This window comes from Achromobacter sp. Root565 (assembly GCF_001427425.1).
GTDB lineage: Bacteria > Pseudomonadota > Gammaproteobacteria > Burkholderiales > Burkholderiaceae_B > Achromobacter > Achromobacter spanius_D.
Map to the genome: position 1 here is coordinate 510,235 of NZ_LMGO01000001.1, position 56,678 is coordinate 566,912.

Below are 56,678 nucleotides of genomic sequence, written 5' to 3' on the forward strand. Positions count from 1 at the left end.
GCGCTCAGCGCCGGCTCATGCTTGAGCAGGCCGGTCTGCAAGCGCCCCCGCACCCCGATCTCGCCCGTCTTGCTCAATAGCGACTCGTTCAGGCGGGCCGGCACCGCGCCAATGTCGCCGGCCTCGTTCAACATCAGCCAGCTCGTCTGCATGCTCTCAAAGTCGTGCTTGCGCGCGCCCACCGCGCCGTAGACAGTCCAGTCCGGCGACACGTCGTACTCGGCGCGCAACGCGCCCGACCATTCCTTGGTCTTCCAGTAGGTCCACGACGGAAAGAAGTTGCGGCGTGCGTCCGGCGCCCGGCCGATGTCCGTGCCCGAGGGCGGCGGGAACAGCAGGCCGCTGCGCGCATCGGTCGTGCGGTTCTGGTAATTGATGTCGCCTTCCACGCGCAGGCGCTCGCCCTGGTAGTCCAGGCCCAGCGCCACGGCGCCCAGGTCCTCCTTCGCACCGTCCATCGGCAGATCGCCGCCGCTGCCCGCCACGTTCAGACGCACGCCCCATTCCTGGCTGTCGCCATAGCGGCGCGACAGGTCGGCGTGCGCGCCGAACTGGCTGTCACTGATGTACGACACGGTGAAGCGGTTCAGGGGATCGGCGCCCGCGCGCTTGGGCACCAGGTTGATCGAACCACCCACGGAACCGTAGGGCGCCATGCCGTTCAGCAAGGCATTGGGGCCGCGCAGCACTTCGACGCGCTCCACGCCGATCAGCGAACTCGAATTGCGCGGAGACACGCCGTACAGGCCGTTGAACGACACGTCGTAATTGAACAGCGTGAACCCGCGGATGTTGAACTCGTCCCGCCCCGCGCCGCGCGAATACGTATTGCGCACCGTGGGGTCATTGACCAGCACGTCGCCGATGTTCTGCGCCTGCTGGTCCTCGATCAGCTTGGCGGTGTACTGCGTCGCGCTGAACGGCGTGCTCATGTCGTCGCGGTCGCCCAACAGGCCCAGACGACCGCCGCGCGCCACCTGCCCGCCGGGGTAGACGGGCGGCAGGCCGCTCGCCAGCCCCGAGGCCGTCACCGTCACAGGTTCCAGCGTCGTGGTCTGCCCGGCGGGCAGGACGCTCAGGCGGTACTGGTTCGGCGCCTCGCGCGTGGCGCGCAGCCCCGTTCCGGCCAGGGCCTGCTCCAGCGCCTGGTGAGGGGTGTAGCGGCCGCGCACACCGTTGCTGTGGCGGTCGGCCACCAGCGACGGCTGCGCGGCCAAGAGGATGCCGGACTCGTTCGCCAGCCGCGTCAGTACCTGGTTCAGCGGCCCGGGGGCAACGTCGAAGGTCATCAGATCCGCCACCCCCGTCGTCGCGGGCTCGGCCTGCGCGTGGGCCGGCGGCCCCCAGACGGCGGAAACGGCCATCGCCAGGGCCAGCGGCAAGCCCCAGGACGGGAATCGCCCGCGACGGGCGGCCAAGGCGCGTGCGCGGGTCACGGGAAAGGCCGCGGCGGCGGAAGAAGGACGGTGGGACATGACGGGACCTGTGCTCTCGTGCGTAAGGTTCTGAAAGGGAGAGCGGCGCGCCAGCCATGCGGATTGCTGGGCGCGAGCGGCTCTTACTGTCCTTATTCGAACGAGCGGGCAAAAGCCGGAACCGTTTCGCGGATTATTTTTTCAGGCGCGCGCTTCGAGGCTGATCCACCAGGGCATCGTCCGGCGCACCTGGACCGGCAGCACCGAGGCCAGCATGTCCAGCGCGCGGTCGGTTTCGCGGATGGGATAGCTGCCGAAGACATGCAGGCGCGCGATCTCCGGCGCCACGGCCAGGTGGCCAAAGTGATAGCGGCGCAATTCGGCCACCACGTCCGCCAGCGGCGTGTTGTCGGCCACCAGCACGCCGCGCGTCCAGGCCTCGCGGGCCGGATCCACCGGCAGGAAGCCGTCCAGCGTGTCAGCCGTGAACCGCGCCTGCCGACCCGCCGGCACGATGCCGCTGGCGCGGCTGGCGGCCGTGTCGACGCGCACGGCCCCTTCATGCACGGCCACCACCACGCCGTCTTCCTCGCCGCGCACAGTGAAGCGCGTGCCCAGCGCCTGCAGCCGGCCTTGCGCGGTGTCCACGACAAAGGGACGTACTGGATCCTTGGCGGTCTCGATCAGCAGTTCACCCGCGACCAGCTGCACGCGGCGCAGCGTGGCGCCATAGTCGACATCGAACGCGCTCAAGGCCTTCAGCCAGACCTGGGTGCCGTCCGCCAGCGAGACGTGGCGCGTTTCGCCCAGCCCCGCGCGATGGTCCGCGCCCCAGGTCGAGGCCGCAAGGGGCAACGGCGTCTGCCGCCACGCCGTCCACCCCAGGCTTGCAATGCCCAGCGCCCCCGCCATTCCCAGCAGCAGTTGCCGGCGCGCGCGCGGCCGGGCCGCCGCGGCCTGCCCGAACGCCGTCACAGCGGCGTCCCGGTCCGGACTGGATTGCAGAGCAGAAAAGCGGCGGCCGATGCGTTCGACGTAACCCCAGGCCTCGCGGTGTTCCGCCGCGCGTTCGATCCATTGCTGCCATTGCTGGCGTTCGGCGGCCGACGCGTCGCCGGACCGCAGCAGGGCGTACCATTCGGCGGCCTGCTCCATCGCGCGATGGGAGGGCTCGCGCGCCTGCGCGGCGCTCATGGGGCGGCCACCTGCGGCAGGCCAGCCGGCTCGTCCGCATATCCTGCTGCCAGGCGCGCCTCGAGCTGCATGCAGCACAGCATGGCCTGGGCGACGTACTTGCGGACCATGCGCGACGACACGCCCAGCACGTCGGCGACTTCCTGATCGCTCATCTCGCACGCCACCGCCATGACGAAGGCGTGGGCGGTCTTGGGCGGCAATCCGCGCAGCATCGCGTCGATTTCGCCCAGGGCCTGCAGCACCATGGCCTGGTCCTCGGCCGAAGACACCGTGGGTTCGGGCTGCGCCGCCAGGGCGTCCAGCCAGGCCTGCTCCAGATCCCGGCGGCGCCACAGGTCGATGCACATGCCATTGGCCATCCGGCGCAGGTAGGTCCTGGCATGGCGGGCGTTGTCGAACTTGCACGGGCGCGTCAAGAGGCGCACGAACGCGTCGTGCGCCAGGTCTGCGGCGTCCGCCGCGTTGCCCAGGCGCCAGTTCACCCACGCCAGCAGCCAGCCGTGGTGATTGCCGTATAGGCTCTCGAAGTCCTGGGATGCCCCTTCCGATCCGCTCACGATCCCGCCCGCGACACCGCTCACACCAGCATTAATGCGAACGGTTATCAATTAACAAAGCGCGATTATTGCCTGGGCTGGCGGGATTTGGCAACGGGGGTTTAGGCGATAATCCCGCTGCCCGGACGGGCCTGACGATGCCGGCACACCGCCGCAAAGGAAGCAATGAACTGGGACGATGCAAGGATCTTTCTGGCGCTGCAACGGGAGGGCACGCTGCGGCGCGCCGCGCGCGTGGCAGGCGTCGATCAGGCCACGATCGGGCGGCGCATCGCCACGCTGGAACACACCCTGGGCGCGACGTTGTTCCTGCGCAGTTCCACCGGTTACACGCTTACGCCCACCGGCGAAAGCGTGCTGCGCGCGGCCGAGCGCATGGAGCAATTTGCCCATGACCTGGTGCGGCAGGCCCAAGGCACCGACGGGCGGCTGGAAGGCGAGGTCAAGGTCGCGACGACCGACTCGCTGGCCATGGAGTTCGTCATACCGGCCATCGCGGCGCTGCACGTGCAGCACCCCGCCGTGCGCGTCCGCTTGAGCGTGTCGACCCAGATGGCCAATCTTGCGCGGAGAGAGGCGGACATCGCCATCCGTAACGTCAAGCCCGAGAACCCGGATCTCGTCGCGCGCCAACTGGCCCGCTGGCCAGTGGGCCTGTACGCCAGCGAGCAGTACCTTGAACTGCGCGGCGCGCCGTCGGAAGGCGAGGGCCTGCAAGGACATGACCTGGTGTACTACCAGCCCTACCTCGAAGGCAGCCGCGCGCCCACCATCGTCGGCGAACCGGCGCAGGCGGGCTGCATCGTGGCCACGGCCAATTCCAGCCTGATGCTGCGCGCCATGATCGCCGACGGCATTGGCATCGGCGAGCTGCCCGTGCCCATGGCCGAGCGCGGCGGTCTGGTCCGCCTGTGGCCGGCGCGCGAACGCACGGGCGGCTTTCCCGTGTGGCTGGTGACGCACCAGGACCTGCGGCACACGGCGCGCGTGCGGGCATTCATCGACGCCGTCGCAAAGCAGTTCGACCCGCCGTCGCAATAGCCGACGATTTTCAGCGTCAGCACCCAGCGATCATTGCCAGCCGTTACTGCCGCATTTTTGCATTAGTGCCATTGCAAATTGCTGCGTGATTGCAGCGCATGGGCTACCTATACTTTTTCGCACGCCGGTCGGTTTCGCCCGGCATTCGAAGCGTGAGGTTTTCCATGTCGCATCCATCCGCCGTCGCATCCTCCGCGGCGCCAACTCCCGTTGCAACACCCCCCGTGGCAGGCACCGCTGCCTGGCGGTATGTCCTTGCCGAGTTCGCCGCCAGCCTCGCCAGCATCGGCCTGGCCCGTTTCGCCTACGCGCCACTAGTCCCCGCGCTGATCCAGGCACACTGGTTCTCCTCGTCCAGCGTGGTGTTCCTGAGCGCCGCCAACCTGACCGGCTACCTCATCGGCGCACTCATCGGCCAGCCCCTGGCGCGGCGCTTTTCCAGTACACAGGTCCTGCGCGCCATGATGGCGCTTGTCACCCTGGCTTTCGCGGCGTGCAGCCTTCCGCTGTCCATCGGCTGGTTCTTCGGCTGGCGCCTTACGTCGGGCATCGCGGGCGGCGCCATCATGGTGCTGGCCGCCGCGACGATCCTGCCGCATGTGCCGAGCTCGCGGCGCGGCCTGGCGGGCGGCGCCATCTTCCTGGGCATCGGGGTCGGCATCGCAGGCTCCGGCACGGTTGTGCCGTGGCTGCTGGGCATGGGGCTGCAGGAAGCATGGCTGGGTCTTGCCGCCATATCGGCCACGCTGACGTTGCTGACCTGGCGTGCATGGCCGGCGCACGGCGCCGCGTCGCGCCGGTTGGCGGACTCGGTGCCGGGCACACCCGCCCCTACCCGCCAACCCTCCGATCATCGCGCCGGCGTGATTCTGTTGTTTGGCCAGTATGGGTTGATGGCGGTCGCGCTGGTCCCGGCGATGGTCTTTCTGGTGGACTTCGTCGAGCGTGGCCTGGGCGCGGGCGCCGCGGCCGGCGCGCGCTTCTGGATTCTCTACGGCGTCGGCGCAATGATGGGCCCTCCGCTTTATGGCTGGCTGGGCGACCGGCTCGGCCCGCGCCAGGCGCTGCGCATCGCCCTGGCCGTGCAGGCGGTCGCGATGGGCGCGCTAAGCTTCAGCAGCCACTCCGCATCGCTGAGCGCCGCCGCGCTGGTGGCGGGCACCTTCCCGCCAGGTATCGTGCCGCTGGCGCTGGCGCGCATCCACGACCTGATTCCGCACGATGCCTTTGCGCAGAACCAGGCCTGGAGCCGCGCAACGGTGAGCTTTGCCACCTTTCAGGCGCTGGCCGGATATGGCTACTCGGCCGTGTTCAGCGCAAGCGGCGGCCAGCACCGGACGATGTTCGTCATCGGCACGGCGGCGCTGATCATCGCGGTGCTGGCCGAGGCCGGCGTGGTGGAAAGGACAATCGGCCGGCTCATCCCAGATACTCCACGTTCCCGCACACCGAAATACTCTGCCCGCTGATCATCGCCCCCTGATCCGAGCATAGGAACACCACCTGATTCGCCACGTCTTCCGGACGCGTCATGCGGCGCAGCGACACTTTTTCCACAAGCTGCTCCCGCATCTCCTCGTTGCTGACCCCGCCGGCCTCGGCGCGGGCGGCGATGATGCGCTCGACGCGGTCGCCCGACACCACGCCCGGCAGCACGGAATTGACGCGGATGTTCGACGGTCCCAACTCCATCGCCCAGGTCTGCGTCAGCCCGGCCAGCCCGAACTTGCTGGCGCTGTACGGCGAGCGCAGCGAAAATCCCAGGCGCCCTGCCACGGACGAGATATTGACGATGGCGCCGCCGCCCGCGGCCCGCAGCAGGGGCACCGCGCTGCGCGCGCATAGGAACGTGCCCGTCAGATTGACGTCCAGGGTATTGCGCCAGGCGTCCAGCGTGGTGTCCTCAAGCCGGCTGGTCGGACCGGACACGCCCGCGTTGTTGACCAGCACGTCCAATGCGCCCCACCGCGCGCCCAGCGCCTCGAACATTGCCAGCACGTGCGATTCGTCGGACACGTCCGTCAGACTGGCGCTCAGTGCGGGCAGGCGTTCTTGCGCCGCCTTCAGCGCCGCTTCGTCCACGTCGCAGATGTGCACGTCGGCGCCCAGATCCAGAAATCTGCGCGCGATCGCCAGCCCGATGCCCTGCGCGCCCGCCGTAACCAGGACGCGGGCGCCTTTCAATGATTCGGTCATGTCCTTTCCCGATGAATGGGTTGCGACGGGGAGGCTCCCGAGCCGCCCCGTCAGACGGTTACGTCACAGCGCGAACTCGGGGCGGATGCCGCTTTTCAGCGGCAGGCCCATGATCTCGCGCGCCTCGGCAGGCGTGGCCGGCTCCATGTCCATTTCGCGGATGATGCGCACGATCCGCTCGGTCAACTGAACGTTGGTGGCCAGCTCGCCATGCCGGTAGTACAGGTTGTCTTCCAACCCAACGCGCGCATGGCCGCCCAGCAGCAGCGCGCTGATGTTCGCCTCAAGCTGCGACGGCCCGATGCCGCTGACGCAAAAGACGCTGTTCTTGGGCAGCAGGTCCACCATCATCTGCAGATGCCGCGGCGAGAACGGCATGGCGTTCTGGAAGTTGCGATGCACGTTCATGACCAGGTTGATGAAGTGCGGGCCTTCGTCCAGGTCTTCGTTGATGAGCGTCGTCACGTCCTGCAGGATGTGCGTCGGGCTGAACACCTCCCACTCGGGCTTGATGCCCCGCGCCTTCATGCCGGCGGCCAGTTCGCGCCCCTTGCTGAGCGGCGTGTTCATCAAGTATTCGCGGTCGCCGAACGCCAGGTTCAGCGTGGTGGCGTCCAGCGTGCACATCTCGGCGCCCGCGTCCATGCCCTTCAGACGCTCCTCCCACAGAATCTCCCACGTGCCGGGCGAGGTCTCGGCGACCATGTCGCCATGCACGCCGCCGCCCGTGGAGTTGTTCAGCACGATGTCGCAGCGCTCGCGAATCAGCTGGTTCATTTTCCGGTAGACCGCGGCGTCGCACGTCGCCAGATCATCCGCACGCCGCGCATGCAGCGCCACCACGCTGGCGCCCGCGTTGTAGCAGCGGTAGACATCCTCCGCAATTTCCGCCGGCTGCGTCGGCAGGTGCGGATTCTGGCTTTTCAGCGCCATGCCCCCGGTCGGGGCGATGGTCACGATGACTTTGCGTTTTGCCATGCTGTTCTCCTAGGATTTCCACAGCGCGCAGCGGCTTTCGGACTGCTTCGTGAAGGCCTCGTTGCCGTCGATGGCCTGCACCACCGTGAAGTAGTCCCACGGCTCCTTTGACTGGTCCGGGCTCTTGACCTGCAGCAGATACATGTCATGCACGACGCGGCCATCGGGGCGCACCACGCCGTCCTTGATGTACATGTCGTTCAGCTTGTTTTCGCGCAAGTAAGCCAGAACCTTGTCCGCGTCGTCCGTCCCGGTTGCCTTGACCGCGCGCAGGTACTGCAACGCGGCCGAATAGTCGGCCGCCTGCAGCGAGGACGGCATGGACTGGCGGCGATCGAAGAACTTGCGGCTCCAGGCGCGCGTCTCGTCCGACGCATTCCAGTACCAGCTGTCGGTCAGGTACATGCCCTGCGCGGCCGGCAGGCCCATGGCGTGGATGTCGTTGATGAACATGATCATGCCCGCCAGCTTCATCGTCTTGGTGATGCCGAACTCGTTGGCGGCCTTGATCGAATTGGTCGCGTCCGCACCGGCATTGGCCAGCGCCAGGATCTCGGCCTTGCTGCCTTGCGCCTGCAACAGGAACGACGAGAAATCGCTGGCGGCCAGCGGATGCTTCACGCTGCCAACGACCTTGCCGCCGCCGGACTCGACAACCTTGGTGGTGTCGGCCTGCAGCGCGTGCCCGAAAGCGTAGTCTGCCGTCAGGAAGTACCAGCTCTTGCCGCCCGCCTTGACCACCGCCGCGCCCGTGCCGCGCGCCTGCGCCACGGTGTCGTAGGCGTAATTCAGCGTGTAGGGCGTGCACTGCTCGTTGGTCAGCGCGGGCGCCCCGGCGCCCACCACGATGATCGGCTTCTTCTTGTCCGCGGCTACCTTCGACATGGCCAGCGCCGTGCTGGAATTGGTGCCGCCGATCAGCATGTCCAGGCCGCGCTGGTCAAACCATTCGCGCGCCTTGGCCGACGCCACGTCGGCTTTGTTCTGGTGGTCCGCGGTCAATAGCTCGATCTTCTTGCCGTTGATCTGGCCGCCCATTTCCTCGATCGCCATCTTGATGGCTTCCGCGCCGCCGGGACCATCCGGCCCGGCGTAAACGCCGGACATGTCGGTGATGAATCCGATGCGGATCACGTCGTCCGACACTTGCGCCTGCGCGGCCGTGGCGGGCAGCAGCGTGGCGGAAATGGCGCCGGCAATGGCGGTGGCGGACAGCAGGCGTGGCATTGACAACATACCGGTCTCCTCTTATGGTTTTTGGCCCGTGGGCGTCAATCATTCTGCGGTCCGGCTGCCCTTGGGGACAGTCATCACGTTGACAAAGACGCCTAGGGTTTACCTGGGCCGAATTCCACCTCCAGACAGGGAACGAACATGCGCGAACCGCAAGTCCTGGCGGGCGACGACGCGTCCAACGCGAATCGCCGGCCGGCGCGCAGCGCCGTGGACAAGATGCTCGACGTGGTGCCCTGGTACAAGGGTCTGCCCGAACTCGAGCGCGATGTGGTGCGTGCCGAACTGCGAACGGTGTCGCTGGCGACAGGCGAATACCTGTTTCGCGCGGGTTCCCGCTCGCCCGGCTGGTATGGCGTGGTGGAGGGCCTGGTGAAGTGGTCGTCGCCCGGCACCGATGGCCGCACGTTGTCGCTGGCCGGATTCAGCACGGGAAGCTGGTTCGGCGAGGCCACCATGATCCGCCGCGAGCGCTTCGAATACGAAGTCGTCGCCCTGCGCCCCAGCCGCATCGTGATCCTGCCGCGCGACACCTGCGAGCGCCTCTGGAACAACAACATCGAATTCACCAAGGCGCTGATGACGCACCTGGCGCAGCGGGTGAACTGGCTGATGGGCTGCTACACCGGCAACGTACTGCTCGACGTCGACACCACCGTGGCGCGCGCCGTCGCGGCGCAACTGGACGCCGAGGTCCATTCCGGCACAAAGGATCGGCTGCGGATCTCGCAGGAAGAGATCGCCGGCCTGTGCGGCGTCTCGCGCCAGCGCTGCAACACCGCACTGACCCGGCTGGCGCGCGAAGGCGTACTGCAAACGCACTACGGCGGACTGACGGTGCTGGACAAGGAAGCGCTCTACCGATGCGCGAGGATCAATAGGGCCGACGAAGACGTGCCCGACACCGCCCGTTAACCGCCGCGCGCGTTCAAACCCCCAGCCGATCCAGCACCGACCAGCCGGCCCGCGCCTCGATGGCTTCCCCAGCCGCGAGGCACAGGTCTTCGCGGAACCGTCCCGCCACCAGCTGCACCCCGACCGGCACGCCGCCAGCCAGGCCGACGGGCACCGACAGCCCCGGCAGTCCCAGGATCGCCGTCGAAATCAACGGGCTCTGCGCCCGCAGGATGTCCGCCATCACGTCCGTGCCCTGCTGATCCCGATCCACCGGGAAAGGCAGCGCAAACGACACAGGCATCAACAGGATCGGATAGCGCTCAAAGAAGCGGCCCCATTCGCGCAGGATCGTCGTGCGCATTGCCATTGCCTGAATAAAGCCGTCCTTGTCCCTGCGGGGCGTGTGCGCCAGCATGCTCTGGTACGCGTTCTGGATGGCACGGTCGCCGGCGCGTTCGATCTCGCGCTGCATGGAACCGGCGGCTTCGTTCATCAACACGTCCAGCCACAGCGCGGCCGCGGCATCGAACTGCGGCGGCTCGGCAACCTCGACGAAATAACCGGCGTCCTGCAGCCAGCCGGCGGCGCGTTGCAGCGCGTCGGCCACTGCGGCATCGGCCTGGTGCTGCGCCGTGCCCGCAAACAGCGCGACGCGCCGGTTGCCATTCAACTCAGGAAACGCCAGCGGCGCCGGCACCCACCAGGGATCGCGCGCATCGCCGCCCGACATCGCCGCCAAACCCAGCCGCAGATCGGCGACCGTACGCGCCAGCGGGCCTTGCGTGGCCGCCATCTGCGAGGCCACCGGGCGCTCCGATCGCTGCGTGGCGTTGTAGCCCGGCACCCGGCCCTGCGAGGGCCGCAGCCCCGCCACACCGCACGCATACGCGGGATAGCGGATCGAGCCGCCCTGGTCGCTGCCATGGGCAAGCGGGCCGACGCCCAGCGCCGCCGCCACCGCCGCCCCGCCGCTGGAGCCGCCCGGCGTGCGCGCCACATCGAACGGATTGACGGTGCGGCCATGCAGATCGTTGTCGCTGAACCAGCGCCAGGAAAACGCCGGGACGTTCGTGCGTCCGATGACGATCGCGCCCGCGCGGAGCCAGTTGTCGACCGCCGGATTGTTCTCCTGCGCGATGAGGTCCCGGTAGGCCGTCACGCCGTTGGTCGTGGCCGTGCCCGCCAGATCCGCGTTGGCCTTGATCGTGACCGGCACGCCATGCAGCGCGCCCAATTCCTGCTTGCCGCGCACCGCCGCATCGGCCGCATCCGCGGCGCGCAGCGCCTGCTCGGCATAGGTCTCCGTCAGCGGGTTGAAGGCGGCATTGATCGCCTGGCCTCGGTCCAGGCAGCTTTGCACGGCCTCGCGGCTGGATACTTCGCCGTTGCGGATGGCGCGGGCCAGATCGAGCGCGTTCCAGCGCCAGAGTGCGTTCGTCATGATGTCTCCCTATTCCTTGAAACCGGGCCTTCGTCGCCGGTCCGGCAACGGTCCGTTCAGTCTGCCGACGCGCCGGATTGCTTCACCATCGCGGCCCAGCGCGGAATCTCGGCAGCGATCAGGCTGGCAAACTGCTCGGGCGTCGACGGCGTGGCGTCGACGGAGAGGGTCTCGTTCTGTTTCTGCACCGCAGGGTCCAGCAACGCCTTGGCGACGGCGGCATTCAATTTTTCGATCACCGGCTTGGGCACGCCCGCCGGCGTCACGATGCCGCCCCACGACACCACCTCGAAACCCTTCAGGCCCGACTCCTCCAGCGTCGGCACTTCCGGCAGCACCGGCACGCGCTTCAAGCTGGTGGCGCCCAGCACCTTGACCTGACCGGAGCGAATAAAAGGCAGAACGCCCGCGACGTTGTCGATCATCACGTCAAGCTGCCCGCCGGCCAGATCCACCACGGCCTGCTGGCCGCTCTTGTACGGCACGTGCAGCATGGTGGTGCCGGTCTCGCTCTTGAGCATTTCGCCCGCCAGGTGCGCGCTGGAGCCGACCCCCAGCGATCCCACGCTGACCTTGCCGGGATTCTTTTTCGCATACGCGGCCAGCTCCTGCACGTTGTTGGCCGGCAGGCCGTTGCGCGCGATCAGCACCAGCGCGTTGCTGATCGCCAGGCTGACGGGCGCCAGGCTGCGCTGCGGGTCGTAGGGCAGCTTGGCGTACATGCTCTTGTTGATCGCCAGCGTGACGATGTTGCCGAAGCCGATGGTGTAGCCATCGGGCGGCGCCGACGCCAGGGCCTGCGTGCCGACGATGCCGCCCGCCCCGCCCCGGTTTTCCACGATGACCGGTTGCCCCAGTTCGCGGCCCAGCGCGTCGGCAATCGGGCGCAGCACCACGTCGGGACCGGAGCCCGCGGCGTACGGGACGATGAGCTTGATCGGCCGTTCCGGCCAGTCGGCGCGGGCGGCGCCGGCAGCGGTGGCGGCCAGCAGGACAAGAAACAAGGAAACGGCACGGCGGGCAAAGATCGGCATGGCATTCTCCTGAAGCGCTTTTTCGGGCCAGGCCTCTCGGTCTTGCCGGGCCTGATCGACGATCAGCTTAGGGATCGTCCGCGCTGCATGTAAGGCTATATTTTTGTTAAGGTGACCACCCCAGGTTGTCAGCCGAAAAACCGTCATGAAAGACCATCAACTGCGGGCGTGGCTGAAAGTGGCCGAACTGCGCAGCATCCGCGCCGCCGCCCGCAGCCTGCACCTGAGCCAGGCGGCCGTGACCAAGGCCATCAAGGAACTCGAAACCGAACTGGACGCGCCGCTCCTGACGCGCAGCCCCAAGGGCATCGCCGTCACCGAATGCGGCGAGCATCTGACGGTGCGGGCGCGCCTGGCGCAGGCGCAGCTCGCACTGGCGCGCCAGGACATCCGCCAATTGCTCAGCGGCGCGCAGGCCCGGGTAGCGGTGGGCGTGACGCCAATGGTCATGCTCAGCGTGCTGCCCGACGTGCTGGCCGAATTCCGGGCCAGCATGCCGGCCGCGAACGTCAAGGTGTCGGAAGGCCTGCTGGCCTCGGTGCAGCCGGCGCTGCGCAACGGCGCGCTGGACTTTGCGCTGGCCTCGCGCATGAACGACGGCGCCGGCGGTCAGGAATTCGAATTCGAGGAACTGCGCCCGCTGGAATTCATGATCGCCTGCCGCAAGGGCCATCCGCTGGCGCGCGCGCGGCGCTGGGACGATATCCGCGGCTGCGAATGGCTGCTCAACGTCTCGGGCGGCAGCCATACCGAGGCCTTCCTGCGCGGTCTGCGCGCGCACGGCCTGCCCGAGCCCGCCCGCGTCATCGAGTGCGACACCTTTGGCGTCATGTGGAGCCTCATGACCCGCAGCGACGCGCTCATCATCTGCCCGTCCGGCATGCTCAACATCAAGCCCTACGGCGACGAGGCCCGGCGCGTCCGCGCGGACGTGCCGATGCCGGTCGCCAGCATCGGCATCATGACCCTGCAGGGCACCCCGCTATCGCTGGCGGCCGCCACCATGGCAGACCTGTTCCGGCGGCGCGTGGCGGCGATGCCGTAAAGCCAGAGGAACGCGTCGAGCAGGCCCGCCGCATGCGCGGCGTAGACCCAAATTCAGGGGCCGGATTGTCTCCCGATTTTTTGTACGCAAAAATATACAAAAAACGCGCCGAGACAATCTTGCCCATTCCGAAAAGCAATTCGCAGGCCTTCGCCGCCTACAACGAGATCAAGCGACGCATCCTGGTGGGCATGTTCACGCCCAGCCATCGACTGCGCGAAGTGGAAGTCGCCGACCAGCTCGAAATGGGCCGCACCCCCGTGCGCGAGGCGCTCAAGCGCATCCAGGACGAAGGCCTCATCACGCATGAGCCCGGCCGCGGACTGGTCGTCACCACGATGGACCAGCAAGAGGTCGGCGAGCTCTACTCCATGCGCGAAGTGCTGGAGGGCGCCGCCGCCGCCTTCGCCGCGCGCCACGCCACCGACGCCGAGATCGCCAACATGCAGGCCATCCTGGACGAAGGCGACAACGGCGACCCCGTCGCGCAGAACCTGCGCTTTCACCAGGCCATCTACAGCGCCGCGCACAACCGCTACCTGATCCGCTCGCTGCAGTCGCTGACCGAGACCACCTATCTGCTGGGACGCAGCACGCTCAGCTCGTCCGAGCGGGCCGGCCGCTCCAACCAGGAACACCAGGCCATCGTCGACGCCATCCGCGCCCGCGACGTCCAAGGCGCGCAAGACGCCGCCCAACACCATATTCACCAGGCCCTGCTGGAACGCCTAAAGATGCTGCGCCAGGGCTGAGCGCGGCCGTCGATCGGAGACAAGTCGATGAAGCAGTTCAACGTATCCCCGCAGCGTCTGCTGGCGGGGCTGGCCCTTCTATTGCCCGCGGTTTGCGCGCCGGTGGCCGCGTCCGCCGACACCTATCCCAGCCGGCCCATCACGCTGGTGGTGCCTTTTGCGGCGGGCGGCGGCACCGACAGCATTGCGCGCGACATGGCGCGCACGCTGGCCGACAAGCTGGGCCAGTCCGTGGTCGTGGAGAACCGCGGCGGCGGTGGCGGCTCCATCGGCGCCGCGCTGGTCGCCAACGCGCGCCCCGACGGCTACACGCTGCTCTTTGCCACGTCGACCTTCGTGACCAACGCCGCCGCCGGCATCAGCACCACCTACGACGTGCGCAAGTCCTTCGCCCCCATTGCCATGCTGGGCCGGGGCCCGCTCTTCGTGGTGACGGCCAAGGACCTGAAGCTGACCTCCATCGCCGGACTGCGCGAACTGGCGGCCAAGCCGGACGCCGACCTGAACTTCTGCTCGGCGGGCAACGGCAGCATCAACCATCTGGCCGGCGAACTGTTCAAGCAAAAGACCCACGCCGCCATGACGCACGTGCCGTACAAGGGCAGCGGCCCGGCCACGGTCGATCTGCTGGCTGGTCGCGTCCAGGTGTTCTTCGCCACCGTGCCCACCATCCTGTCGCAGGTGCGCGACCAGCGCGTGGACCTGCTGGCCGTCACGGGCAAGACGCGTTCGCCGCTCTTCCCCAACACGCCCACCGTGGCCGAGGCGGGCGTGCCCGACTTTGACATCACGACGTGGTGGGGTGTGCTGGCGCCGGCCGGCACGCCGCCAGAGGTCGTCACCAAGCTGAACCAATCCATCAACGCGGCCGCCGCCGACGCGCTGGTGGCCGACCGCCTCAAACACGAAGGCGCAGAGGCCATCACCGGTTCGCCCGACGACTTCGGAAAGGCGCTGGCCGCCGAACTGGAGATGTGGCAAGGCGTGGTCAAGAAGTCCGGCATGGCGCTGGACTGAGCCACCGCGCGCAACGGCCGCACAGAGACAACAAGGAGACACCATGCAGCACAAACCCTATTCCTTCGATCCCGCGCGCCGCCGCCTTCTGCAAGGCGCGGCGGCCGGCACGGCATTGATGCTGGCCGGCGCGGCACACGCGGCGGATGCGTACCCGGCCAAGCCCGTGACGATGATCGTGCCCTACGCGCCCGGCGGCCAGGGTGATGTCTTCGCCCGCATCCTGGCCGAACGCCTGGGCACGGAATTCAAGCAGACCTTCATCGTTGAAAACCGCCCCGGCGCGTCGGGCGCGGTGGGATCGCGCATCGTGCTGCGTGCGCCGGCGGACGGCTACACGCTGCTGCTCGGCCAGACCGGCGAAATCGCCGTCAACCCTTACGCCATGAAATCGCTGGGCTACGACCCGCTGCGCGAGTTCGCGCCGGTGATTCTTGTGGGCGATTCACCGCTGGTGCTGGCCGTGCCGGAAAAGTCGCCTTATGCGGATCTGGCCGCGCTGATCGCCGCGGCCCGTGCCAAGCCGGACGCCTTGGCCTACGCATCCTCCGGCACCGCCACGCCCGGCCACCTGGCCGCCGCCGCGCTGGCGCTCGGCACGCAAACCCGCATGATCCACGCGCCCTACAAGGGTGCGGGCCAGGCCATGTCCGACCTGCTGGGCGGCCACGTCGACTTCTTCTTTTCCAGCGCATCGGCCGCCATGCCCCATATCAACAGCGGCCGCCTGAAGGCGCTGGCGGTATCCTCGCGGGAGCGCCAGGGCATCCTGCCCAGCGTTCCCACCATCAGCGAGGCCGCCGTGCCGGACTTCCAATTCAGCCTGTGGGGCGGTGTCTTCGCGCCCGCGCAGACGCCCCCGGCGGTGGTCGAGCAGCTCAACGCCAAGCTGAACGCCATTCTGGCCGAGCCCGCGATCAAGTCGCGGCTTGAAGGCGACGGCGCCGCCGTGCGCCCAAACACCTCGCAGGAATTCACGGCCTTCGTGCGCAGCGAAGCCGCCAAGTATCAGAACCTGGTGCAAGCCACCGGGGTCCAGGTCGAATAAGCCCGGCCCATCAACCCACAGGAAAACGCTCCCATGAAAATCGTTGTACTCCCCGGCGACGGCATCGGCCCCGAAACCATGGCGGTCGCCGTCGACGTGCTTGAAGCCGCGTCGCGGCGCTTCGGCCTGAATCTGCAGTTCGACCACGACATCGCGGGCCATGACAGCCTGAAAAAGCACGGCGCCACCGTCACGCCCGCCCTCCTTGAAAAGGTCAAGGCATCCGACGGCCTGATGCTCGGCCCCATGGCCACCTACGACTTCAAGGACGAGGCCCGCGGCGAGATCAATCCGTCGATGTACTTTCGCAAGAAGCTCGACCTGCACGCCAACATCCGTCCCGCTCGCACCTACCCCGGCATGCAGGCGCGCCTGGGCGAATTCGATCTGGTCGTGGTGCGCGAAAACACCGAAGGCTTCTACGCCGACCGCAACGTCGAGTCCGGCGGCAGCGAAATGCTGATCACGCCCGACGTCGTCGTATCGCTGCGCCGCATCACCCGCCAGTGCTGCGAGCGCATCGCGCGCACCGCGTTCGAGCTGGCCATGACGCGCAACAAGCACGTCACGATGGTCCACAAGGCCAACGTGCTGAAGCTGGGCGACGGCATGTTCCTGGAAATGTGCCGTCAGGTCGCCCAGGAGTTTCCGGACGTGCGCGTGGACGACGTGATCGTCGACGCCATGATGGCGCACGTGGTGCGCGCGCCCCAGCGCTACGACGTCGTCGTCACCACCAACATGTTCGGCGACATCCTGTCCGACCTGACCGCCGAACTGTCGGGCAGCCTTGGCCTGGGTGGCTCGCTGAACGCCGGCCGCGACTACGCCATGGGCCAGGCCGCGCACGGCTCGGCGCCCGACATCGCCGGCCAGAACATCGCCAACCCGATCTCGCTTATCCTGTCGGGCGCGATGCTGCTGAACTGGCACGGCCAGAAGACCGGCAACGCCGCGTTCGCGCAGGCCGCCGCCGCCATCGAGGCCACCATCGCCGACACCATCCTCGCGCAGGAATGCACGCGTGACGTGGGCGGCAAGTTGGGCACGCGCGAAGCCGGCGCAGCCTTCGTCGCCCGCCTGCAGGCGGGCTGATCATGACGGCGCCGCAGCTTCCCGCCGGCGCCTGCGACTGCCACGTGCATGTGGTGGCGCCGCAGGTCGACTATCCCATGCTGGCGGACCGGCATTACACGCCCGGTCCGGCGTCAGCGGATGCGCTGCGCGCGCACCTGCAACGGCTGAGCCTCGCCCACGCCGTCATCGTGCAGCCCAGCATCTATGGCAGCGACAACCGCCTGCTCGTCCACAGCCTGCTGGCCCTGGATGGCGCGGCGCGTGGCGTGGCGGTGGCGGATGACGATGTGGCCGACGCCGAACTCTCGCACCTGCACGATGCCGGAGTACGCGGCGTGCGCGTCAACCTGGAAAGCACGGGCGCCAGCGACGCCGCCGCCGTCAGCCGCGCCCTGTCGGCCTGGGCCGGCCGTCTAGCGGGGCAAGGCTGGCACATCCAGGTCTACGCCTCGCTGGACGCCATCGCCAGCGCCGCCCCTGCGCTGGCCCGGCTGCCGGTGCCGGTGGTGCTGGATCACTTTGCGATGATTCCGGCGCGGCTTGCGCAGGACGATGCGCGAATCCGGCAGGTGCTGGACCTGGTGGGCAGCGGAGCCGCCTACGTCAAGCTGTCGGCGTCCTACCGCATCAGCGCGGCCCCCGATGATGCCGGTGAAGCCGAACGCGTGACCGCGCTGGCACGCGCCTTCATTGGCCGCAATCCGGAACGTGCGCTGTGGGCCAGCGATTGGCCGCACACCAATCGCGAACCGGGCAAACAGCCCACCGAGGTCAGCGCCTATCGCGACGTTCCGGCCGTGCGCCTGCTTCGCGAAATCGAAGCCTGGCTGCCGGACGCCGCGCTGCGGCGCCAGGTGCTGGCGGCCAATCCGGCGACGCTGTATGGTTTCTAGTCCTTAGCGCAGCGGAGACCGCCGCATGAATCTTTCGCTACGCCACATGAAGGCCTTCACGGCCCTGGCGGCATTGCGCAGTTTCACGCGCGCGGCCGAACACTGCTGCCTGACCCAGAGCGCATTCAGCGCTTTGATTTCCAACCTGGAAAGCGACCTGGGCGTAAAGCTGTTCTCGCGCAGCACGCGCAACGTCGAACTGACGGCCGAGGGCGAAGCCTTCCAGAACATCGTCGCCCACCTGCTGCCCGAGACCGAGCGCGCCCTGGCCGAAATGCGCGACCACGTCGAGCGGCGCAAGGGCCGCGTCGCGCTTGCCGCGCTGCCGTCGATATCGTCGGGCATCCTGCCAGGCCTCATCGCCCGCTTCAGCGCGGATTACCCGGGCATCAGCGTGCAGGTGCAGGACGTGGCCAGCACCGTGTGCATCGACATGGTCCGCAACCGCCAAGTGGATTTCGCGCTGTGCGCAGCCGTCTATCCCAGCACCGATCTCGACATCGAGGTGCTGGCGCGCGACACCTTCCATTTCATCTGCCCCGCCAGCCACCCGCTGGCCTCGCGGCGCCGCTTGTCGGTGCAGGACGTGTTGGACTATCCGATCATCGGATTCGAAAGCAACAGCAGCATCCGCCAGCATCTGGACGCCGCCATCTACCCCCGGCAGTGGCTGCGCTCGCATCAGGTCAACAGCCTGTCCACGGCCGCCGGCTTCATCGCAGCCGGCCTGGGCGTCACCATTGCGCCCACCTTGGCGCTCTTTCAGTTCCGGCTGGCCGGCTTGAAAGCCGTGCCGCTGACCCTGCCGATCAACGAGCGCGACATCTGCCTCGCGCGGCGCCGCGATGCCACCGATTCGCTGGCCGCGCAGGCATTCCTGGCGCTCCTGCGCGAACACCTGCAGCCCTCCGTGCAGGCGCTAGCCCACACCCTCGACTGAACCACTCCGGGCAAAAGCCCGCCTGCGGGCGCGACGGCAGCAATGCCGCGCGCCCTCTGCTGCACGCCCATTTCAAGCCCCCGGGCATTTATCGATTTTCTCGATTTTCTTATCAAAATTATCCATTCATCGACTGAGACGGCCTGTCTATCATGGGTTCCACAACAGCAGAACAATCCAAGGAGACAACCTCATGAAGCGCCTTGCCCGTGTCCTCGTTGGCGGCTGCCTGTCCGCCGCCCTTGCCGCTGCCGCCCCCCTCGCCTTCGCCGAGAACTATCCCGCCAAACCCGTGCGCCTGATGGTCGGCATGGCGCCCGGCGGCTCCAACGACACCGTGGCCCGCCTGGTCGCCGCCGAACTGTCCAAGACCTGGCCGCAGCCGATGATCGTCGAGAACAAACCGGGCGCGAACAGCACCATCGCCACCGGTGAGCTGAAGCGCTCGCCCGCCGACGGCTACACGCTGATGCTGGTGATCTCCTCGCACGTCACCAACACGCTGCTGTACCCCAACCTGACCTACACGCTCAAGGACTTCGCGCCGGTCTCGCTGATCGCCGACACGCCGTTCGTGCTGGTGGCCAATCCCAAGTTCGAGCCCAACACCACCAAGGACCTGATCACGCTGGCCAAGCAGAAGGAGCGCGGCATCGACTTCGGCACGCCCGGGCAGGGTTCCACGCAGCACATCTCGCTGGAGCTTCTGGACCAGATGGCCGGGATCCGCATGAACCACATCCCCTACAAGGGCGGCGCGCCCGCGCAGACCGACGTGATCGGCGGGCTGATTCCGCTGATCTTCGCTACCCCCACGCAAAGCCTGCCGTTCATCAAGCAGAACAAGCTCAAAGCGCTGGCGGTGACCTCCAAGGAGCGCCTGCCCCAACTGCCCGACGTGCCGACGCTGGCCGAATCCGGCGTGCCGGGTTACGAGGCCAACGTGTGGTTCGGCATCATCGCGCCCGCCGGCACGCCGCCGCAGGTTGTCGACTACCTGCACAAAGAGATCTCGCGCGTGGTGCGCCAACCCGACATGCAAGCGCGCCTGGACGAAATGGGCCTGAAGCCGCTGGATGAATCGCCCGCGCAGTTCCAGCAATTGATCGACAGCGAAAAAGTTAAGTGGGCTGGCGTCATCAAGCAAAGCAACATCAAGTTCGACTGATCCCATTCAACCCGGAGCATCCCTGCATATGCCTACCATCGAATCCGTCTCTGTCTGCATTGCCCGCGTGCCGCTCGCGAACCCGGTCACGTTCTCCACACGCCAGGTCAAGGCGCGCGAATACTGCCTCGTGCGCGTGCGGTCCACCGACGGCCAGGAGGGCCTGGGCTACTGCTACGCCGTGAACAGCGCGGGACGCCTGTTGTCAGTCGCCGTGACCGACCTGCTGGCGCCCCGCTTGATCGGCCAGGAATCACTGCGCGTCGAAGGCCTGTGGAACGAGCTGTACCAGGAAGCCTTGCTGCTGGGTCGCGCCGGCGGCGTGATGCGCGCGCTGTCCGCCATCGACACCGCGCTGTGGGACTTGAACGCGCGCAGCGCCGGCGTTCCGCTCTACCAATACCTCGGCGCCACGGTGAAGGACCGCGTGCCCGCCTACGCCAGCGGCGGTTACTACCAGCCGGGCAAGACGCCGGACAAGCTGGCCGCGGAAATGGCGCAGCACGTCAAAGAGGGCTTTCGCGCCGTCAAGATGAAGGTCGGCCTGGAAAGCGTCGCGGGCGAACGCAAGCGAATCGCCGCCGTGCGCGAGGCCATCGGCGACGACGTACGCCTGATGCTCGACGCCAACAACGCGTGGCGCGACCTGCCCACCGCACTGGAATACATGCGCGCGTTCGAGCCCTACCACCCCTTCTGGATCGAAGAGCCCTTCTCGCCCGACGACATCGACAACCACGTGCGGCTGGCGCGCGCCACGCCCGTCACCGTCGCCACCGGCGAAGTCGAAGCCGGCCGCTGGCGCTTCAAGGACCTGATCGCCAGCGGCGCCACCACCATCCTGCAGACCGACGCGACCGTGTGCGGCGGCATCACCGAATGGCGCCGCATCGCGGCCACGGCGGACAGCCACGGCATCACCGTCGCGCCGCACGCGTGGCACGACGTGCACATCCACCTGGCCGCCAGTGCGCCCAACGCAACCTACGTGGAATGGATGCCGGACGATCACATCGTCAACTTCCGCCGCCTCATCGACCGCCAACTGCAGGCCGAGGACGGCAACCTGCTGGTGCCCACCGAGCCCGGACTTGCCTTCCGGTTCAGCGACGACGCCATCGCAGAATACGGCGTCGTCTATCCCGGCGAACGCGATCGCTGGCAGGTCGTGCGTTGACCACGGCCGCTCCCGCGCTGGGCCTGCTGCTGTCGGCCAAGGTCGACCGCGCGCATGGCCCGCGCCTCGATGACCTTGCGCAAGGGGCGGGTGTGCGTCTGCAACGCCATCGGATCGAAGACGCCGATCCCGCGCGTATCGACGTGGCGTTCTTTTCTCGCGACCTGTACGAAGGCAGTTCGCTGCGCAAGCCCGGCCCGCTGTCCGACGCCTTCTTTCGGGTGTCGGACGCAGCACCCGGGCTGCGCTGGCTGCACGTCTGTTCGTCGGGACAGGACCTGCCACAGTATGCGCACACGTTGGCGAGGGGCGTCCCCGTCACGGCGTCCACCGGCGTCACCGCCGCCCCCATCGCGCAGACCGCCGTGGCGGCCATCCTGGCGCAGTCGCGCGGCTTCGACCGCTGGCTCGCCTCACAGGCGCGGCGTGCATGGCAGCCGCTGACCGGCGACGCCCGGCCACGCGATCTGTCGTCGATGCAGGTGCTGGTGCTAGGCGCGGGCGCCATCGGGCAGGAGATTGGGCGGTTGTGCTCGGCCCTGGGCCTGCGCACGACGGCCGTGCGCAGGCATGCCGAGCCGCTGGCCGGCTTTGACGACGTCATGCGCATGGCGCAGTTGGACGACGCCCTGCCCTATTGCGACTGGCTGGTGCTGGCGCTGCCGTTGAATGCCGAGACGGCCGGCATCATCGATGCGCGCCGGCTGTCGCTGCTGCCGCCGAACGCCCGCATCGTCAACGTCGCGCGCGGCGAACTGGTGGATGAAACCGCGCTGACGGACGCGCTGGCGGCGGGACGGCTGGCGGGCGCTTATCTCGACACGTTCACGGAAGAGCCGCTACCGCAGGCGTCGCCGCTATGGTCGCTGCCGACGGTGTGGATCAGCCCGCACAACAGCGCCGCGTCCCTCGGGCACGAGGACCGCGTCGCCGACTGTTTCGCGGATCAGTTCCGGCGCTGGCTGGCGCGACATGCGGGGGATTTAGGCGTAGCCGGGTCCCGCTGATCGCGCCGTCATTCCCGCCAGCACGCCCGCGCCAACCAGCAGCACTGCGCTTGCCGCGAACGTGCTCTGGTAGCCGCTGTGATCGAACAGCACGCCCCCCACGGTGGATCCCAGCGCGATGGCCATCTGCACCACGGCCACCAACAACCCGCCACCGGCTTCCACGTCGTGCGGGAACGTCTTCGCCACCCAGGCCCACCATCCCACGGGGGCCGCCGTCGCCGTCAGGCCCCACAACGCCAGCAGCCCCACGACAGCCGGCATCCAGTGGCCAAACGCGATGAGGCCCATCGCGATCGCCGCCATGAACAGCGGAATGGCGATCAGCGTCTGATAGAACCCCCGCTGCAGCACGCGGCCGATCAGCACCGTGCCGGCCAGCCCAGCCACGCCGATGGCAAGCAGTACGAGCGACAACGCCGGCACCTGAATGCGCGTCACGGTCTCCAGGAACGGCCGCACATACGTAAACAGCGCGAACTGCCCCATGAAGAACAGGCTGCTGGCCGCCATGCCGACTGCGACATGCCGGCGCTTGAACAACGCGAAGACCTTGAACACACTATTCGCGCCGGCGGCACGCGGCGCGGCGGGCATGGACGGCAGCGTCAGCCATTGCCAGGCCAGCGCCATCAACGCCACCGGCACCAGGCACAGGAACGCGCCGCGCCAGCCGATGACCGCGCCCAGATAGGCGCCCAACGGTGCCGCCACGACTGTGGCCAGGGCGTTGCCGCCATTCAGGATCGCCAGCGCGCGCGGCACCTGGGCGGGCGGCACCAGCCGGATCGCGGTCGCCGCCGACATCGACCAGAAGCCGCCGATCACTACGCCGATGAGCGCACGGCCCGCCATGTAGACCACGTAATTACCCGCCAGCGCCACAATGGCGCCCGACAACCCCATGGCCGCCGTCAGGCCAAGCAGCAGCGTCTTGCGGTTCAGACTGCCCGCCAGCGCCGAGATGAACAGGCTCGTCACCACGGCGAAGGCGCCGGAAATGGCGATGCCTTGTCCGGCCATGCCTTCCGTCACCTGCAGGTCCGACGCCATCGGCGTCAGCAGGCTGACGGGCAGGAACTCAGAGGCCACCAGCGCAAATGCGCACACGGACATCGCCAGGACGGCGCTCCAGGATGCCGGTTGCGCCGGCGCGCCGTTCCCGGCGCCGAGCGCGCCGGTTGCGGTTTCAATTGCAGTGCTTGTCATTGCTGTGGCCTTACCCCGCCAGGTGCTGGCGGAAGAACCCGTCCAGCTTGTCCCATGGAATCAGGCCCACGCGGTCATACAGATCCACGTGGCCGGCGCCAGCCACCCACACCAACTCCTTCGGCTCGGCCGCCTTGGCATAGGCGTCTTCGCTGAACTCGCGGGAGTGCGCCGCATCGCCAGCGATGAACAGCAGCGGGCGCGGCGAGATCGACGCGATATCGTTGAACGGATAGAAGTTCACGAACCGCACTTCGCTGGTCAGCATCCGGTTCTGCGTCTGCGCCAACGTGCGGCCATTCGGAATGGCGATGCCGCGCGGCGTGCGATAGAACTCCCAGAACTCGCGCGTCACCGGATCCGTCTCTGCGCTCGGCTGTGCCGGCAGGTAGTTCAAGAACTGCCCGTCACCGCTGACGTATTCCTCATACCGCTGCGCCGCCGCCTTCGCCAGCAGCGCCTTGCGCTGGTCCAGCGTCTGGCTATGCTTGAGTCCATTGCGCGTCACGGCCCCCATGTCGTACATGCTGACCGTCGCAATCGCCTTCAAACGCGGATCCATCTTTGCCGCACTGATCGCAAAGCCGCCGCTGCCGCAAATGCCCAGTACGCCGATGCGCTCGCGATGCACCAGGCCGCCGGTCCCCAAGTAATCCACAGCCGCGCTGAAGGCTTCGGCGTACAGTTCCGGCGCCACCAGGTTGCGCGGCTCGCCTTCGCTCTCGCCCCAGTACGGCAGGTCGATGGCCAGCGTGACAAAGCCGCGTTCGACCAGTTTCTGCGCGTACAGCATCGCGCTCTGCTCCTTCACCGCCCCCATCGGATGGCCGACGATGACCGCGGGCGCCTGGCCGTCGCGCGTCAATCCCTTCGGCGTCACCAGATTGCCGGCCACCGCCAGGCCGTACTGCGTCTTGAAGGTGACGCGCTGCACGTTCACCTTTCCGCTCTTGTAGAAGTTGTCCGCGTCCCCCGGCGCGCCGGGGGACGCCTGCGAGACGCCGCTGCCGCTTGCGCCGCCTTGGGCGCCAAAAGCTGGCGACGCCCCGGCGGAAAGCAGGCCCATTGCGGCGATGCCACCGGCGGCCTTGATGAAAGCGCGGCGTCCGCCCTCTGCCGTAGCGGGCGTTTGCGTGTCAGGTTGGATGAAATCGTAGGTCTGGGTCATGGCGGGAAATCCCTTGAAAATCAATGCCCAGATGTTGACGCAAGCCCTGCCGCCTGATTAGGGGGTGTAATCTTTATGAACCTGTGAAAAAAATTCAGCAATGGCACATCCCAAGATCAACGACCTGCAGGCCTTCCTGGCTGTCGCCCGCGACCAGAGCTTTACCAAGGCCGCGGCCAAACTGGGCCTCACCCCGTCCGCGCTCAGCCACACCATGCGCTCGCTCGAGGAACGCCTGGGCGTGCGCCTCTTGTCGCGCACCACGCGCAACGTCTCACCCACCGACGCCGGCGAGCGCCTGATGCGCGCCATCGCGCCGCTCTTCGACCAGATCGCCATCGAGGTCGACGCGCTGGGCGAACTGCGCGACAAGCCGCGCGGCACGCTCCGCGTCACCTGCACCGACGACTCCATCGAACTGTGCCTGCGGCCGATGCTGGCCACATTCCTGAAGGACTATCCGGACATCACCCTGGAGCTGTACGTGGATTACGGCTTCACCAACGTGGTCGAGGAGCGGTTCGACGCCGGCATCCGGCTGGGCGAAGCCATCAGCAAGGACATGATCGCCGTGCGTATCGGCCCGGACTGGCGGCTGATGGTGGTAGGATCGCCTGCGTACTTCGCGCGGCATCCGGCGCCCGCCACGCCGCACGACCTGACCGGGCTGCCCTGCGTCAACATCCGGCACCGGCCATCCGGTTCGGTCTACGCGTGGGAATTCGAGAAGAACGGCCAGGCCTTCACCGTCAAGGTCGAGGGCCAGCTGGTCTTCAACAGCATCATGCACGTGCTCAACGCGGCCGTGGACGGCATCGGTCTGGCCTACGTGCCCGAACAGCTCGTCGCGCCGTATCTGGCGGACGGACGGCTCAAGGAAGTCCTGGGCGACTGGTGCCCCACGTTCCAGGGCTTTCACCTGTATTACCCCAACAGGCGCCAGGCCTCGCCCGCCTTTTCCGCCTTTGTCGACGCGCTGAAATATCGCTGAGGTATCACCCTATCGGGTCCGCCGCGCGACCGCCTCGCATTAATTCGTGAATTTGGAGTCTCTGCCTTGTTCCGCAGATTTGAAAGCCAGCTCAATCCGTTCCCTTCCGAGAACGTCCCCCCGCCCCCCAAGGGATTCTTCGCGTTCCTGTGGTTCTGCACGCATGGTTCACGCCGCTACATCGCCGCGCTGGCGATCCTGAGCGCGGCGGTCTCCATCTACGAAGCGTGGCTCTTCGCCTTCCTGGGCCAGGTCGTCGACATGCTCACCGTCTGGAAAGCCGGCGAGGCCGCGTCGGCGCACGAACGCCAGGTCCTGTGGGGCATCGCCATCGTGCTGTGCGTCAGCGTCGGCGTCGTCGCGCTGCGCACGCTGATCCAGCATCAGGTTCTGGCCATCAACCTGCCGCTGCGGCTTCGCTGGGACTTTCACCGCATGATGCTGCGGCAAAGCCTGTCGTTCTTCTCGGATGAATTCGCCGGCCGCGTCACCACCAAGGTCATGCAGACCGCGCTTGCCGTGCGCGAAGTGCTGCTGACCTTCTGCGAAATCGTGCTGGGCATCGCCGTCTACTTCGTCACCATCGTCGCGCTGGCCGGCGGCTTCGACTGGCGTCTGATGCTGCCCTTCATCGGCTGGATGGCGCTGTACGGCCTGGCCATGATGTATTTCGTGCCGCGGCTGGGCAAGGTCGGCAAGGAGCAGGCCCATGCCCGCTCGTCCATGACGGGACGCGTCACCGACGCCTACACCAACATCACCACCGTCAAGCTCTTCTCGCACACCAACCGCGAGGCCCGCTTTGCGCGCGCCGCCATGGAGGACTTTAAGGAAACCGGCTACCGCCAGATGCGTCTGGTCAGCCAGTTTGAAATCGTCAACCAGGCGCTGGTGTCCGCGCTGATCCTGGCGGCCGGCGGCTACGCGCTGTGGCTGTGGCACGGCAACGAAATCGGCACCGGCGCAGTGGCCGCCGTCACCGCCATGGCGCTGCGCGTGAACGGCATGTCGCACTGGATCATGTGGCAGATGACCTCGCTGTTCGAGAACATCGGCACCGTGCAGGACGGCATCGCCACCCTGACCCACGTCCCGAAGGTGCAGGACGCGCCCAATGCCGCCACCCTGCACGTCACGCAAGGCGAAGTCCGATTCGACGACGTCTATTTCAACTACAACAACGAGCGCCAGGTCCTTGACGGCCTGACCCTCACCGTGCGTCCCGGCGAAAAGATCGGCCTGGTCGGCCGCTCCGGCGCCGGCAAATCGACGCTCATCAACCTGCTGCTGCGCTTCTACGACGTCGAGCGCGGCCACATCCGCATCGACGGCCAGGACATCTCGCAGGTCACGCAAGACAGCCTGCGCAGCGCGATCGGCATGGTTACGCAGGACACGTCGCTCCTGCACCGCTCCATCTGCGACAACATCGCCTATGGCCGTCCCGACGCCAGCCGCGAAGAGATCCGCGCCGCCGCGGCCCGCGCCCAGGCCGACGACTTCATCGAGCAGCTCAGCGACTCGCACGGCAACACCGGCTACGACACGCTTGTCGGCGAACGCGGCGTCAAGCTGTCGGGTGGACAACGCCAGCGCATCGCCATTGCCCGCGTCATGCTCAAGAACGCGCCCATCCTGCTGCTGGACGAAGCCACCAGCGCGCTGGATTCGGAAGTGGAAGCCGCCATTCAGGAAAGCCTGGACGAAGTCATGCAGGGCAAGACCGTCATCGCCATCGCCCACCGCCTGTCGACAATCGCCGCCATGGACCGGCTCATCGTGATGGACCAAGGCCAGATCATCGAACAGGGCAGCCATGCGGAACTGCTGGCAATGAACGGCGTGTACGCGCGCCTGTGGCGGCATCAGAGCGGCGGCTTCCTGGCCGAAGAACCGAGCCAACCGGTTTGATCAAGAGACCCCATTGACAGGTTTGGTTGCACTTTATTAGGGACACAATACAGACCCGATCGGATAATCCCGGCGCTATTCGAAAAGGATCTTTATTTTGAAGTTGAAAGCTGCACTCCTCATTTCCGCGCTGACCGCTGTCGTCGTTGCGCCCGCCAATGCCGCGTCCCCGCGTTCGGTAGACGCCCGCACGTTTGACGTCGCTGGCGTCAAGACGGGCATGGACTTCGACGAAGCGCTCGCCGCCACGGCCAAGAATTTCCACGTCAGCAAGAAAGACATCCGGATCGGTTACGCGACGAACAACCCCGTCACGAACACCAAGATGCCGATGAATTTCAGCTACGACAAGGACGGCGTGAGCTTCATCGTCCACTTCGAGCCACGCGTGCCCGTCGACAAGCAACGGCCGCTGGCTGTTTCCCAGATCCGGTATGAACTGCCGTGGACCCCGGCCAACAAGGACTCCATGGGCAAAGCGGTGCTGGAAAAATACGGCCGCCAGTCCAACTATCCCAACGACCTGGTCATGGAGTGGTGCGCCAAGCCCAGCACGAACCCCGGCATGGGCTGCTCACCGGACCTGACGCAAGCAGTATTGAAATACAGCGGCGTCAGCATCCAGATGCACGACCCGGCATGGATGAACGCCCGGATCGAGTATGTGGATCGCAGCAATACCAGAAAGCCCAGCTTCTAAGGGCTTCGGAAATTCCGGATCGGATGCGCCTTCGCGTTAGCGGGGTGCGCCTCCCCCGTCACTGTTATCTGGCTGCTGGCGCGGAAAATTCTCCGGCTGCGCCGCCGCCTCGTCTCTCTTCAGTTCCGCCACGCGGGCGCGCACAATGGCGTCCGAGTCCGCGGGCTGGCCCATGTCCAGCGGCTTGCCATGATTGCCGGCCTGACCAAAGCGAACGCGCACCACGCGCGGGTCAGCCGCTGAAACCACCATGTCGCCCTCGCCGTTCGGTCTCTCCACGGCCGCATCTCCACATTGCGAGGTCCAATCCGGCGCGAGGATGTACCACGCGACAGCGGCAATCGCTATGGCGGCGCCGCCAAACCAGGCCCAAAGCGGTCCGGGCAAAAGGGCCTTGAGCAGGCCGCCCCGCTCCAGTTGCGCGACATGTCTGTCAAATTCGTGCTGGCACAACGCGTTCAATTCGGCGATCGCCTGACGGCGTGTGACGTTGCCGGAAAACGCGCCCTCGGTCGCGGCCAACTCGAACATTTCATCCAGATCCAGATCGGACAGGATTTCTTCTGTCGCCAGCCAGACCAGGGCGCCACCCAGCGTCACGAAGGGCGCCACCGGCATCGCTTCCAGCCGCATCAGCGCAGCAGCATGGTGGTCGGCGCGAATGATGCCGTCGACGCGCAGGCGCTCAAGAAGCGCGAGGGGAGCCTGCGTCATGCCGGCATGCCAAACAAAAGGAACGCGCGTTGGCGCAACATGGATTGAGCACTCCCCAGTAACGATGTCGATGGATGATCCCTTGCGGCACAGAAAGCCGACTCGGATTCGCTCATGACGACGAAAGCAAGGAGTGCTTCGCCATCGATTTTCGACGTCGTTTTACCAGGGGCTATCAGCTCTTATTGCCCTTCGTTGGCTGTCAGTTGATTGAAGTCAGCACAGATCTCAATTGCACGAGTCGCACCACATATTCGATAGGCATCGATGGAAATTTTCCTGCACCGACCTACGCGCCCGGTAATCGAGACCGCCCCCGCGGCCAGGCTCAATATGCGAGCTGCGCGGGAAGCGTCTCGACGAGCCAGTCGATGAATACGCGCAGCCGATGCGTCACATGCCGGTTGTGCGGATACACCACATGAAAGGGATAGGGCTGCGGCCGCCACGGCTTCAGGATCTCGACGAGCGCGCCGCTCTTTAACGCGGGGCCGGCCGCATACGTGAAGGTCTGCACAATTCCCAAGCCCGCCAGCGCCGCCGCCAGATGCGCGTTGCTTTCGTTGACGCCGACACGATGCTCGACCTTGATCTCCGTTTTTTGTCCATCGCGTTCAAAGCGGAAAGGAAATGCGCGGCCATTCTGCGGCGACAGATAGCTGACCAGCTTGTGGCCGTTCTTCAACTCGTCCGGATAGGCCGGCGTGCCGAACTGCTTGAGGTACCCCGGCGTGGCGCAGGTAATCAGATCGGCAGTGCCGATCAGCCGCGCCACCAGCGAAGAATCGTCAAGCGGACCGCCGCGGATCACGCAATCGACGTTGTCGCTGATCAGATTGACGGGGCGGTCTGACACCCCAAAGTCGATCCGGATATCCGGATAGCGCGTCAGAAAATCGGAGATCGCGGGGATCAACACGTCGCGTGCGGTGGAGCCGCCCACGTCGATGCGCAGGTGTCCTTTTGGCTTACCTTGCACGGCATTGAACGACCCGTCGATATCTTCCAGGTCGCGCACGATGCGCAACGCCTTTTCGTAATACTCGCGGCCCTCCGGCGTGACGGTGACGCGCCGCGTCGTCCGTTGCAGCAGGCGCACGCCAAGGTGCGCCTCCAGGTCCTGCACGATCTTGCTGAGCGTGGCATTGGGCATATCCAGCGAGTCCGCCGCCCGCGTGAAACTGCCCGCCTCCACCACGCGGGCAAAACCGCGAATCGCTGTCAATTGATCCATGCCGAAAACTCCCAGAGATGAAGCGATTATCCATAAACATGCATAGTCATTTCAATCTTGCTGGATTTACTCATCATTCCGGCAACTTGCGCAGGAGTGACCATAGGCGCCTATCTTTCAGTGATGCAGGTGCTCGGGAGGGATTGTCCGCCAATGGCGAACGCTTGCCAGAAGCCTGGGGCTACCTGCGCGTGAACAAGATCGGATGGCTGAGGCTTTTCGTCTCGCGCAGAACTGACCCAAACAGGCGCATTCAACACAAGCAGGGAATCGACGAGGCTTGGCGGCAGGCTGAATGCCCGAAACTTCATCGTTGGATTCAAGTTCCAGGCCGGAACCTTCTGAATGTAAGCAGTGGAGCGGGTGAAGGGAATCGAACCCTCGTATGAAGCTTGGGAAGCTGCCGTTCTACCATTGAACTACACCCGCTCGGGTGTCGTGCCGCGGCCGTGAGCCGGGCAGAGCCGCGATTATAGCGCGGCTTTTTTTGGTCGGGGCGGGTCAAAAAAGCCCGCCCCATTCGACCGAAAAGCCGCAGCTATCAATTCGCTGTGATGTTGGCGGCCTTGACCACCTTGCCCCAGCGGTCCAGCTCGGTCTGCGTGTAGGCGCCCAGTTCCTTCGGACCCATGAAGATCGCCTCGGCGCCCTGCTCGGCGGCCTTCTTGCGGAACTCGTCGGTCTTCATGATCTTCTGGATCTCGCCCGCGATCTTGTCGACGACCGGCGCGGGCGTGTCCTTCGGTGCGTACATGGCGAACCACGACGAGACGATCAGATCGGGGTAGCCGGCTTCGGCGGCGGTGGGCACGTCGGGCAGCGACGGCAGGCGGGCGTTGCCCGTGACCGCCAGCGCGCGCAGCTTGCCCGCGGCGATCTGTCCCAGCAGCGGCGGCGGCGTGGTGATGGTCATGTCGACGGCGCCGCCCAAAAGATCGTTCAGCGCGGGGCCGGTTCCCTTGTAGGGAATGTGCGTGATCTGCGTGCCGGCCATCTGGTTGAGCAGTTCCGTGGCGACCTGCTGCAGCGAGCCGTTGCCCGACGACGCGTAATTCAGCTTGCCCGGATTGGCCTTGGCGTACGCGACCAATTCCTTCAAGGACTTGATGGGCAGATCGGGACGCACGACCACAACTTGCGGAGCGGACAGCACGTTGGCAACCGGGGCGAAGTCCTTGATGGGGTCCCAGCCGGCGGCGGGCGTCACGTGCGGCGTGATGACCTGAAAGCCCGAGTACTGCAACAGCAGCGTGTAACCGTCCGGCTTGGCGCGCGCCACGGCCTGCGCGGCGATGCCGCCCGAGGCGCCGGGCTTGTTCTCAACGACGACGCTCTGGCCCAGCGCCACGCCCAAGGGCTGCGCGATCAGGCGGGCGGCGATGTCGGTAGTGCCGCCCGGTGCGGCGGACACGATCAGCGTGACGGGACGGTTGGGGAATTCGGCCTGTGCGCTGGCCGCGCCGGCGGCGGCGATCAGGGCGAAGGCGGCGCTGGTGCGCAGGGCGGTGGGCAGGCGGAAAGAGGCCATGCGTTGTCTCCTGGGTATTGTTTTATCTATGGGTGGTGTCGGGTGCTGCAGGTACTGCTTAAAAAAACAATCAATCAGGCGTCGGCCGGAAACCGTTCGGCCAGCCACGCGGGCGGCGCGTGCAGGGCCAGCCTTGGCCCCGCCTGCAGCAATGCGTTGGACAGATCACGCTGGACCAGGCCGGGCAGGCTTCGCACGATGGCCAGCAACGGCTCAAGCGACACGCCCGTCTCCACGCCCATGCAGGCAAACATGTGGACCAGTTCTTCGGTGTTGACATTGCCGCTGGCGCCCGGCGCGTAAGGGCATCCGCCCAGGCCGCCGGCAGCGGCGTCAAAGCGGGTGATGCCGGTCTGCCAGGCCGCAATGGCGTTGGCCAGCGCCATGCCGCGCGTGTTGTGCAGGTGTACGGTCAGCGCCGTGTCGGGCAGGCGCGCAGCCGCTTGTTCGCACAACGCGGCCACTTGGGTCGGAAACGCCATGCCCGTCGTGTCGCACAGCGTGATGCCGGCAGTGCCCGCATCGACCAGACGCGCCGCCAGATCCAGCACCGTGTCCGCGGGCACATCGCCATCGAACGGACAGCCGAACGCGGTCGACAAGGACACGTTGCACCGCGCGCCAGCCTTTGCCGCAGCGGCCAGCACCTGCGACAACTCCGCAAACGACTGGTCGCGCGTCATGCGCAGGTTGGCGCGGTTGTGCGTCTCGCTGCACGACATGACGAGGTTCATCTCGTCGGTGCCGGCCTCCAGCGCGCGTTCCAGCCCGCGCACGTTCGGGACGAGCGCGGTGTAGATCACGCCCGGACGGCGGCGGATGCGGCGCATGACATCGACCGCGTCCGCCAGCGCGGGAATGGCTTTGGGGGAGGTGAAGCTGGTGACCTCGATACGGGCGAAGCCGCAGTCGGACAGCGCATCCACGAAGGCGACCTTGTCGTCGGTGGGCACCATGGTCTTCTCGATCTGCAGGCCATCGCGCGGGCCGACCTCGTTGATCTCGATGCGGGCGGGTCCGTGGTTCATGCAATCACTCCCTTGGCGCGCAACGCGGCGCGCTGTTCTTCGGTCAAGCCTGCGGACGCCAGCACCGTGTCGGTGTGTTCGCCGAGCGTCGGCGCCCGTTCGCGCACCGCGCCCGGATTGGACGACAGGTACGGGAAGACGGCGGGCATTTCCACCTGCACGCCTGCCGCGGATTCCATCGAGGTGATGGCGTTGCGGGCGCGGTAGTGCGGATCCTTGGCAATATCGGCGATGGAATAGATGCGGCCGGCCGGCACGCCCGCTTCCAGCATCGCGGCCAGCACGTCGTCGATCCGCCGTTCCTGCGTCCACGCGCCGATGGCGGCGTCGATCTCTTCCACGCGGCGCGCGCGGCCGTCGTTGTGCGCCAGCGCCGGGTCCTGCCCCAGGTCGTCGCGGCCGATACGCGCCATCAGACGGGTGTAGATGGCGTCGCCGTTGCCCGCGATGAGCACGTAGCCGTCCTGGCACGGATAGGCGTTGGACGGCGCAATGCCGGGCAGCGACGCGCCGGCGGGCTCACGCACCGCGCCGAACACCGAATACTCGGGCAACAGGCTCTCGCTGAGATTGAAGAGGCTTTCATACAGCGCGGTGTCGATCACCTGCCCCACGCCGCCGCGCGCATCGCGTTGATACAGCGCCAGCATCACGCCCAGCGCGCCATGCAGGCCGGCGATGGTGTCGCCCAGCGACAGGCCGGCGCGCACCGGCGCGCGGCCGGGCTCGCCGTTCAGATAGCGCAGGCCCGCCATGGCTTCGCCGATCGCGGCAAAGCCCGGTTCGCGCGCCTTGGGGCCGGTCTGGCCGTAGCCCGAAATGCGCAACATGATCAGGCGGGGATTCAGTTCGTGCAGGGCTTCCCACGACAAGCCCCACTTTTCCAGCGTGCCGGGGCGGAAGTTTTCAATCAGTACATCGGCCTCGCGCGCCAGCATGCGCACGATGTCCTGGCCTTCCTGCTGCCGCAGGTCGACGCAGACCGACTGCTTGTTGCGCGACTGCGCCTCCCACCACACCGAGGTGCCCTCGTGCAGCAGACGCCACTTGCGCAGCGGATCGCCCTGGCCCGGCGGTTCGATCTTGATGACCTGCGCACCAAAATCCGCCAGCGTCTTGGCCGCGAAAGGCCCCGCGATGAGTTGTCCCAGTTCCAGCACACGAATGCCGGCAAGAATCTGCCCTGCCATATCGCCTCCCAGGCGCGTCTTACGGTAGTGATGGAAGGCAGTGTGCGCGCAAAGCGGCGCGATGCGGAATGGACAATCGGGGAAAGGGGCATTCCCGGAACGAGAAACCCCGGGCTAACCCTCAGCCCTCGCCGCGCAAATGGGCCAGCAGCAGCCGCGCAGCCACGGTCAGGGTGTCGGCGTCGCGCACGCCCAGAAGCAGCCAGCGGCGCGCCCACTCGTCGGTCAGCGGGATCAGCCGGATCGGCATGGACCGCGCGTGCGGCTCGGCGGCGATGCGCGGCAGGATGCCCACGCCGCGCGTGGCCGCCACCATGCGGCAGATGGCATCAAAACTGCGCACCTGGATGCGCAGCCGCATTGCCCGGCCCATGCGGCCGCTTTCTTCCGACAGCCGGGTCGCCAGCGACGTCGCGGGCGGCAGGCCGACGTAGTCGTAGGCCAGCGTGTCCGCAAACGCGACCTGCGGCTCGGCGGCGAGCGGATGGCGCTGCGGCACGATGAGCACCAGCTCGTCCAGGCGATAGGGAAAGGTGGCAAGGCCGTCTGCGGGCGTACGGTCGGCAAAGACGCCGATGTCCGCACGGTTCTCCAGCACGGCGGTGACGATGTCGCTGCTGTTCTGCTCTTCCAGGTCGATGCGCACGGCGGGGTGCTCGTCCATGAAGGCGGCCAGGTCTTCAGGCAGGAACTGTGTCAGGGACGAGGTATTGGCGGCGATACGCACCTGTCCTCGCACCCCTTGCGCGAAGTCGGACAGCGCGCCGGCCATTTGCTCGACTTCCTGCAGCACCCGCAGCGCGTGCACCAGGCACGCCTGGCCGGCGTCGGTCAGCTCCACGCCGGCGGCATTGCGAAACAGCAGGGGCGAACCCAGCGCGGCTTCCAGGTCCGAGATCCGCTTGCTGGCCGCGCCCACCGCCAGATGCGACTGGCGCGCGCCCGCCGAGATGCTTCCCTGACGCGCCACGGCGACAAACAGGGCAAGCGTGACGAGGTCGATCCGGGCAAAGTTCATGAAAAAGGTCTACGGCGCAGGGAAACCGGGCTGAAACTATAGCCGCAGGCGGCCGGGATAAATGCGTCCCTGTTTTAGTCCCTATGACCGGCTCCGCGCGGGCAGACCTGCCACTACAATCCCGCCTATGAATACGAACAACCCCACCAACAGCTCCACGAACACCCCTGCGGACCTCCCCGCAGACGCGCCCGCCACGCCCGCCGCCGACGCCGCGCCCGCCCCCGTTTCCCCGGAAACCCAGGCCGCGCTGACCAGCGCCGCGTATGCGCCCAACAGTCCCGGCGCCGCGCACATCCGCAGCTTCGTCCATCGCCGCGGCCACATCACCCAGGGCCAGCTCGCTGCGCTGGAACGCCTGATGGGCCAATGGTCCCTCCCCTATGCCCCCCGCCGCCTGGATCCGGCCGCCGCCTTCGGACGGCAGGCCCCGACGGTGCTGGAGATCGGCTTCGGCATGGGCGAAACCACCGAGAAAATCGCGCTGGCCCGGCCTGGCGACAACTTCCTGGGCGTGGAAGTGTTCAACGCCGGCGTCGGATCGCTGCTGCGCCGCATCGAAGACTCCAGCATTCAGAACCTGCGCATCATCCAGCACGATGCCGTCGAAGTGGTGCGCGACATGATCGCCCCCGATTCCCTGGCCGGCGTGCACATCTACTTTCCGGACCCGTGGCCCAAGAAGCGCCATCACAAGCGCCGCCTGATCCAGCCCGCCTTCATCTCGCTGCTGGCCAGCCGCATTGCGCCCGGCGGCTACATCCACTGCGCCACCGATTGGGAAGACTACGCGGTGCAGATGCTCGAAGTGCTGAGCGGCGAGCCGCTCCTCAAGAACACCGTCGACGGCTACGCGCCGCGCCCCGATTACCGCCCCCTCACCAAATTCGAGACACGCGGCCTGCGCCTGGGCCACGGCGTCTGGGACCTGATCTTCAAGCGAGTCGCCTGATGCTCTATCCGCCGATCGAACCCTACCGTCAAGGCATGCTGGATACCGGAGACGGTCACCAGATCTATTGGGAAATGTGCGGCAACCCCAACGGCAAGCCCGCCGTCTTCCTGCATGGCGGGCCCGGCAGCGGCTGCTCGCCCGTGCATCGGCAGTTGTTCGATCCGCAACGCTACAACGTGCTGCTGTTTGATCAGCGCGGCTGCGGCCGTTCGCAACCCCACGCCAGCCTGGACAACAACACCACCTGGCATCTGGTCACCGACATCGAACGCCTGCGCACCGAAGTCATGGGCGCCGAGAAGTGGCTGGTGTTTGGCGGGTCCTGGGGGTCGACGCTGGGGCTGGCCTATTCCGAGACGCACCCGGCGCACACCAGCGAACTCGTGCTGCGCGGCATCTTCGGCCTGCGGCGCGCCGAGATCCAATGGTTCTACCAGGAAGGCGCGTCGTGGCTGTTTCCCGACCGCTGGGAAGAGTACCTGGCGCCGATCCCCGAGGCCGAACGCGGCGACCTGGTCACCGCGTACCATAAGCGCCTGACGGGCAACGACCCCGTCGAGCAACTGCGCGCCGCCAAGGCCTGGAGCAAATGGGAAGACAGCACGATCACGCTGCTGCCCAGCCCGCGCCATCAGCAAAGCCATGCCGCGGACCGCGCGGCGCTGGCCTTTGCGCGCATCGAGAACCACTATTTCTTCAACGCCGGCTTCATGGAAGAAGGCCAGCTGATCCGCGACGCGCAGAAGCTGCGCGGCATCCCCGGCACCATCGTGCAGGGCCGCTACGACGTCTGCACGCCCGCGCGCACCGCGTGGGACCTGCACCGCGCGTGGCCGGAAGCGCAATTTCACCTGGTGCCCGATGCCGGCCATGCCTTCGACGAACCCGGCACGCTGGCGCGCCTGATCGCCGCCACCGACGCCTACGCCAAACAGTGAGGAGCCCTGACATGCACATCACCCTGAACGGAGACGCCCGCGAGTTCCCGCTGGACACCACGGTCAACGAATTGCTCGAAACGCTGGGCTACGCGGGCAAGCGCGTGGCCGTTGAACGCAACGGCGAAATCGTGCCCAAAAGCCAGCACGCGCAGACGGCGCTGTCCGACGGCGACCAGATCGAGATCGTGGTCGCGGTGGGCGGCGGCTGACTTACCGTCATCGCAGCGCCTTGGCGCCGCATCGCGATACGCCTTTGAAGGCCGCTGACACTCAGCGGCCTTTTTGCATGCCGCCGCGCGCACGAGGCGGCCTACACCCACAGATACCAACGTCCTGCGAAGGTGCCAGCATTGTTGCGTAGTCTGGCAAGAGGCTAGCAACCTGTTACACCACAACCCCTCGTCGTAGGGCAAATGTGCGAGTCATAATCGTTTCTATCGCGCCGCCTCGACCGAGGCAGGCGCCTTCAGGGCGCGCAGGTTTTCTCACCGCAATATCGATAAAGGAAACGCTATGGGTCTGCTCAATTTCATCAAGGACGTTGGAGAAAAGCTCTTCGGCGCCAGCGAGGCCAAGGCCGCGACGGCAGAGGAATTGAAGAAAGAGCTGGATAAGCACGGCCTGAACGCGGATGGCCTGCAAATCACGGTGGACGGCGACAAGGTCACGGTCGCGGGTCAGGCGTTGAGCACGGAAGACGCCGAGAAGATTTCACTGGCGCTGGGCAACACGGTTGGCGTGGCCGCGGTGGACAACCAGCTGCAGGTCAAGCAGGCCACGCCGGAAGCCAAGATGTACACCGTGCAAAAGGGCGACAACCTGTGGAAGATCGCCGAAGCGCAGTACGGCAAGGGCCAGGGCGCCAAGAACACCCTGATCTTCGAAGCCAACAAGCCCATGCTCACCAGCCCCGACAAGATCTACCCGGGCCAGGTGCTGCGCATTCCGCCGCTGTCGTAAGCGGCACTGAATTCAAACAATCCGGAGGACATCCATGCGTTCTCCGGCTTGTGTCGCGGTGCGGCGCCCCCTGCCTGCCGCGATTGCTTGGCCAGACGCAATGTCTGGCCATTTTTTTGGCTGACGGTCTGAAGGTGTCTGACACCCCAGCGACACCCTCACGCGCCAAAATTCTGCCCCACGGGTGTCTGACACCTGGCCTCGTAGCAGAGCGGGGCAGCCCTTTCGGGGGCTGCAAGCGAGCGAAGCGAGAGCGGCGTGAGGCCTCTTACTTCATCCCGAAGCGGCCCAGCCCCTTCATGCCGCCCATGGCGCGCATCATCTTGGCCATGCCGCCCTTTTTCATCTGCTTCATCATGCCCTGCATCTGCTCGAACTGAGCCAGCAGCCGGTTGACCTCTTGAACCGGCACGCCGGAGCCGGCGGCGATGCGGCGCTTGCGCGAGGCCTTGATCAGTTCGGGCTTGGCGCGTTCGGCGGCCGTCATGGAATTCAGGATGCCTTCAGTGCGGCGAAGCTGCTTTTCCGCCTGGCCGCCCTGCAACTGACCGGCGGCCTGCTGGAACTGAGCCGGCAGCTTTTCAAGCAGCGAGCCCATGTCGCCCAGCTTCTTGACCTGGCCGAGCTGGTCGCGGAAGTCGTTCAGGTCGAACTTGTTGCCCGACTTGATCTTGGACGCAAGCTTCTGCGCTTCGGCGATGTCGATGTTCTTCTGCGCCTGCTCCACGAGCGAGACGATGTCGCCCATGCCCAGCACGCGCTGCGCCATGCGGTCGGGGTAGAAGGGCTCGAGGCCGTCCAGCTTTTCCGACACGCCGACAAACTTGAGCGGCTTGCCGGTGACGTGGCGCACCGACAGGGCCGCGCCGCCGCGGGCGTCGCCGTCCAGCTTGGTCAGGACGACGCCGGTCAGGGGCAGCGCGTCCGCAAAGGCGCGCGCGGTGTTGACCGCGTCCTGGCCCTGCATCGCGTCCACCACGAACAGCGTTTCCACCGGCTTGACCAGGTCATGCAGCGCGCGGATCTCGCGCATCATGGCCTCGTCGATGCCCAGGCGGCCGGCCGTGTCCAGGATCAGCACGTCGTAATGATGGCGGCGGGCGTGATCGACCGCGCCGCGCGCGATGTCTTCGGGCTTCTGGCTGGGATCGGACGGCAGGAAATCCACGCCGACCTGCGCGGCCACGCTCTTCAACTGGTCGATAGCGGCCGGACGGTACACGTCGGCGGACACCACCAGCACCTTTTTCTTGCCGGTCTTGCGGCCGTGCTGCGTGTGCTGCCCTTCGCTGAGCCAGCGCGCCAGCTTGCCGGTGGTGGTGGTCTTGCCGGCACCCTGCAGGCCCGCCATAAGAATGACGGCGGGCGGCTGGACGGCCAGCGACAGTTCGTTGGCGTCGGCGCCCAGGTCGCCGCCCATGAGGGCAGTCAGTTCCTTGTTGACGACGCCGACCAGCGCCTGGCCCGGGCTGAGGCTGCCGGCGACTTCTTCGCCCAGCGCCTTTTCCTTCACCCGCGCGACAAAGTCGCGAACGACCGGCAACGCGACGTCGGCTTCCAGCAGCGCCATGCGCACTTCGCGCAGCATCTCCTGCGTGTTGGCCTCGGTCAGGCGGGCTTCCCCTCGCAGCGTCTTGACGACGCGCGACAGGCGTTGAGTTAGGTTATCGAGCATGAGAGGCGTTTCCGCTTAAACTAGTTGATTGAACGGTGGCCGCAGGCGCGGATTCTGCGCTTTCGGGTGACGCGCACCCCAAGGCCCCATCCAGACAACGGTTTCTATGTCACTCGGCATTGTATTTCACACAGCGGCTGCCTTGGCGTACGCGGTGCTAGGGGGGTCGCTTTGGATCCGCCTGGCCGGCGCCGGGGAAGTGGAGCAGACCGGCAGAATCGCCCGTCTGTGCCTGCTGGGCGCCCTGATTCTCCATGGAATCGGGCTGCAACAATCGATGCTGGGATCCCAGCATCTTTTCATTGGATGGGCGCTGGCCCTGTCCGCCGCCATCTGGCTGGGCATGGTCGTGTTCTGGCTGGAAAGCCTGCTGGTGCGCATAGACGGCCTGCAATTGCTGCTATTGCCCGCCGCCGCCATCGCCAGCGGCCTTGCCGCCGTCTTCCCGCAGGGGCAATTCGTGCCCCATGCCGACGATCCCTGGCTGCGCGTGCACCTCTTGATCGCCCTGGCGGCCTACGGCCTCATCACCATTGCCGCCCTGCACGCCATGATGATGGCCCTGCTGGACCGCCACCTGCACCGCCCCCTGGACGCCCCCGCCGAACGCAGCATCATCGGGCGCGTGCTCGATTCGCAGCCGCCGCTGCTGGTGCAGGAGCAGCTGCTTTTCCGCATCATCTGGATCGGATTTGTCGTGCTGACGCTGGCGGTGGGCTCGGGCTCGGTCGCCTCCATGAAGCTGACCGGCAAGATCCTGCCGTTCGACCACAAGACCGTTTTCACCCTGTTGTCCTGGCTGACCTTCGGCGTGCTGCTGGCCGGCCGGCATATCTGGGGCTGGCGCGGCCGCGTCGCGCTGCGGTGGACCCTGACGGGTTTTGGTTTTTTGATTCTGGCCTACACCGGCAGCCGGTTCGTGCTGGAAATGATTCTGCATCGAGGCTGACGTGGGCAAGTTGCTGTTCTGGATCGTTCTGATCATCCTGGTTCTGTTTGTCGCCCGAATTGCCGGCCGCATGGCCGCGCAGCGCCAGGCCGACGCGCAGGGCGGCCAGAAGAAAAAGGCGCAGGGCGCGCAGCCCCCGCCCGCCATCGAATCCATGGTGCGCTGCGCCCATTGCGGCATCCATCTGCCCCGCTCCGAGGCCCTGCTGCAAAACGGCCAGACCTGGTGCAGCCCCGACCACGCCCGCCTGGGTCCGGCAAAGCGCTGACCCGTCTATCCGCCGCGCAGCCGCCCCGGCGGTTTGCCGGATAGGGCATCTGGCGGCGGCGCGGCATAATGGGTGCCGGAATTTTCACACGCTCCCTCCCTATGCCTTTGCTTCTGGATAGACATGGCTGGCTGGCGCCGGCGCCGGGTGTTTCCCTTCTGCGCTCACCCAACTGCGACGCACGCCCCGCGGACACGCAGGTCTCGCTGCTGGTCGTGCACAACATCAGCTTGCCGCCGGGCCAGTTTGGCGGACCTGAGGTCGCGGGCCTCTTCCTGAACACGCTGGACTACCTCTCACACCCCTGGCTGGAACGCCTGCGCGGCCTGCGCGTGTCGGCGCACTTTTTCATCCGCCGCGACGGGCGCATCGTGCAATTCGTCTCCACGGACCGGCGTGCCTGGCACGCGGGTGTGTCGCGATTTGCCGGCCGCGAGCGCTGCAACGATTTTTCCATCGGCATCGAACTGGAAGGCACGGACACGCTGCCCTACACTGGCGAGCAGTACGCGTCGCTGCGCCGGCTGACTCACACCCTGCGCGCGCGCTATCCCCTGGTTGCCGCCCAGGGACACGAACATATCGCTCCGGGGCGCAAGTCCGACCCCGGGCCGGCATTCGACTGGACGCGCTTTGGGCGCGACAGCGGCTTTGCGCGGCGGCACCTGCCGCCGGCCTGACCCTTAGAAGGATTGGCTATGTTGAAGATCTGGGGACGCCTGACCTCCGTCAACGTTCAGAAAGTGATGCTGGCCGTACGCGAGCTGGCCCTGCCGCACACCTTTGTTCAGGCAGGCGGCCCGTTCGGCGTGGTCGACACCGCCGATTACGCGGCCAAGCTCAATCCCAACCGCCTCGTCCCAGTCATCGACGACGGCGGCTTCATCTTGTGGGAATCCAACGCCATCGTGCGCTACCTGGCAGCACGCTACGGCGCGGGCACGCTGTGGCCCGAGGACGTCTGCCTGCGCGCCGATGCCGACCGCTGGATGGATTGGCAGGCGACCGAATGGCAGCCGGCCATGGCGCCGGCCTTTCTGGGCCTGATCCGCACGCCCGAAGCCCGCCGCGACAAGGCCGCCATCGACAACTCGATCAAGCGATCCAACGACCGTGCGTTGATTCTGGACCAAGCCCTGCAGGGCCGCGAATTCATCGCCGGTCGCCACCTCACCATGGGCGACATCGCGCTCGTCGCCGCCGCGCACCGCTGGTTGGCCCTGCCCATCGAGCGGCCCGCCACACCCGCGCTGTCCGCCTGGTACCGGCGCGTCATGATGCGTCCCGCCCCGCAAGGGGTGCTGACCCTGCCGCTGGAGTAGCCGCGCGGGCGGTCACGCACCGCCACACCCGGACAAATTGCAACATTCCTTCTGCGCGATTCGTGCAATTATTGAAAGCCTCTGAGGCGCCTTGGCCCCTGCCATGAGCGTCGTGCGGCTGCCCGTCACCGGCATTCAGGAGGTGACGCCGCAACTCCCCGCCGACGCGCTCTCGCCGGTAGCGCGCAAGGTGCTGGTGGTCGATGACAACCGCGATGCGATCGAGTCCCTGGTCGCGGTGCTCGTCATTGGAGGCCACGATGTCACCGCTGCATACGATGGCAAAGAAGCCATCACCGTGGGCGAGCAGGTCAAGCCGGTGGATATGGACGTGCTGCTCGATTTGCTGACGACAATCGAGCATCGCGGCGACGCAAGGTAGCGGTGCGCGAAGCGCTGGACATCCGCGCCGAAGACGCATAGTGCAACGCCACGTTGCAGATCCGCGCCGACGCCATCGCGCCCGGTGGTTTCCGCGCGTTTTCAGCCCCCTTCCCGGCAAATATAAGAACGGTCCGATACCCAGAAATTGACCGGTATGACGTAATGGCAGCGCATGCCATGCGACTCCATTGCAATCGTCTGATTGCAGCGGACGCTTGCCTATAGGCAGACCTGACGCTCACGTTTTAGGAAAGGTCTGTCGTTGCGGGAGCACGTCATACCTATCCAATCCGATCTTCGCTTCACCTTTTCCGTCGGCGACGAATCCTTCGAGGTCGTCGAGTTCACGCTGCACGAAGGCCTGTCAAATAATCCGCAAAGACGACAGCACCGACCACGGGGGGTCGGTGCTGGAAGGTTTCCCGCACACCAATCTCAATGGCAAACCCATTGCCGGCGTCGGCCATCAGGTCTCCTGCCCCAAGTGCGACGGCGTCTTTCCCATCGTGCAGGGCAGCGCTACATACAAGATCATTGGCACCCCGGTTGCGCTGCACGGCATGACGACGGCCTGTGGCGCCCGCCTGATCGCCAGCGGCTCAAAAGCGCGTGTCGAACGCCAAGCGGTCCGGGATCATCAGCGCGACTAGCTCTCAGCCGCGCTCGACCTTCCATCCCATCTCGGCCGATATCCCCGCAGCCGCGCTCTGCACCACCGGCACCATCTCACGCATCCGCTCCAGCGACATATAGGGCACGGTGCTCGACACGCTGATCGCGGCGACGATGCCGCTGGAAGCATCGCGCACGGGCGCCGCAACGCAGCGGATCGACGGTTCGTTGTCTTCCAGGTCGAACGCGTAACCCTGCGACGCGTAATCGCGCATGCGGTCGCGGAACGCCTCCCAGCCTTGCTGCCCGCCGGGCGCGCGCGACGACACCGGTGCGCCGACGCGATGCAGCGCCTTCCACTGCGGCTCGTCCGCATCCAGCAGCAACGCCTTGCCCACGCCGGTCGCGGCGAGCGGCATGCGGTGGCCCACACGCGAACGCATTTCCAATCCCTTCTTGCCCGGAATCTTTTCGAGGTACAGCACGTCGTTGTTGTCGCGCACCGCCAGGTGAATCGTGTCGCCCGTCATGTCGGCAAGGCTGTCCAGATAAGGGCGCGCCAGCGTCGCCAGCGGAAAGGCCTCGCGCGCCTGAAAGCCCAGTTCGATCAGCTTGGGGCCCAGCACATAGCCGACGCCCGGCAGCGCGCGCAGGTAGCGCTCTTGCACCAGACAGCTTGCAAGCCGGTGCGTGGTGCTGCGCGCCACGCCAATACGCGCGCAGATTTCCTTCAGGTCGCGTGCGCCATCGGCCACGGCCTGCACCACGGCAAGACCGCGCATTAACGTCTGCGTGCCGGCCGGTGCGGCGGCATCAGGGTCAAGCGTGGCGGATTGCGCGGAGTTCAGCGTGGTGGTGGTCATGGTGCGAAGGCAGTGTTGCGGGGCGGCGGGAAAGATCGGCAAGCATACCCGGCGTCGCGGCACGGATACATGTGAATTCCCTGTATGTGGGATTTAATTCTATATTTTGAGATTTTTCAAGCGCTGAACTAGAATTTTTGCCATCGTGCGCTGCGCACCTCTCCCGCGCGCGCTCGGCAGATTTCAGACAACAAGGTTCGCGCCCTCTCAGCCCTCCCGCGCGCCATCACGGCGCCACGACGGCAGCCGGATGCGCGGACAGAGACGAGACAGACTCTGATGAATACCGGATCGCCCGCCCGTGCGGCTCTCATCGCGCTGGATTGGGGCACCTCTTCACTTCGCGCCTACCGCCTGGACGCCACGGGCCGCACGCTCGATACGCGCCATTTGCCCTGGGGAATCATGCGCCTGCCGCAACCGTTGCAGGACGGCGCAGCCACTACGGCACTATCCGGCTTTGAACTGGCTTTTGACCAGGCGTGCGGCGACTGGCTGCGTGCCGAACCCGCCCTGCCCGTCATCGCCTGCGGCATGGTCGGCAGCGCGCAGGGCTGGAAGGAAGCCGCCTACCTGGACGTGCCCGTCGAACTTGAACGCATCGGCACGCTGCTGACCGTGGTGGACCGCCCCGGCGGCACGCCCGTCCACATCGTGCCCGGCCTCATCCAGCGCCACGGACTGCCCAACGTGATGCGCGGCGAAGAGACCCAAGTCTTCGGCGTGATGGCAGACGAGGCCAGCGCCAATGCCGACAGCGTGCTCATCGGATTGCCCGGCACGCACTCCAAATGGGTCAACGCACGCCGCGGCCGCGTCACCCACTTCGACACCTTCATGACCGGCGAGGTCTACGCGGCGCTGCGCGGCCACACCATTCTGGGCCGCACAATGGCCGACGCCCCCAGTGCCGACATGGCTGCCTTCGAACGCGGCGTGAAGGTCGCGGGCGCGCCGGCTGGCCGGGCGGGCGTGATGTCCACCATCTTCAGCACGCGCGCGCTGGGCTTGACCGGCGAACTCGCGCCCGAGTCGCAGGCCGACTACCTGTCGGGCCTCTTGATCGGCCATGAAGTCGCCGCGCTGGCCGAGATGCTGCGCCAGCAGGGCGAACTGCCCCGCATCGTGCTGTGCGGCGAGCCCGCGCTATGCAAGCGCTACATCCTGGCCATGCAGCATTACGGCCTGGGCGCGCCCGAGCAGGCGCAGAACGCCACCGAGCGCGGCCTGTGGCACCTGGCTATCTGCGCCGGGCTCGTCTCCCCTTCCATTCAGCTCTCCGCCTAGGAATCTTCGATGAACCATCCCGGTCTGCAAACCGCCATGGCCCACTGCGGCCTGATCGCCATCCTGCGCGGTATCACGCCCGCCGAAGCCGAGCCCGTCGGACAGGCGTTGTACGAGGCGGGCTTTCGGCTGATCGAAGTGCCGCTGAATTCGCCGGATCCGCTGGACAGCATTCGCGCCATGCGCGCCGCGCTGCCCACCGACTGCCTCATCGGCGCCGGCACCGTCCTCAATCCCGACGACTGCGCCCGCATCCAGCAGGCCGGTGGCGAACTCATCGTCATGCCGCACAGCGACCCCGCCGTCATCCGCCAGGCCAAGAAGCTGGGCATGGCGTCCTGCCCCGGTGTCGCCACGCCCACCGAAGCCTTCGCGGCGCTGGCCGCCGGGGCCGACGTGCTGAAGATGTTCCCGGCCGAGCAGCTCGGCCCGGCCGTGCTCAAGGCCTGGCGCGCCGTGATGCGCCCGCCGATCGCGCTGGTTCCCGTGGGCGGCATCACGCCCGACAACCTTTCGAATTACGCCCAGGCGGGCGCCAGCGGCTTCGGCCTGGGCTCCGCCTTGTACAAACCCGGCCTGTCGGCCGAAGCAACCGGCCAGAACGCACGCGCTTTCGTCGCGGCCTGGCAACGCGCCTATCCTGCCCAGGAGACACAAGCATGAAGATCACCAAGCTCACCACCTACATCGTGCCGCCCCGGTGGTGCTTCCTGAAGATTGAAACGGACGAAGGCATCGTCGGCTGGGGCGAGCCCGTCGTCGAAGGCCGCGCGCACTCCGTCGCCGCCGCCGTCGAAGAACTGTCCGACTACCTGATCGGCAAGGATCCCCGCAACATCGAAGACCACTGGACGGTCCTGTACCGTGGCGGCTTCTACCGCGGCGGCGCCATCCACATGAGCGCACTGGCCGGCATCGACCAGGCGCTGTGGGACATCAAGGGCAAGCACCTTGGCGTGCCCGTGTCGCAGCTCTTGGGCGGCAACGTACGCGACCGCATCCGGGTGTACTCGTGGATTGGCGGCGACCGTCCGGCCGATACCGCGGCGGCCGCCAAGAGCGCCGTCGAGCGCGGCTTCACCGCCGTCAAGATGAACGGCACCGAAGAGCTGCAATACATCGACTCGTTCGACAAGGTCGAAAAGTGCCTGGAGAACGTGGCCGCCGTGCGCGACGCCGTCGGCCCGAACGTGGGCATCGGCGTGGACTTCCACGGCCGCGTCCACAAGCCCATGGCCAAGGTGCTGATGAAGGAACTTGATCCGTTCAAGCTCATGTTCATCGAAGAGCCCGTGCTGAGCGAACACTACGAAGCGCTGAAGGAGCTGGCGCCGCTGACATCCACGCCGATCGCGTTGGGCGAGCGCCTGTTCTCGCGCTGGGACTTCAAGCGCGTGCTGTCCGAAGGCTACGTCGACATCATCCAGCCCGACCCGTCACACGCCGGCGGCATCACCGAGACCCGCAAGATCGCCGCGATGGCCGAAGCCTATGACGTCGCGCTGGCGCTGCACTGCCCGCTCGGCCCCATCGCGCTGGCCACCTGCCTGCAGATCGACGCCGGCTGCTACAACGCGTTCATCCAGGAACAGAGCCTGGGCATCCACTACAACGCCGCCAATGACCTGCTCGACTACGTCAGCAACCGTGAGGTCTTTGCGTACGAGGACGGCATGGTCGCGATCCCGCAAGGGCCCGGCCTGGGCATCGAAGTGAACGAGGAATACGTCAAGGAACGCGCCGCAGTGGGCCACCGCTGGCGCAACCCCATCTGGCGTCACGCCGACGGCAGCTTCGCCGAATGGTAAGCCGATAAAAGAGAGAGGAGACTCCTTTGTCCACCGCCGCGCACGCCGGCCTGCAGGGCGCTCAGCGCCCGACCCGCAGCCGCTACATCATCATGGTGATGCTGTTCATCACCGTCGTCATCAACTACCTGGACCGCAGCAACCTGTCCATCGCCGCCCCCGCCCTCAAGGACGAGTTCGGCCTGGACACCTGGCATGAAGGCCTGATCCTGTCGGCCTTCGGCTGGACCTACGCCGCCATGCAGATTCCCGGCGGCTGGCTGGTGGACCGCGTGTCCCCCCGCGTGCTGTACGCCGCCGCGCTGATCCTGTGGTCCGCGGCCACGTTCTTCATGGGCTTTGCCGGCAGCTTCGTCATCCTGTTCGTCCTGCGCCTGGCCGTGGGCGCGCTGGAAGCCCCGGCCTACCCCATCAACAACCGCGTCGTCACGACCTGGTTCCCCGAACGCGAACGCGCCACCGCCATCGGCTTCTACACGTCGGGCCAGTTCGTCGGCCTGGCGTTCCTGACGCCCGTACTGGCCTGGCTGCAGCACCACTACGGCTGGCACATGGTGTTCGTCAGCACCGGCCTCCTGGGCATCATCTGGGGCGTGCTGTGGTTCATGATCTACCGCGAACCGCGCCAGTTCAAGGGCGCCAACGCAGCGGAAATCGAGCTGATCCAGCAAGGCGGCGGCGTCGTCGATCTGGACACGCGCGTGCGCGAGAAGAAGGCGCCGTTCAACTGGAACGACCTGGGTCTGGTCATGAGCAAGCGCAAGCTGTGGGGCGTGTACCTCGGCCAGTTCTGCCTGACCTCCACGCTGTGGTTCTTCCTGACCTGGTTCCCCACGTATCTGGTCAAGTACCGCGGCATGGACTTCATCAAGTCCGGCTTCCTGGCGTCGGTGCCGTTCCTGGCCGCCTTCATCGGCGTGCTGTGCTCGGGGGTGCTGTCCGACTTCCTGATCCGCCGCGGCGCCACCGTCGGCATGGCGCGCAAGCTGCCCATCATCCTGGGCCTGCTGATCTCCACGTCCATGATCGGCGCGAACTTCACGGACTCCACGCCGTGGGTCATCTTCTTCCTCGCCGTCGCGTTCTTTGGCAACGGCCTGGCGTCGATCACGTGGTCGCTCGTGTCCACGCTGGCGCCGGTGCGCCTTCTGGGCCTGACCGGCGGCGTGTTCAACTTCGTCGGCAACCTGTCGTCGATCTGCACGCCCATCGTGATTGGCTTGCTGGTGTCCAAGGACAGTTTCGCCCCGGCGATCGTGTACGTGTCGTCGCTGGCGTTGCTGGGCGCGCTGTCGTACATCCTGCTGGTTGGGAAGGTGGAGCGGATCGAGGCTTGATCGGCATGCCGGGAATTCACCTCCCCGGCCAGTCCTGACCAAATGGGCGTCCAATGGGACGCCCTTTTTTATTTGCGAAGCGTCCGACACCGCAGGTCCAAGCGGCCCAGGTCAATCCCGGGTGCGATGCGGCGCCGTCCTTGCACCAAGGCGCTCGTCATTGGGCCGCTCCCGCACGCCGCACCGTTCTCAACGGTGTCAAAACTATCACCGTTGGCGGTTGTTTCCCTTCAACCATTCCCGGAGTATCCGTCTCCGAACGCTGCGCCGGCCTCGGCGACGAAACGATTCATGGCGGCCGCCCTTCCGGGCTTTTCGACGGCTTGACAAGATTTCGTCTATAAACGAATATCCGCATGTACGAAATCGAACACTACTTGGCCGCAAATGGTCGCACAAATCCCTATCTCGATTGGTTGAAAGGCCTGCGAGACAATCAGATCAAAGTTGCCGTCATACGACGCATCTCGCGAATTGAATCGGGCAATTTTGGGGATCACCGGTTTTGCCGCGATGGCGTCTGGGAATTGAGGATTGACGCCGGCCCCGGCTATCGCGTGTATTACGCCCCATGTGGCAAGCGCGTCGTACTGCTGCTTTGTGGCGGCGACAAGAAAACACAGGCATCGGATATCGACAGGGCTGTGAATTACCGGAAGGACTGGGAGCAAAGATCATGAGAAGCAGACCCCATGACGAAGCGATGGCAGCGCTGTACCGGGATGATCCAGGTCTGGCCGCAGACCTGATCAACAGCGTGCTGGAAGACGGCGACCAGGCCGAGCTGCTTATCGCACTACGCCAGCTTACGCTGGCCTTCGGGGGCGTTCAGTCTGTGGCCACGCAGGCAAGCCTGAATCCGACGCAGCTATATCGCACATTGTCGCCAAGCGGCAACCCAGCGCTCAGCAGTCTGACGGCCATCCTGAAGGCGATGGGATTGCGGCTGGCGGTGCAGCCGCTGGACCAACGGCACGCCGGCTAGCGGCTTCGGTGTCACGGCTTCCTACTGCAGAACCGCCTCCGCCGGCCTGAACCGCTTGAAATCCCAATGCCTGCCCGGCGCCGCCTCAAGCAACTGGCGCGTGTAGCCGTCCCTCGGCTGGGTCAACACCGCAGCCGCATCCCCAGCCTCGACAATCTGCCCCGACTTCATCACCACAATCGAATCGCAGATCTGCGCCGCCACGCGCAGGTCATGGGTGATGAACAGCACCGCCGTATCGGTGCGTGCGCGAATGTCTTCGATCAGCTCCAGCACTTGCGCCTGCACCGAAACGTCTAGCGCCGACACGGCTTCGTCGGCGATCAGGATGTCGGGCCGCAGGGCGAGGGCCCGCGCGATGCAGATGCGCTGGCGTTGCCCGCCCGAGAACTGATGCGGGTAGCGATCCATGGTTTCCGCACTCAACCCGACAATGTCCAGCAGCTCGATGGCCCGCGTCCGCGCTTCGTCTTCCGGCACGCCAAAATTGCGCATGCCTTCGACGATGGAGTCGCCTACCCGGATGCGCGCATTGAGCGACCGGTACGGATCCTGGAACACCACCTGGATGCGCTTGCGCACCGGATGGAACTCGCGCTTGGTGGCGGTGGCGATTTCCGTGCCGTCCAGCCGCACGCTGCCAGCGCTCGGATCGATCAGCCGCGCAATGCAGCGCGCCAGCGTGGATTTCCCCGACCCCGACTCCCCAACGACGCCGACAATTTCCTTCTTGCGCAGCGTGAAGCTGACGTCTCTGACCGCGTGCACCGTGCGCTTGGCCTTGAAGAAGCCGCGCTCGGCATAGGTCTTCTGCAGGCCTTTCACGACCAGCACCGGCGCACCTTCCGGCGCCTGCCTTGCCTGCGGCGCCAGGCCAGGGACCGATGACACCAGCATGCGGGTGTAGGCCTCTTTGGGACGCGCGAGGATGTCGTCGCGCGTGCCCACTTCCACCAGGCGCCCCCGGTTCATCACCGCAATGCGATCGGCGATTTCCGCCACCACACCGAAGTCGTGCGTGATGAATAGCACAGCGGTGTTGTGCGACTGCTGCAGTTCCTGGATCAACGCCAGGATCTGCTTTTGCGTCGTCACATCCAGCGCAGTGGTCGGTTCATCGGCGATGAGCAGCTTGGGATTCAGGATCAGCGCCATGCAGATCACGATGCGCTGGCGCTGCCCACCCGACAACTGGTGCGGGTACGACTGGTAGATGCGTTCGACGTCCGGCAGCCGCACCGATTCCAGCATGGCCAGAATCTTGCGCTTGCGCGACGCCGCATCCATGCCGCTGTGGGTGCGCAGCACCTCGTCGATCTGCCAGCCCACCGTGCGCACAGGGTTGAGCGCCGTCATGGGCTCTTGAAAGACCATGGACATGCGCGTGGCGCGCAGTTCACGCAGGCGTTCCGGCGTGCAGGCCAGCACGTCCTCGCCATCCAGCAGGATGCGGCCCGCGCTGGGCTTGAGCGCATCGGGCGCCAGAAGGCCCATCACCGAAAAAGACGTGACCGACTTGCCCGACCCGGACTCGCCGACGACGCACAAGGTTTCGCCGGCGTGAATGTCGAAGCTGATGCCTTCCACCACGTGGCGCGGCTCCTCTTGCGGCGCGCCCACCAACTGGACCGACAGGTTCTGCACTTGCAGCACGGGCATTGTGGATTCGTTCATGTCAGACCCTCCGCGCCATCTTGGGATCAAGGGCGTCGCGCATCGCGTCGCCCAGCATGTTGACGCTGAGCACCGTCAGCGCCAGGAACAGGCCCGGCAGCAGGATCAGCTCGGGTCGGACCTGGAAGTACATGCGGCCCTCGGCGATGACGTTGCCCCAGGACGGAAACTCCGGCGGCATGCCCACGCCCAGAAAGCTCATGACCGCCTCGGACAGCATGGCGGACGCAAAGATGAAGGTGCCCTGCACTATCAGCGGCGCAACGGTGTTGGGCACAAGATGGCGCATCATCAACACCCGCGTCGGCGTGCCAAGCGAAATGGCGGCCTCCACATAGGGCTCGTCGCGCAGGCTCAGGATCAGTCCGCGCACCAGGCGCACCACCCGCGGAAACTCGGGCACGGCAATCGCGATCAGCACCGTCAGCAGGCTGGCGCCGGTGACGGCAACCAGCGCGATGGCCAGCAGGATGCTGGGCACGGACATGATGCCGTCCATGATCCGCATGATGACCATGTCCGCCGCCCGGAAGTAGCCGGCGATCACGCCCAACACCAGTCCGGGTATCAGCGCCGCGACGGCCGTGCCCGCGCCGATCATCAGCGAGATGCGCGCGCCGTGGATCACGCGCGACAGCACGTCTCTCCCGTAGGCGTCGGTGCCGAACCAATGCTCGGCGGAAAAGCCTTTCAGGCGCTGCATGGGGTTGATGGCCATCGGATCGGCCAGCCCCAGCAGATTGGCCGAGACGGCGGCCAGCACGATGACCGCCAGCATGACCAGCGCGGCCATGACCGGCCAGGTGGACAGCGTGCGAACCAGCGCCGACCGGGGCGGCTTGCGGGCGGCCGGGGCGACGCCCGTCCCACCCGCGATCGAGTGTATGGAAGTGGACATGCGGATTCCTTCAGTAACGGATGCGCGGATCGAACACCGAATACAGAACGTCGATGGTCAGGTTCACGCCGATATAGACCAGCGAGAACAGCAGGATCAGCCCCTGGATGAGCGGATAATCCCGGGCCAGCACGGACTCGACCACCAGCCGGCCCAGCCCGGGCAGGTTGAACACCGATTCCGTGACGACCACACCGCTGATCAAGAGGGCGATGCTGACGCCGATGACGGTGATGATCGGCACGGCCGCGTTGCGCAGCGCGTGCGCCATCATCACGGCGCGCTCGGTGATGCCCTTGGCACGGGCGGTTCGGATGAAGTCTTCGCCCATCACTTCGAGCACGCTGCTTCGGGCGATTCGCGCGATCAGCGCCACAAAGCCGGTGCTAAGCGCGATCGTGGGCAGCAACAGGTGCATGCCGAACGCGACGAGGCCGGCTGAAGGCGACTTGTAGCCCTGCACCGGCAGCCAGCCCAGTTTCATGGCGAATAGCAGGATCAGCGCGTAGCCGGTGACGAAGATCGGCACCGAAAAACCCAGCACCGAAAACGCCATCACCGCGCGGTCCGCGCGGGTGCCGCGCCGCCAGGCCGAGAAGACGCCCAGCGGCACCGCGATCAGCGTGGACAGCAGGATGGTCGATAGCGCCAGCGCCAGCGATGGCCCCACGCGGCTGCCGATCATCGCCGTCACCGGCGTGCCGGAATGCAGCGACGTCCCCAGGTCGCCTTGCAGCACCTGTCCGCCCCACAGCATGAACTGGGTAGCCAACGACCGGTCCAGTCCCATGTGCTCGCGGATCTGCGCCAGTTGCGTCTCGGTGGCCGCGTCACCCGCCAGGATCAGCGCCGGATCGCCGGGCGTCAGCCGCAGCAGGCAGAACACCAGCACGGCCACCGTCAGAACCACGGGGACCGTGGCCAGGACGCGTCTGAGAATGTAGCTGAACATGGCTTAATTGCTGGCTTTCTTGATGTTCCAGAACACCGGCGCCGGCGAGTCCAGCACGCCCGACAGCTTCTTGCTGAACGCCGCTGCCGTCTCGATCTGGCCCAGCGTGATCGCCACGCCCTCGTCCAGCATGACGTCCTGCAGTTGCTCGGCAATCTGCTTGCGTTCCGGTTCCGTGCCTGCCACCAGGAACTTGTCGCGCAGCGCTTCCACCTGCGGCACCGTCGGCCAGCCAAACCACGCCTTCTCGCCATTGGCCGACACGCCGTAGTTGCGCAGCGGATCCATGATCTCGCTGACGTGCCACGTGGTCACGAAGATGCTCCAGCCGCCCTTGGCCGGCACGTCGCGATTGGCGCGGCGCGACAGCATGGTCATGAAGTCCATGGCCTGCAGTTGCACGTTGAAGCCCGCCTGGCGCAACTGCTGCGCCATCACCACCGGAATGGCCGAGGCCATCGCAATGTCGGTGGCGTGCAGGATCACCACGGGAGCGCCGTCATACTTGGCCTCCTTCAGCAGCGCCTTGGCCTTCTCGATGTTGGACGGCACGATCATGTCGGCGCGCGTGTTGCTGGAATACGGCAGATCGCAGCCGAACACCGCGCCGCACGTCTTGAAGAATTCCGGGTCGCCCACCTGCGCCTTCAGGATGTCGTCCTGGCCCACCGCGTACATGGCGGCCTGACGCACCAGCTTGTTGTCGAACGGCGCATGCAGCTGGTTGAAGCGGTACATGGGCTGGTAGCCCATCTTGTCCAGAATGCGCAGCGTCAGGTCCGGCGAGCTCTTTACCATCGGCACCAGATCGAACGGCACAGTCTCGATGTAATCGACCTCGCCGCCCAGCAACGCATTCACCGTCGTCATCGGGTCGGCCATCGCCACCCATTCCACGCGGTCCACGTTGACCACCTTGCCGCCCGCCGTCCAACTGGGCGCTTCCTTGCGCGGCACGTAGTCGGCGTTCTTCTCATAGACCGTCTTCACGCCCGGCTGGAATTCCTTCTGCACGAACTTGAAGGGGCCGGACCCGGTGTAATCGGTGATGGCCTGCGCCACCGGCGTCTGCGCCACGCGCTTGGGCATCATGAAGCTGGGCAGTCCGCTGGGCTTGCCGAGCGCCGACAGGACGTCGGCGGGCGCCTTCAACACGATCTTGAAGGTCTTGTCGTCGACGACGTCCATCGACGCCACCAGCGGCATGAGTTGGCGGCCGGTCTTGTCCGACTGCGCCCAGCGCTGGATCGATGCCACGCAGTCTTCGGCCTTGACCGGCGCGCCGTCGTGCCATTTCAGGCCATCGCGCAGCGTGAACGTGTAGGTCTTGCCGTCGGGCGATATCTCCCACTTATCCGCCATCTGCGGCTGGATCTTGTTGTCCGCGTCCGTGGCCAGCAACGTGTCGTAGATCATGTAGGCATGGTTGCGCGTCTGATGCGACGCTGTCAGCACCGGGTCAAGCACCGTCAGCTTGCTGGCCATCACCACGGTCAGTGTTTCAGCCTGTGCAGGCGCCCAGGCCAATGCGCCGGCGCAAGCCAGCGCGGCGCCCAGACGGGCAAGACCGAAGCGGGTTTCAAGTCTTTCAGCGTTCAGATAAGCCATGTCGTTCCCTTGAAGTTCTTATGGATGAACGGGGCCTGTGGCCGGCCCCTGGTGTCGAATTGCGATCGGATCAGACGATGTCGAATGACAGCGGCGACATCTGCTCGGCGCTGCGGCCAGCCACCAGGTCGCGTGACGGCACCAGCGCCTCGGCGCGGCGCTGGGCCTCGTCCACCTGTTCAGCGGCCTTGCGATAGTCCAGGGAATGCACCTGGCCTTCATGCACCACCCGCTTGCCGTCGATGTACACCGTGTGCACGGCGCGGTCGGCGGCGGCGTAGACCAGGCTGCGCACCGGATCCCGCGACGGACGCATCAGGTGGTGGGTCATGTCCACCATCACCAGGTCGGCGCGCGCGCCCACCGCGATGCGGCCCAGGTCTTCTCGGCCCAGCGCCGTCGCGCCCCCGACCGTCGCGGCGTGGAAGACTTCGCCGGTGGTGACGGCGCGCGGCGTTTGCGCCATCAGGCGGGCCAGATAACCCACGTGGCGCATTTCCTCGATCATGTTGTGCGGATAGGTGTCCGTGCCGATGCCCAGGTTGATGCCCGCGCGGCGATAGCGCCCGAAGTCGCGCAGCGCCATGCCGCGGCGCATGAACACCGTGGGGCAATGCGCCACGCTGGCGCCTGTTTCGGACAGGATGGACAGGTCGGTGGCCGTGTTCCAGTGCGTATTCGGATGATCGTCCACGAAGATGCCGTGGCCCACGATGCTGCCCGGATCCAGCACGCCCAGGCTGTGCAGCCACTGCACGGGCGTCAGGCCGTGCCGGCGCGTGATCTCGTGAAACTCCGGCAGCGACTGCGCGGCGTGCGTCTGCCAGCCGATGCCGCGGCGCTTGGCCTCCTGGTGGCTGGACTTCAGCAGTTCCGGCGTGCAGGTGTCGATCTGCGCCGGCACCAGCATGCCCGTCAGCCGGCCGCATTCATGCGCCTCGGCTTTGTCGATCAGCGCCAGCGCGCGCTCCATGCCGGCCTCGCCCGCCTTCTCGTTCCAGTCGTACTCCACGACATGGCCATTCTTCGTATACCAGCGCGCCGAACGGAACATGGGCGCAATGTAGGCACGCAGGCCGCTTTGCACCATGATGTCGATCCAGTGCTCGTGCGCCACCGACATGTCCACCACGGTCGTCACACCGGACATCAGCAGCTCAGCCGCGGCCAGCGTCAGTTGCGCCGGTGCGGCCTCGTCGTCGCCTTCCATCGTGGGCATGTACTCGTACAGATTCGAGTTGTACAGGCCCGCCGAGCCGGTCTCGTCCGTGTACCCCTTGTTGATGGGTTCATGCACCAGGTGGCTGTGAATGTCCACCAGCCCCGGCATGACCATCATGCCGCTGCCGCTGACAATGTCCGCATCCGGCGCCGCCGCCTGGGCGCCCGGTCCGACGTGCGTGATGCGCCCGTCCGCGAACGCCACGTCGGCGTTCTTCATGTAGACATGCCGCTGGCGCGCCTCGTCCCAGGCAACCACAACCTCGGCGTTCTTGATCAGGGTAGTTTTCAACGCAATATCCTCCGAAATGATTAACGGGTATCCGGTGCTGCTAACGCCAGGCCGGCTGCGCGCCCTTGCGGGCGCTCGGTGGCGCCAGGCTGGGCAGCCCGCGCGGCAGGAACTTTCCCTGGCCCGGCGAGCCCGCAAAATTCGCACCGTCCCAAACGATCTGACCGCGCAGCAACGTCATCGCGGGCCACGCCCGCAGTTGCATCCCGGCATAGGGGGTGTAGTCCACCGCGTGGTGCAGATGTTCGTTGCCCAGCGTGAAGTCACGCTCTTCCCAGATCACCAGGTCAGCGTCGCTGCCGATGGCCAACGTGCCCTTTTGCGGATACAGGCCATAGGCGCGCGCGGGCTGCGTCGCGGTCAGCTCCACAAAGCGGTTCAAGCTGATGCGCCCGCCCAGCACACCTTCCGAATACAGCAGCGGCATGCGGGTCTCGATCCCGGGAATGCCGTTCGGGATATGGCGGAATGCCACTTCCTTGCCGCCTGGCGTCTTGCCGTCTTCGCCGGTCAGGTTGAAGGGCGAGTGATCGGACGAGAACACCGTGAACAGGCCATCCGCCAGCCCCTGCCAGATCTCTTCCTGGCTGGATGCGTCTCGCGGCGGCGGACTGCACACGCAGCGCGCGCCGAAATAGCTGTCGTCCGTGCCCAGGTCTTTTGCAGTCAGCAGGATGTATTGCGGACAGGTCTCCGCGTAGATGTTGAGCCCTTTGGCGCGGGCCTCGCGGATCTGCTGCACTGCCTCGCCGCCCGAGATATGCACCAGCAGGATCGGCACGTCGATCAGCTCGGACAGCGCAATCGCGCGGTGGGCGCCCTCGCGCTCAACCAGCGTGGGCCGCGACACCGCATGAAAGCGCGGCGCAGTGCGACCAGCAGC

General features: G+C 66.3%; 56 protein-coding genes and 1 tRNA gene (2 of these 57 only partly in view). 32 read left to right on the top strand and 25 right to left on the bottom strand.

Annotation, left to right across the window (positions count from 1 at the left end; genetic code table 11):
• The 3 genes from ASD71_RS02225 to ASD71_RS02235 form a co-directional block, all read right to left on the bottom strand.
• On the bottom strand, positions 1-1,475 hold the 5' portion of the coding sequence (locus tag ASD71_RS02225; RefSeq protein WP_235512004.1) for a TonB-dependent receptor. 994 nt of this gene lie to the left of the window's left edge; only the first 1,475 of its 2,469 coding nucleotides appear in the window; its start codon is at positions 1,473-1,475; its stop codon lies off the left edge, out of view.
• A gap of 141 nt (positions 1,476-1,616) precedes the next feature.
• A complete protein-coding gene (locus tag ASD71_RS02230; protein ID WP_056559323.1) occupies positions 1,617-2,609 on the bottom strand; it encodes a FecR family protein in 993 nt (330 codons plus the stop codon).
• Positions 2,606-3,169, bottom strand: coding sequence for a sigma-70 family RNA polymerase sigma factor (locus tag ASD71_RS02235; RefSeq protein ID WP_056566312.1), 564 nt, complete (start codon positions 3,167-3,169; stop codon positions 2,606-2,608). The genes ASD71_RS02230 and ASD71_RS02235 overlap by 4 nt, the downstream gene beginning before the upstream one ends.
• Before the next feature lie 165 nt (positions 3,170-3,334).
• Here ASD71_RS02235 and ASD71_RS02240 point away from each other — a divergent pair, with 165 nt between their 5' ends.
• On the top strand, positions 3,335-4,210 hold the full coding sequence (locus tag ASD71_RS02240; RefSeq protein WP_056559327.1) for a LysR family transcriptional regulator: 876 nt from the start codon (positions 3,335-3,337) through the stop codon (positions 4,208-4,210).
• A gap of 224 nt (positions 4,211-4,434) precedes the next feature.
• A complete protein-coding gene (locus ASD71_RS02245) occupies positions 4,435-5,679 on the top strand; it encodes a YbfB/YjiJ family MFS transporter (RefSeq protein WP_056559331.1) in 1,245 nt (414 codons plus the stop codon).
• Here the strand turns inward: ASD71_RS02245 and ASD71_RS02250 are convergent.
• The 3 genes from ASD71_RS02250 to ASD71_RS02260 form a co-directional block, all read right to left on the bottom strand.
• Entirely contained in the window at positions 5,630-6,406 is a 777-nt protein-coding gene (locus tag ASD71_RS02250; RefSeq protein ID WP_056559334.1) for an SDR family oxidoreductase, read from the bottom strand. The two genes, ASD71_RS02245 and ASD71_RS02250, sit on opposite strands and share 50 nt — an antisense overlap.
• A 63-nt stretch (positions 6,407-6,469) precedes the next feature.
• Entirely contained in the window at positions 6,470-7,384 is a 915-nt protein-coding gene (locus ASD71_RS02255; RefSeq protein ID WP_056559337.1) for a 3-keto-5-aminohexanoate cleavage protein, read from the bottom strand.
• A 9-nt stretch (positions 7,385-7,393) separates the two neighbouring features.
• On the bottom strand, positions 7,394-8,611 hold the full coding sequence (locus ASD71_RS02260; protein WP_056566317.1) for an ABC transporter substrate-binding protein: 1,218 nt from the start codon (positions 8,609-8,611) through the stop codon (positions 7,394-7,396).
• 147 nt (positions 8,612-8,758) lie between these two features.
• Between ASD71_RS02260 and ASD71_RS02265 the strand changes: the two genes are divergently transcribed.
• A complete protein-coding gene (locus tag ASD71_RS02265) occupies positions 8,759-9,532 on the top strand; it encodes a Crp/Fnr family transcriptional regulator (RefSeq protein ID WP_235512005.1) in 774 nt (257 codons plus the stop codon).
• A 13-nt stretch (positions 9,533-9,545) separates the two neighbouring features.
• Here the strand turns inward: ASD71_RS02265 and ASD71_RS02270 are convergent, their stop codons facing one another.
• Positions 9,546-10,955, bottom strand: coding sequence for an amidase family protein (locus ASD71_RS02270; RefSeq protein WP_056559341.1), 1,410 nt, complete (start codon positions 10,953-10,955; stop codon positions 9,546-9,548).
• Between the two features lie 56 nt (positions 10,956-11,011).
• Entirely contained in the window at positions 11,012-11,989 is a 978-nt protein-coding gene (locus ASD71_RS02275) for a tripartite tricarboxylate transporter substrate binding protein (protein ID WP_056559344.1), read from the bottom strand.
• A gap of 145 nt (positions 11,990-12,134) precedes the next feature.
• Here ASD71_RS02275 and ASD71_RS02280 point away from each other — a divergent pair, with 145 nt between their 5' ends.
• The 10 genes from ASD71_RS02280 to ASD71_RS02325 all read left to right on the top strand — a co-directional run bounded on the left by ASD71_RS02280 (position 12,135) and on the right by ASD71_RS02325 (position 22,113).
• The gene (locus ASD71_RS02280; RefSeq protein WP_056559348.1) at positions 12,135-13,034 is read left to right on the top strand and encodes a LysR substrate-binding domain-containing protein; all 900 of its coding nucleotides are present in this window, start codon (positions 12,135-12,137) and stop codon (positions 13,032-13,034) included.
• Positions 13,035-13,153: 119 nt separating this feature from the next.
• Positions 13,154-13,786 (top strand): GntR family transcriptional regulator, encoded by a 633-nt coding sequence (locus ASD71_RS02285; RefSeq protein WP_235512006.1) that lies wholly within the window; start codon positions 13,154-13,156, stop codon positions 13,784-13,786.
• Between the two features lie 27 nt (positions 13,787-13,813).
• Entirely contained in the window at positions 13,814-14,803 is a 990-nt protein-coding gene (locus tag ASD71_RS02290; RefSeq protein ID WP_056559355.1) for a tripartite tricarboxylate transporter substrate binding protein, read from the top strand.
• A gap of 43 nt (positions 14,804-14,846) precedes the next feature.
• Positions 14,847-15,851, top strand: coding sequence for a tripartite tricarboxylate transporter substrate binding protein (locus tag ASD71_RS02295; RefSeq protein ID WP_056559358.1), 1,005 nt, complete (start codon positions 14,847-14,849; stop codon positions 15,849-15,851).
• A 33-nt stretch (positions 15,852-15,884) separates the two neighbouring features.
• Positions 15,885-16,946 (top strand): isocitrate/isopropylmalate dehydrogenase family protein, encoded by a 1,062-nt coding sequence (locus ASD71_RS02300; protein ID WP_056559360.1) that lies wholly within the window; start codon positions 15,885-15,887, stop codon positions 16,944-16,946.
• A gap of 2 nt (positions 16,947-16,948) precedes the next feature.
• Complete coding sequence (locus tag ASD71_RS02305) at positions 16,949-17,821, top strand: amidohydrolase (RefSeq protein WP_056559363.1); 873 nt, start codon at positions 16,949-16,951, stop codon at positions 17,819-17,821.
• A gap of 25 nt (positions 17,822-17,846) precedes the next feature.
• A complete protein-coding gene (locus tag ASD71_RS02310; RefSeq protein WP_056559366.1) occupies positions 17,847-18,761 on the top strand; it encodes a LysR family transcriptional regulator in 915 nt (304 codons plus the stop codon).
• Between the two features lie 193 nt (positions 18,762-18,954).
• Complete coding sequence (locus ASD71_RS02315) at positions 18,955-19,929, top strand: tripartite tricarboxylate transporter substrate binding protein (RefSeq protein WP_056559369.1); 975 nt, start codon at positions 18,955-18,957, stop codon at positions 19,927-19,929.
• A gap of 28 nt (positions 19,930-19,957) precedes the next feature.
• On the top strand, positions 19,958-21,106 hold the full coding sequence (locus tag ASD71_RS02320; protein WP_056559372.1) for a mandelate racemase/muconate lactonizing enzyme family protein: 1,149 nt from the start codon (positions 19,958-19,960) through the stop codon (positions 21,104-21,106).
• Entirely contained in the window at positions 21,103-22,113 is a 1,011-nt protein-coding gene (locus ASD71_RS02325) for an NAD(P)-dependent oxidoreductase (RefSeq protein WP_056559375.1), read from the top strand. Before ASD71_RS02320 ends, ASD71_RS02325 begins: the two co-directional genes overlap by 4 nt.
• Here the strand turns inward: ASD71_RS02325 and ASD71_RS02330 are convergent.
• Together ASD71_RS02330 and ASD71_RS02335 are read right to left on the bottom strand one after the other, a co-directional pair.
• Positions 22,090-23,229: an MFS transporter gene (locus ASD71_RS02330; protein WP_200949411.1), complete on the bottom strand. Its 1,140-nt coding sequence runs from the start codon at positions 23,227-23,229 to the stop codon at positions 22,090-22,092. The two genes, ASD71_RS02325 and ASD71_RS02330, sit on opposite strands and share 24 nt — an antisense overlap.
• 103 nt (positions 23,230-23,332) lie before the next feature.
• Entirely contained in the window at positions 23,333-24,490 is a 1,158-nt protein-coding gene (locus tag ASD71_RS02335; protein ID WP_082578931.1) for an alpha/beta hydrolase, read from the bottom strand.
• Positions 24,491-24,590: 100 nt separating this feature from the next.
• On the opposite strand from ASD71_RS02335, the gene ASD71_RS02340 reads away from it, so the two are divergent.
• The 3 genes from ASD71_RS02340 to ASD71_RS02350 all read left to right on the top strand — a co-directional run bounded on the left by ASD71_RS02340 (position 24,591) and on the right by ASD71_RS02350 (position 28,092).
• Positions 24,591-25,481 carry a LysR family transcriptional regulator gene (locus ASD71_RS02340; protein ID WP_056559381.1) on the top strand — a complete coding sequence of 297 codons (891 nt, stop codon included), beginning with the start codon at positions 24,591-24,593 and terminating at the stop codon, positions 25,479-25,481.
• A 66-nt stretch (positions 25,482-25,547) separates the two neighbouring features.
• Positions 25,548-27,392, top strand: coding sequence for an ABC transporter ATP-binding protein (locus tag ASD71_RS02345; protein ID WP_056559384.1), 1,845 nt, complete (start codon positions 25,548-25,550; stop codon positions 27,390-27,392).
• A 97-nt stretch (positions 27,393-27,489) separates the two neighbouring features.
• Entirely contained in the window at positions 27,490-28,092 is a 603-nt protein-coding gene (locus ASD71_RS02350; RefSeq protein ID WP_056559387.1) for a hypothetical protein, read from the top strand.
• 36 nt (positions 28,093-28,128) lie between these two features.
• Here the strand turns inward: ASD71_RS02350 and ASD71_RS02355 are convergent, their stop codons facing one another.
• The 7 genes from ASD71_RS02355 to ASD71_RS02385 form a co-directional block, all read right to left on the bottom strand.
• Complete coding sequence (locus tag ASD71_RS02355) at positions 28,129-28,806, bottom strand: hypothetical protein (protein WP_056559390.1); 678 nt, start codon at positions 28,804-28,806, stop codon at positions 28,129-28,131.
• A 328-nt stretch (positions 28,807-29,134) separates the two neighbouring features.
• Positions 29,135-30,040, bottom strand: coding sequence for a LysR family transcriptional regulator (locus ASD71_RS02360; RefSeq protein WP_056559394.1), 906 nt, complete (start codon positions 30,038-30,040; stop codon positions 29,135-29,137).
• Between the two features lie 355 nt (positions 30,041-30,395).
• Positions 30,396-30,469 (bottom strand) — tRNA-Gly (locus ASD71_RS02365).
• A 112-nt stretch (positions 30,470-30,581) separates the two neighbouring features.
• Positions 30,582-31,568: a tripartite tricarboxylate transporter substrate binding protein gene (locus tag ASD71_RS02370; protein ID WP_056559396.1), complete on the bottom strand. Its 987-nt coding sequence runs from the start codon at positions 31,566-31,568 to the stop codon at positions 30,582-30,584.
• Positions 31,569-31,642: 74 nt separating this feature from the next.
• Positions 31,643-32,596: a hydroxymethylglutaryl-CoA lyase gene (locus ASD71_RS02375; RefSeq protein WP_056559399.1), complete on the bottom strand. Its 954-nt coding sequence runs from the start codon at positions 32,594-32,596 to the stop codon at positions 31,643-31,645.
• Positions 32,593-33,786: a CaiB/BaiF CoA-transferase family protein gene (locus ASD71_RS02380; protein ID WP_056559402.1), complete on the bottom strand. Its 1,194-nt coding sequence runs from the start codon at positions 33,784-33,786 to the stop codon at positions 32,593-32,595. The genes ASD71_RS02375 and ASD71_RS02380 overlap by 4 nt, the downstream gene beginning before the upstream one ends.
• Positions 33,787-33,907: 121 nt before the next feature.
• On the bottom strand, positions 33,908-34,804 hold the full coding sequence (locus ASD71_RS02385; RefSeq protein ID WP_056559405.1) for a LysR substrate-binding domain-containing protein: 897 nt from the start codon (positions 34,802-34,804) through the stop codon (positions 33,908-33,910).
• A 127-nt stretch (positions 34,805-34,931) separates the two neighbouring features.
• Between ASD71_RS02385 and trmB the strand changes: the two genes are divergently transcribed.
• The 4 genes from trmB (at position 34,932) to lysM (ending at position 37,660) form a co-directional block, all read left to right on the top strand.
• A complete protein-coding gene (trmB, locus tag ASD71_RS02390; protein WP_056559408.1) occupies positions 34,932-35,756 on the top strand; it encodes a tRNA (guanosine(46)-N7)-methyltransferase TrmB in 825 nt (274 codons plus the stop codon).
• Positions 35,756-36,697, top strand: a complete 942-nt coding sequence (pip, locus tag ASD71_RS02395; protein WP_056559412.1) for a prolyl aminopeptidase — start codon at positions 35,756-35,758, stop codon at positions 36,695-36,697. Before trmB ends, pip begins: the two co-directional genes overlap by 1 nt.
• Before the next feature lie 11 nt (positions 36,698-36,708).
• Positions 36,709-36,909 (top strand): sulfur carrier protein ThiS, encoded by a 201-nt coding sequence (thiS, locus tag ASD71_RS02400; RefSeq protein ID WP_056559414.1) that lies wholly within the window; start codon positions 36,709-36,711, stop codon positions 36,907-36,909.
• A gap of 304 nt (positions 36,910-37,213) precedes the next feature.
• On the top strand, positions 37,214-37,660 hold the full coding sequence (gene lysM / locus ASD71_RS02405) for a peptidoglycan-binding protein LysM (RefSeq protein ID WP_056559419.1): 447 nt from the start codon (positions 37,214-37,216) through the stop codon (positions 37,658-37,660).
• A 268-nt stretch (positions 37,661-37,928) separates the two neighbouring features.
• Here lysM and ffh read toward each other — a convergent pair whose 3' ends face one another.
• Positions 37,929-39,335, bottom strand: a complete 1,407-nt coding sequence (gene ffh / locus ASD71_RS02410) for a signal recognition particle protein (RefSeq protein ID WP_056559422.1) — start codon at positions 39,333-39,335, stop codon at positions 37,929-37,931.
• Between the two features lie 106 nt (positions 39,336-39,441).
• Here ffh and ASD71_RS02415 point away from each other — a divergent pair, with 106 nt between their 5' ends.
• From ASD71_RS02415 to ASD71_RS02440, 6 genes are all read left to right on the top strand, one after another.
• The gene (locus ASD71_RS02415; protein ID WP_056559425.1) at positions 39,442-40,284 is read left to right on the top strand and encodes an inner membrane protein YpjD; all 843 of its coding nucleotides are present in this window, start codon (positions 39,442-39,444) and stop codon (positions 40,282-40,284) included.
• Position 40,285: 1 nt separating this feature from the next.
• The gene (locus ASD71_RS02420) at positions 40,286-40,552 is read left to right on the top strand and encodes a PP0621 family protein (RefSeq protein WP_056559429.1); all 267 of its coding nucleotides are present in this window, start codon (positions 40,286-40,288) and stop codon (positions 40,550-40,552) included.
• Positions 40,553-40,653: 101 nt separating this feature from the next.
• A complete protein-coding gene (gene ampD / locus ASD71_RS02425; RefSeq protein ID WP_056559432.1) occupies positions 40,654-41,232 on the top strand; it encodes a 1,6-anhydro-N-acetylmuramyl-L-alanine amidase AmpD in 579 nt (192 codons plus the stop codon).
• An 18-nt stretch (positions 41,233-41,250) separates the two neighbouring features.
• Positions 41,251-41,874 (top strand): glutathione S-transferase family protein, encoded by a 624-nt coding sequence (locus ASD71_RS02430; RefSeq protein WP_056559434.1) that lies wholly within the window; start codon positions 41,251-41,253, stop codon positions 41,872-41,874.
• A gap of 103 nt (positions 41,875-41,977) precedes the next feature.
• Positions 41,978-42,256, top strand: coding sequence for a hypothetical protein (locus tag ASD71_RS02435; RefSeq protein ID WP_056559436.1), 279 nt, complete (start codon positions 41,978-41,980; stop codon positions 42,254-42,256).
• Between the two features lie 373 nt (positions 42,257-42,629).
• On the top strand, positions 42,630-42,908 hold the full coding sequence (locus ASD71_RS02440) for a PAAR domain-containing protein (RefSeq protein WP_255357194.1): 279 nt from the start codon (positions 42,630-42,632) through the stop codon (positions 42,906-42,908).
• A gap of 3 nt (positions 42,909-42,911) precedes the next feature.
• On the opposite strand, the gene ASD71_RS02445 is transcribed toward ASD71_RS02440, so the two are convergent.
• Positions 42,912-43,733, bottom strand: coding sequence for an IclR family transcriptional regulator (locus tag ASD71_RS02445; protein WP_056559439.1), 822 nt, complete (start codon positions 43,731-43,733; stop codon positions 42,912-42,914).
• 279 nt (positions 43,734-44,012) lie between these two features.
• Between ASD71_RS02445 and ASD71_RS02450 the strand changes: the two genes are divergently transcribed.
• The 6 genes from ASD71_RS02450 to ASD71_RS02470 all read left to right on the top strand — a co-directional run bounded on the left by ASD71_RS02450 (position 44,013) and on the right by ASD71_RS02470 (position 49,150).
• Positions 44,013-45,020 (top strand): 2-dehydro-3-deoxygalactonokinase, encoded by a 1,008-nt coding sequence (locus ASD71_RS02450; RefSeq protein ID WP_056559442.1) that lies wholly within the window; start codon positions 44,013-44,015, stop codon positions 45,018-45,020.
• Positions 45,021-45,029: 9 nt separating this feature from the next.
• Entirely contained in the window at positions 45,030-45,683 is a 654-nt protein-coding gene (locus tag ASD71_RS02455; RefSeq protein ID WP_056559445.1) for a 2-dehydro-3-deoxy-6-phosphogalactonate aldolase, read from the top strand.
• Positions 45,680-46,828, top strand: coding sequence for a galactonate dehydratase (gene dgoD / locus ASD71_RS02460; RefSeq protein ID WP_056559450.1), 1,149 nt, complete (start codon positions 45,680-45,682; stop codon positions 46,826-46,828). Before ASD71_RS02455 ends, dgoD begins: the two co-directional genes overlap by 4 nt.
• 26 nt (positions 46,829-46,854) lie before the next feature.
• On the top strand, positions 46,855-48,165 hold the full coding sequence (locus ASD71_RS02465; protein ID WP_056559454.1) for an MFS transporter: 1,311 nt from the start codon (positions 46,855-46,857) through the stop codon (positions 48,163-48,165).
• Positions 48,166-48,521: 356 nt separating this feature from the next.
• On the top strand, positions 48,522-48,845 hold the full coding sequence (locus ASD71_RS27415; RefSeq protein ID WP_082578757.1) for a type II toxin-antitoxin system RelE/ParE family toxin: 324 nt from the start codon (positions 48,522-48,524) through the stop codon (positions 48,843-48,845).
• Positions 48,842-49,150: a DNA-binding protein gene (locus ASD71_RS02470; RefSeq protein WP_056559457.1), complete on the top strand. Its 309-nt coding sequence runs from the start codon at positions 48,842-48,844 to the stop codon at positions 49,148-49,150. The genes ASD71_RS27415 and ASD71_RS02470 overlap by 4 nt, the downstream gene beginning before the upstream one ends.
• Before the next feature lie 21 nt (positions 49,151-49,171).
• Here the strand turns inward: ASD71_RS02470 and ASD71_RS02475 are convergent, their stop codons facing one another.
• The 6 genes from ASD71_RS02475 to hydA all read right to left on the bottom strand — a co-directional run.
• The gene (locus ASD71_RS02475) at positions 49,172-50,824 is read right to left on the bottom strand and encodes an ABC transporter ATP-binding protein (protein ID WP_056559460.1); all 1,653 of its coding nucleotides are present in this window, start codon (positions 50,822-50,824) and stop codon (positions 49,172-49,174) included.
• A 1-nt stretch (position 50,825) separates the two neighbouring features.
• The gene (locus ASD71_RS02480; protein ID WP_056559463.1) at positions 50,826-51,722 is read right to left on the bottom strand and encodes an ABC transporter permease; all 897 of its coding nucleotides are present in this window, start codon (positions 51,720-51,722) and stop codon (positions 50,826-50,828) included.
• 10 nt (positions 51,723-51,732) lie between these two features.
• Positions 51,733-52,674 (bottom strand): ABC transporter permease, encoded by a 942-nt coding sequence (locus tag ASD71_RS02485; protein ID WP_008167838.1) that lies wholly within the window; start codon positions 52,672-52,674, stop codon positions 51,733-51,735.
• A gap of 3 nt (positions 52,675-52,677) precedes the next feature.
• Positions 52,678-54,282 (bottom strand): ABC transporter substrate-binding protein, encoded by a 1,605-nt coding sequence (locus tag ASD71_RS02490; protein WP_056559466.1) that lies wholly within the window; start codon positions 54,280-54,282, stop codon positions 52,678-52,680.
• A gap of 70 nt (positions 54,283-54,352) precedes the next feature.
• The gene (locus ASD71_RS02495; RefSeq protein ID WP_056559468.1) at positions 54,353-55,795 is read right to left on the bottom strand and encodes an amidohydrolase family protein; all 1,443 of its coding nucleotides are present in this window, start codon (positions 55,793-55,795) and stop codon (positions 54,353-54,355) included.
• A gap of 40 nt (positions 55,796-55,835) precedes the next feature.
• Positions 55,836-56,678, bottom strand: partial view of a dihydropyrimidinase gene (gene hydA, locus ASD71_RS02500; protein WP_056566332.1) — the 3' portion only. 606 nt of this gene lie beyond the right edge of the window; 843 of the gene's 1,449 nt are visible here — the last part of the coding sequence; its start codon lies off the right edge, out of view; its stop codon occupies positions 55,836-55,838.

Bases quoted from the DNA above. Each gene is read 5' to 3' on its own strand.
- ASD71_RS02230 (WP_056559323.1), bottom strand. From the start codon at position 2,609: ATGAGCGCCGCGCAGGCGCGCGAGCCCTCCCATCGCGCGATGGAGCAG.
- ASD71_RS02240 (WP_056559327.1), top strand. From the start codon at position 3,335: ATGAACTGGGACGATGCAAGGATCTTTCTGGCGCTGCAACGGGAGGGC.
- ASD71_RS02250 (WP_056559334.1), bottom strand. From the start codon at position 6,406: ATGACCGAATCATTGAAAGGCGCCCGCGTCCTGGTTACGGCGGGCGCG.
- ASD71_RS02255 (WP_056559337.1), bottom strand. From the start codon at position 7,384: ATGGCAAAACGCAAAGTCATCGTGACCATCGCCCCGACCGGGGGCATG.
- ASD71_RS02260 (WP_056566317.1), bottom strand. From the start codon at position 8,611: ATGCCACGCCTGCTGTCCGCCACCGCCATTGCCGGCGCCATTTCCGCC.
- ASD71_RS02265 (WP_235512005.1), top strand. From the start codon at position 8,759: ATGCGCGAACCGCAAGTCCTGGCGGGCGACGACGCGTCCAACGCGAAT.
- ASD71_RS02270 (WP_056559341.1), bottom strand. From the start codon at position 10,955: ATGACGAACGCACTCTGGCGCTGGAACGCGCTCGATCTGGCCCGCGCC.
- ASD71_RS02275 (WP_056559344.1), bottom strand. From the start codon at position 11,989: ATGCCGATCTTTGCCCGCCGTGCCGTTTCCTTGTTTCTTGTCCTGCTG.
- ASD71_RS02280 (WP_056559348.1), top strand. From the start codon at position 12,135: ATGAAAGACCATCAACTGCGGGCGTGGCTGAAAGTGGCCGAACTGCGC.
- ASD71_RS02290 (WP_056559355.1), top strand. From the start codon at position 13,814: ATGAAGCAGTTCAACGTATCCCCGCAGCGTCTGCTGGCGGGGCTGGCC.
- ASD71_RS02295 (WP_056559358.1), top strand. From the start codon at position 14,847: ATGCAGCACAAACCCTATTCCTTCGATCCCGCGCGCCGCCGCCTTCTG.
- ASD71_RS02300 (WP_056559360.1), top strand. From the start codon at position 15,885: ATGAAAATCGTTGTACTCCCCGGCGACGGCATCGGCCCCGAAACCATG.
- ASD71_RS02305 (WP_056559363.1), top strand. From the start codon at position 16,949: ATGACGGCGCCGCAGCTTCCCGCCGGCGCCTGCGACTGCCACGTGCAT.
- ASD71_RS02310 (WP_056559366.1), top strand. From the start codon at position 17,847: ATGAATCTTTCGCTACGCCACATGAAGGCCTTCACGGCCCTGGCGGCA.
- ASD71_RS02315 (WP_056559369.1), top strand. From the start codon at position 18,955: ATGAAGCGCCTTGCCCGTGTCCTCGTTGGCGGCTGCCTGTCCGCCGCC.
- ASD71_RS02320 (WP_056559372.1), top strand. From the start codon at position 19,958: ATGCCTACCATCGAATCCGTCTCTGTCTGCATTGCCCGCGTGCCGCTC.
- ASD71_RS02330 (WP_200949411.1), bottom strand. From the start codon at position 23,229: ATGTCCGTGTGCGCATTTGCGCTGGTGGCCTCTGAGTTCCTGCCCGTC.
- ASD71_RS02335 (WP_082578931.1), bottom strand. From the start codon at position 24,490: ATGACCCAGACCTACGATTTCATCCAACCTGACACGCAAACGCCCGCT.
- ASD71_RS02340 (WP_056559381.1), top strand. From the start codon at position 24,591: ATGGCACATCCCAAGATCAACGACCTGCAGGCCTTCCTGGCTGTCGCC.
- ASD71_RS02355 (WP_056559390.1), bottom strand. From the start codon at position 28,806: ATGACGCAGGCTCCCCTCGCGCTTCTTGAGCGCCTGCGCGTCGACGGC.
- ASD71_RS02360 (WP_056559394.1), bottom strand. From the start codon at position 30,040: ATGGATCAATTGACAGCGATTCGCGGTTTTGCCCGCGTGGTGGAGGCG.
- ASD71_RS02370 (WP_056559396.1), bottom strand. From the start codon at position 31,568: ATGGCCTCTTTCCGCCTGCCCACCGCCCTGCGCACCAGCGCCGCCTTC.
- ASD71_RS02375 (WP_056559399.1), bottom strand. From the start codon at position 32,596: ATGAACCACGGACCCGCCCGCATCGAGATCAACGAGGTCGGCCCGCGC.
- ASD71_RS02380 (WP_056559402.1), bottom strand. From the start codon at position 33,786: ATGGCAGGGCAGATTCTTGCCGGCATTCGTGTGCTGGAACTGGGACAA.
- ASD71_RS02385 (WP_056559405.1), bottom strand. From the start codon at position 34,804: ATGAACTTTGCCCGGATCGACCTCGTCACGCTTGCCCTGTTTGTCGCC.
- trmB (WP_056559408.1), top strand. From the start codon at position 34,932: ATGAATACGAACAACCCCACCAACAGCTCCACGAACACCCCTGCGGAC.
- pip (WP_056559412.1), top strand. From the start codon at position 35,756: ATGCTCTATCCGCCGATCGAACCCTACCGTCAAGGCATGCTGGATACC.
- thiS (WP_056559414.1), top strand. From the start codon at position 36,709: ATGCACATCACCCTGAACGGAGACGCCCGCGAGTTCCCGCTGGACACC.
- lysM (WP_056559419.1), top strand. From the start codon at position 37,214: ATGGGTCTGCTCAATTTCATCAAGGACGTTGGAGAAAAGCTCTTCGGC.
- ffh (WP_056559422.1), bottom strand. From the start codon at position 39,335: ATGCTCGATAACCTAACTCAACGCCTGTCGCGCGTCGTCAAGACGCTG.
- ASD71_RS02415 (WP_056559425.1), top strand. From the start codon at position 39,442: ATGTCACTCGGCATTGTATTTCACACAGCGGCTGCCTTGGCGTACGCG.
- ampD (WP_056559432.1), top strand. From the start codon at position 40,654: ATGCCTTTGCTTCTGGATAGACATGGCTGGCTGGCGCCGGCGCCGGGT.
- ASD71_RS02430 (WP_056559434.1), top strand. From the start codon at position 41,251: ATGTTGAAGATCTGGGGACGCCTGACCTCCGTCAACGTTCAGAAAGTG.
- ASD71_RS02435 (WP_056559436.1), top strand. From the start codon at position 41,978: ATGAGCGTCGTGCGGCTGCCCGTCACCGGCATTCAGGAGGTGACGCCG.
- ASD71_RS02445 (WP_056559439.1), bottom strand. From the start codon at position 43,733: ATGACCACCACCACGCTGAACTCCGCGCAATCCGCCACGCTTGACCCT.
- ASD71_RS02450 (WP_056559442.1), top strand. From the start codon at position 44,013: ATGAATACCGGATCGCCCGCCCGTGCGGCTCTCATCGCGCTGGATTGG.
- ASD71_RS02455 (WP_056559445.1), top strand. From the start codon at position 45,030: ATGAACCATCCCGGTCTGCAAACCGCCATGGCCCACTGCGGCCTGATC.
- dgoD (WP_056559450.1), top strand. From the start codon at position 45,680: ATGAAGATCACCAAGCTCACCACCTACATCGTGCCGCCCCGGTGGTGC.
- ASD71_RS27415 (WP_082578757.1), top strand. From the start codon at position 48,522: ATGTACGAAATCGAACACTACTTGGCCGCAAATGGTCGCACAAATCCC.
- ASD71_RS02470 (WP_056559457.1), top strand. From the start codon at position 48,842: ATGAGAAGCAGACCCCATGACGAAGCGATGGCAGCGCTGTACCGGGAT.
- ASD71_RS02475 (WP_056559460.1), bottom strand. From the start codon at position 50,824: ATGAACGAATCCACAATGCCCGTGCTGCAAGTGCAGAACCTGTCGGTC.
- ASD71_RS02480 (WP_056559463.1), bottom strand. From the start codon at position 51,722: ATGTCCACTTCCATACACTCGATCGCGGGTGGGACGGGCGTCGCCCCG.
- ASD71_RS02485 (WP_008167838.1), bottom strand. From the start codon at position 52,674: ATGTTCAGCTACATTCTCAGACGCGTCCTGGCCACGGTCCCCGTGGTT.
- ASD71_RS02490 (WP_056559466.1), bottom strand. From the start codon at position 54,282: ATGGCTTATCTGAACGCTGAAAGACTTGAAACCCGCTTCGGTCTTGCC.